General features: G+C 48.7%; 38 protein-coding genes, 1 tRNA gene and 1 riboswitch. Of the genes, 20 read left to right on the forward strand and 19 right to left on the reverse strand.

All coding sequences use genetic code 11. The annotated features are described in order from the left end of the window. The 9 genes from MPL1_RS13780 to MPL1_RS08590 all read right to left on the reverse strand — a co-directional run. Positions 1-404 (reverse strand): hypothetical protein (locus MPL1_RS13780; RefSeq protein ID WP_009726727.1); only part of this gene is annotated, 404 nt, incomplete at its 3' end. Between the two features lie 24 nt (positions 405-428). Continuing rightward, positions 429-2,864 (reverse strand): endopeptidase La, encoded by a 2,436-nt coding sequence (gene lon / locus MPL1_RS08555; protein WP_009726728.1) that lies wholly within the window; start codon positions 2,862-2,864, stop codon positions 429-431. A 143-nt stretch (positions 2,865-3,007) separates the two neighbouring features. Next, positions 3,008-4,279: an ATP-dependent protease ATP-binding subunit ClpX gene (gene clpX, locus MPL1_RS08560; RefSeq protein ID WP_009726729.1), complete on the reverse strand. Its 1,272-nt coding sequence runs from the start codon at positions 4,277-4,279 to the stop codon at positions 3,008-3,010. A gap of 21 nt (positions 4,280-4,300) precedes the next feature. Next, entirely contained in the window at positions 4,301-4,936 is a 636-nt protein-coding gene (gene clpP, locus MPL1_RS08565) for an ATP-dependent Clp endopeptidase proteolytic subunit ClpP (protein WP_009726730.1), read from the reverse strand. Between the two features lie 89 nt (positions 4,937-5,025). Continuing rightward, positions 5,026-6,327 carry a trigger factor gene (gene tig, locus MPL1_RS08570; RefSeq protein ID WP_009726731.1) on the reverse strand — a complete coding sequence of 434 codons (1,302 nt, stop codon included), beginning with the start codon at positions 6,325-6,327 and terminating at the stop codon, positions 5,026-5,028. A 61-nt stretch (positions 6,328-6,388) separates the two neighbouring features. After that, positions 6,389-6,473, reverse strand: a tRNA-Leu gene (locus MPL1_RS08575). A gap of 118 nt (positions 6,474-6,591) precedes the next feature. Continuing rightward, complete coding sequence (locus MPL1_RS08580; RefSeq protein WP_009726732.1) at positions 6,592-7,500, reverse strand: 5'-nucleotidase; 909 nt, start codon at positions 7,498-7,500, stop codon at positions 6,592-6,594. Between the two features lie 5 nt (positions 7,501-7,505). Next, a complete protein-coding gene (locus MPL1_RS08585) occupies positions 7,506-8,090 on the reverse strand; it encodes a nuclease-related domain-containing protein (RefSeq protein ID WP_009726733.1) in 585 nt (194 codons plus the stop codon). 72 nt (positions 8,091-8,162) lie between these two features. Continuing rightward, a complete protein-coding gene (locus tag MPL1_RS08590) occupies positions 8,163-9,167 on the reverse strand; it encodes a cation diffusion facilitator family transporter (RefSeq protein ID WP_235045562.1) in 1,005 nt (334 codons plus the stop codon). Between MPL1_RS08590 and MPL1_RS08595 the strand changes: the two genes are divergently transcribed. Together MPL1_RS08595 and MPL1_RS08600 are read left to right on the forward strand one after the other, a co-directional pair. Continuing rightward, positions 9,157-10,791, forward strand: coding sequence for an alpha-D-glucose phosphate-specific phosphoglucomutase (locus tag MPL1_RS08595; protein WP_009726735.1), 1,635 nt, complete (start codon positions 9,157-9,159; stop codon positions 10,789-10,791). The two genes, MPL1_RS08590 and MPL1_RS08595, sit on opposite strands and share 11 nt — an antisense overlap. An 8-nt stretch (positions 10,792-10,799) precedes the next feature. After that, the gene (locus tag MPL1_RS08600; RefSeq protein WP_009726736.1) at positions 10,800-11,393 is read left to right on the forward strand and encodes a Maf family protein; all 594 of its coding nucleotides are present in this window, start codon (positions 10,800-10,802) and stop codon (positions 11,391-11,393) included. Positions 11,394-11,399: 6 nt separating this feature from the next. Here the strand turns inward: MPL1_RS08600 and MPL1_RS08605 are convergent, their stop codons facing one another. Next, positions 11,400-11,789, reverse strand: coding sequence for a hypothetical protein (locus MPL1_RS08605; RefSeq protein WP_009726737.1), 390 nt, complete (start codon positions 11,787-11,789; stop codon positions 11,400-11,402). A 159-nt stretch (positions 11,790-11,948) separates the two neighbouring features. Between MPL1_RS08605 and MPL1_RS08610 the strand changes: the two genes are divergently transcribed. Both MPL1_RS08610 and murU read left to right on the forward strand, forming a co-directional pair. Continuing rightward, entirely contained in the window at positions 11,949-12,944 is a 996-nt protein-coding gene (locus MPL1_RS08610; protein WP_040577034.1) for an aminoglycoside phosphotransferase family protein, read from the forward strand. After that, positions 12,941-13,609 carry an N-acetylmuramate alpha-1-phosphate uridylyltransferase MurU gene (murU, locus tag MPL1_RS08615; RefSeq protein WP_009726739.1) on the forward strand — a complete coding sequence of 223 codons (669 nt, stop codon included), beginning with the start codon at positions 12,941-12,943 and terminating at the stop codon, positions 13,607-13,609. Before MPL1_RS08610 ends, murU begins: the two co-directional genes overlap by 4 nt. A gap of 45 nt (positions 13,610-13,654) precedes the next feature. Here murU and MPL1_RS08620 read toward each other — a convergent pair whose 3' ends face one another. After that, entirely contained in the window at positions 13,655-14,104 is a 450-nt protein-coding gene (locus MPL1_RS08620) for an RT0821/Lpp0805 family surface protein (protein WP_009726740.1), read from the reverse strand. A 471-nt stretch (positions 14,105-14,575) separates the two neighbouring features. Between MPL1_RS08620 and MPL1_RS08625 the strand changes: the two genes are divergently transcribed. From MPL1_RS08625 to MPL1_RS08635, 3 genes are all read left to right on the forward strand, one after another. Continuing rightward, positions 14,576-17,446: a ribonucleoside-diphosphate reductase subunit alpha gene (locus MPL1_RS08625; protein WP_009726741.1), complete on the forward strand. Its 2,871-nt coding sequence runs from the start codon at positions 14,576-14,578 to the stop codon at positions 17,444-17,446. Further along, on the forward strand, positions 17,446-18,597 hold the full coding sequence (locus MPL1_RS08630) for a ribonucleotide-diphosphate reductase subunit beta (RefSeq protein WP_009726742.1): 1,152 nt from the start codon (positions 17,446-17,448) through the stop codon (positions 18,595-18,597). The genes MPL1_RS08625 and MPL1_RS08630 overlap by 1 nt, the downstream gene beginning before the upstream one ends. A gap of 95 nt (positions 18,598-18,692) precedes the next feature. Continuing rightward, positions 18,693-19,469, forward strand: coding sequence for a hypothetical protein (locus MPL1_RS08635; protein ID WP_009726743.1), 777 nt, complete (start codon positions 18,693-18,695; stop codon positions 19,467-19,469). Positions 19,470-19,589: 120 nt separating this feature from the next. Here the strand turns inward: MPL1_RS08635 and MPL1_RS08640 are convergent, their stop codons facing one another. Then, positions 19,590-20,366, reverse strand: a complete 777-nt coding sequence (locus tag MPL1_RS08640) for a nuclease-related domain-containing protein (protein ID WP_009726744.1) — start codon at positions 20,364-20,366, stop codon at positions 19,590-19,592. Between the two features lie 261 nt (positions 20,367-20,627). On the opposite strand from MPL1_RS08640, the gene MPL1_RS14145 reads away from it, so the two are divergent. The 12 genes from MPL1_RS14145 to uca all read left to right on the forward strand — a co-directional run bounded on the left by MPL1_RS14145 (position 20,628) and on the right by uca (position 37,083). Further along, a complete protein-coding gene (locus tag MPL1_RS14145) occupies positions 20,628-21,158 on the forward strand; it encodes an REP-associated tyrosine transposase (RefSeq protein WP_235045563.1) in 531 nt (176 codons plus the stop codon). A 122-nt stretch (positions 21,159-21,280) separates the two neighbouring features. Further along, positions 21,281-22,690 carry a hypothetical protein gene (locus tag MPL1_RS08650; protein WP_009726746.1) on the forward strand — a complete coding sequence of 470 codons (1,410 nt, stop codon included), beginning with the start codon at positions 21,281-21,283 and terminating at the stop codon, positions 22,688-22,690. A gap of 350 nt (positions 22,691-23,040) precedes the next feature. Beyond that, positions 23,041-24,129: a GGDEF domain-containing protein gene (locus MPL1_RS08655; protein ID WP_009726747.1), complete on the forward strand. Its 1,089-nt coding sequence runs from the start codon at positions 23,041-23,043 to the stop codon at positions 24,127-24,129. 182 nt (positions 24,130-24,311) lie between these two features. Beyond that, positions 24,312-26,387, forward strand: coding sequence for an EAL domain-containing protein (locus MPL1_RS08660; protein WP_152417628.1), 2,076 nt, complete (start codon positions 24,312-24,314; stop codon positions 26,385-26,387). 77 nt (positions 26,388-26,464) lie between these two features. Further along, positions 26,465-27,652 carry an NnrS family protein gene (locus MPL1_RS08665; RefSeq protein WP_009726749.1) on the forward strand — a complete coding sequence of 396 codons (1,188 nt, stop codon included), beginning with the start codon at positions 26,465-26,467 and terminating at the stop codon, positions 27,650-27,652. Between the two features lie 30 nt (positions 27,653-27,682). Further along, the gene (locus MPL1_RS08670; protein WP_009726750.1) at positions 27,683-28,951 is read left to right on the forward strand and encodes an O-acetylhomoserine aminocarboxypropyltransferase/cysteine synthase family protein; all 1,269 of its coding nucleotides are present in this window, start codon (positions 27,683-27,685) and stop codon (positions 28,949-28,951) included. Positions 28,952-29,172: 221 nt separating this feature from the next. Continuing rightward, positions 29,173-29,276, forward strand: a riboswitch (guanidine-I (ykkC/yxkD leader). Between the two features lie 56 nt (positions 29,277-29,332). Then, positions 29,333-30,373: a putative urea ABC transporter substrate-binding protein gene (locus MPL1_RS08675; protein WP_009726751.1), complete on the forward strand. Its 1,041-nt coding sequence runs from the start codon at positions 29,333-29,335 to the stop codon at positions 30,371-30,373. Between the two features lie 64 nt (positions 30,374-30,437). Continuing rightward, positions 30,438-31,259: an ABC transporter permease gene (locus tag MPL1_RS08680; protein WP_009726752.1), complete on the forward strand. Its 822-nt coding sequence runs from the start codon at positions 30,438-30,440 to the stop codon at positions 31,257-31,259. After that, positions 31,256-32,056, forward strand: a complete 801-nt coding sequence (locus tag MPL1_RS08685) for an ABC transporter ATP-binding protein (RefSeq protein WP_009726753.1) — start codon at positions 31,256-31,258, stop codon at positions 32,054-32,056. Before MPL1_RS08680 ends, MPL1_RS08685 begins: the two co-directional genes overlap by 4 nt. Beyond that, a complete protein-coding gene (locus tag MPL1_RS08690) occupies positions 32,049-32,771 on the forward strand; it encodes an urea amidolyase associated protein UAAP1 (protein ID WP_009726754.1) in 723 nt (240 codons plus the stop codon). Before MPL1_RS08685 ends, MPL1_RS08690 begins: the two co-directional genes overlap by 8 nt. A 9-nt stretch (positions 32,772-32,780) precedes the next feature. Further along, a complete protein-coding gene (locus MPL1_RS08695; RefSeq protein ID WP_009726755.1) occupies positions 32,781-33,413 on the forward strand; it encodes an urea amidolyase associated protein UAAP2 in 633 nt (210 codons plus the stop codon). Between the two features lie 73 nt (positions 33,414-33,486). After that, a complete protein-coding gene (uca, locus tag MPL1_RS08700) occupies positions 33,487-37,083 on the forward strand; it encodes an urea carboxylase (protein ID WP_009726756.1) in 3,597 nt (1,198 codons plus the stop codon). A 90-nt stretch (positions 37,084-37,173) separates the two neighbouring features. Here the strand turns inward: uca and MPL1_RS08705 are convergent, their stop codons facing one another. Continuing rightward, a complete protein-coding gene (locus MPL1_RS08705; RefSeq protein ID WP_009726757.1) occupies positions 37,174-37,929 on the reverse strand; it encodes a TorF family putative porin in 756 nt (251 codons plus the stop codon). Positions 37,930-38,226: 297 nt separating this feature from the next. On the opposite strand from MPL1_RS08705, the gene MPL1_RS08710 reads away from it, so the two are divergent. Beyond that, positions 38,227-38,970: a dienelactone hydrolase family protein gene (locus MPL1_RS08710; protein WP_009726758.1), complete on the forward strand. Its 744-nt coding sequence runs from the start codon at positions 38,227-38,229 to the stop codon at positions 38,968-38,970. A 61-nt stretch (positions 38,971-39,031) separates the two neighbouring features. Here the strand turns inward: MPL1_RS08710 and MPL1_RS08715 are convergent, their stop codons facing one another. The 6 genes from MPL1_RS08715 to MPL1_RS13710 form a co-directional block, all read right to left on the reverse strand. Beyond that, positions 39,032-40,033 carry a CobW family GTP-binding protein gene (locus MPL1_RS08715; protein ID WP_009726759.1) on the reverse strand — a complete coding sequence of 334 codons (1,002 nt, stop codon included), beginning with the start codon at positions 40,031-40,033 and terminating at the stop codon, positions 39,032-39,034. 209 nt (positions 40,034-40,242) lie between these two features. Beyond that, positions 40,243-41,073, reverse strand: coding sequence for an ABC transporter ATP-binding protein (locus MPL1_RS08720; protein ID WP_009726760.1), 831 nt, complete (start codon positions 41,071-41,073; stop codon positions 40,243-40,245). After that, positions 41,070-42,092: a FecCD family ABC transporter permease gene (locus MPL1_RS08725; protein ID WP_009726761.1), complete on the reverse strand. Its 1,023-nt coding sequence runs from the start codon at positions 42,090-42,092 to the stop codon at positions 41,070-41,072. The genes MPL1_RS08720 and MPL1_RS08725 overlap by 4 nt, the downstream gene beginning before the upstream one ends. Next, positions 42,092-43,066: an ABC transporter substrate-binding protein gene (locus MPL1_RS08730; RefSeq protein WP_009726762.1), complete on the reverse strand. Its 975-nt coding sequence runs from the start codon at positions 43,064-43,066 to the stop codon at positions 42,092-42,094. Before MPL1_RS08730 ends, MPL1_RS08725 begins: the two co-directional genes overlap by 1 nt. Before the next feature lie 6 nt (positions 43,067-43,072). Next, entirely contained in the window at positions 43,073-45,193 is a 2,121-nt protein-coding gene (locus tag MPL1_RS08735; protein ID WP_040577035.1) for a TonB-dependent receptor, read from the reverse strand. Between the two features lie 6 nt (positions 45,194-45,199). Continuing rightward, the coding region (locus MPL1_RS13710; protein ID WP_009726764.1) for a hypothetical protein at positions 45,200-45,830 on the reverse strand (631 nt) is incomplete at its 5' end.

A 45,830-nucleotide genomic window follows, 5' to 3' on the forward strand; every position in this document is an offset into this window, starting at 1 on the left:
TCAGTGCAGGGTGCAGGTGCAGGTGCAGGTGCAGGTGCAGGTGCAGGTGCAGGTGCAGGTGCAGGTGCAGGTGCAGGTGCAGGTGCAGGAGTTTCCTCTACCGGTGCTGGCCTTGCAAGCTGTTCTGTAACTTCACTGCTCGGCGCTGCTTCAGGAATACCAGAAGAACCCGCCAAAGGTTCAGAATCATTTGCCGCTTCAGGGTCGATCCACAATGCTTCAGCAACAGGCTCAAGTTCGACAACAGGCTCAATCAACGAACTAAAAGGAATCGCTTCTTCTTGAGTCACGGTGCGGGTAGTCTGCACTTGCTGCACACGTGACAGCAGAAAATACGCAATGACTATCACCAGTACCACCAAAAGCGCGGCACCAATCAATCGCTGCTGTTGCACTGGGGTCATCAACGTATCTCCTAAAAGGGCTGTTTAGTGACGGTTTCGTGGATCTGCTTCGTGGAACTTACCTGAGGCTGGCTCCGCTGCTATCACCTTTTCTTCCCCCGCTTGAGTCGCGGATGAAGGCAATGATTGCAGTGCTACCTCAAGAACTTCCATGATCCATCTGACCGGAATAATGGTGAGACCCTGTTTAACATTATCAGGAATTTCTTTCAAATCCTTAACGTTATCGTGCGGGATCAAAACAGTATCGATTCCACCACGATGGGCGGCAAGTAATTTTTCCTTGAGTCCGCCAATTGCCAATACTTCACCTCGCAAAGTGATCTCGCCGGTCATGGCAACATTGGCACGAACAGGAATCCCGGTAATGGCGGAGACCAGCGCAGTACACATTCCAATACCAGCACTTGGGCCGTCTTTGGGGGTGGCACCCTCAGGAACGTGAATGTGCAAGTCGTGGGTCTGCATGAAATCATCAGCAATGCCCCACTCTGCCGCTCGGGAACGAACAACAGTGGTAGCTGCCTGAATCGATTCCTGCATTACATCGCCCAGTTTACCTGTATAGGTTGCTTTACCTTTACCAGGCATTACGGCGGACTCAATGGTCAGCAATTCACCACCCACCTCAGTCCAGGCAAGGCCGGTCACCTGACCAACCCGATCACTCTCATCGGCAACACCATATTGATAGTGATACACGCCAAGGTATTCTTCCAGGTTGTCATTGGTAACAACGATTTTTTGTTGTGGTGATTCCAGCAGGATCTGTTTTACCAGCTTGCGGCAAATCTTTGAGATTTCACGTTGCAGGTTACGCACACCAGCCTCGCGAGTGTATCTGCGAATGATTTCGGTAATCGCCGCTTCAGTAATTTCCACTTCGTCCTGTTTAAGGCCATTGTCTTTCAGGGCTTTAGGCAACAGGTAGCGCAGTGCGATATTACGTTTTTCATCTTCGGTGTAACCGGCCAGGCGAATGACTTCCATCCGGTCACGTAAAGCATCTGGAATATTCAGCGTGTTTGCAGTACAGACGAACATGACATCTGACAGGTCATAATCGACCTCAAGATAGTGATCGGCAAATGTTGAGTTTTGTTCAGGGTCCAGTACTTCCAGTAAAGCCGAAGCAGGATCGCCTCTGAAGTCCTGAGCCATCTTGTCGATCTCATCAAGCAAAAACAGCGGGTTTCTGACCTTGGTTTTTGAGATGTTTTGAATGACCTTACCCGGCAATGAACCGATATAAGTACGTCGATGGCCGCGAATTTCCGCTTCATCGCGCACACCACCCAACGCCATTCTTGTGAACTTGCGGTTGGTTGCTCTGGCGATAGACTGGGCAATAGAGGTTTTACCAACACCCGGTGGACCGACCAGACACAAGATTGGACCTTTGAGCTTCTTGACGCGTTTTTGAACGGCAAGATATTCAAGAATCCGGTCCTTCACTTTTTCCAGGCCGTAATGATCTTCATCAAGGATCTGCTGTGCGTGATCAAGATCAAGGCTGACACGTGTCCGTTTTTTCCACGGCACTTCAAGCAATGCTTCGATGTAGTTACGCACCACAGTGGCTTCAGCTGACATCTGCGACATCATGCGCAGCTTTTTCAACTCTGATTCCGCTTTTTCACGGGCCTCAGTACTCATGCCGGCATTTTCGATTTTTTCGGCAAGCTCATCGACTTCGTTACCGCCTTCGTCCAACTCTCCCAGTTCTTTTTGTACCGCTTTGAGTTGTTCGTTCAGATAGTATTCGCGCTGGCTTTTTTCCATTTGTTTCTTAACACGGTTGCGAATACGTTTTTCGATTTGCTGAATATCGATTTCAGACTCAAGGAATGCCATCAAACGTTCGATGCGCTCTTTGACATCGGCCATTTCCAGCAGCGCTTGCTTGTCTTCCAGCTTCAGGGTCATGTGCGCAGCAACGGTATCTGCCATGCGAGCGACACCCTCAATGCCCGAGAGTGAGGCAATTACTTCAGGCGGGATCTTTTTGTTGAGCTTGACGTATTGTTCAAACTGTCCAAGCAAGGTGCGCATTAACACATCGGCTTCACGGTCATCAGGCTCAACATCATGAAAAGCCGCGACCTGAGCTTCAAAATAGTTATTGGTGTCGTCGTAGTAGGCAACTCGGGCACGCTGAGTACCTTCGACCAGCACTTTTACCGTGCCATCAGGCAGTTTGAGGAGCTGCAGGATGTTTGCCAGTGTTCCTGTTTCGTACAGCTTGGTCGCAACTGGAGCATCTTCACCAGAATCCTTTTGCGCAACCAGCAAGATCTGCTTGTTATCTTCGGTGGCTGCTTCCAGTGCACGGATGGATTTTTCACGTCCGACAAATAGCGGAATCACCATGTAGGGATAGACAACAACATCACGCAATGGCAATACCGGCAGTAACTGCAACTCGGTGTTTTCTGCGTCGGACTCAAACTGTTTTTCCATCAGGGCTTGACCTCTAAAGCGTGCCACAAGGGCACTTTGTGTTTCGATGAAGACAATATGGGGACGCGCTCGGGCAAATCAAGCCACTGATTTAAACAAAATCAGTCAGCTGATTGGCCCGATGCGAAATTGAAAGGTTTGTGCTATTTGTCGCCGGAGGCAAGATCCGTGCTGTGCTCCTGATAAATCAGGATTGGAGGGTTTTCCCCGGAAATCACACTTTCATCGACGACGACCTTGGCGACATTGTCAAGGGTTGGCAAATCAAACATGGTATCCAGCAGCACATTTTCGATAATTGAGCGAAGTCCACGTGCTCCGGTTTTGCGTTCCATGGCCTTGCGAGCAATCGCACGCAGTGCATCATCACGAAACTCCAGTTCAGCGCCTTCCATTTCGAACAGGCGTTGGTACTGTTTGGTCAGTGCATTTTTCGGCTCAGTGAGGATCTGAATCAAGGCTTCTTCATCCAGCTCATTCAGGGTTGCCACAACAGGCAAACGACCCACAAATTCTGGAATCAGGCCGTATTGGATAAGATCTTCAGGTTCAACGGCCTTGAGCGCTTCACCGGTAGGCTTCTCGACATCAACGCTTTTGACTTGTGCGGAGAAACCGATACCGCCCTTGTGAGTTCTGTTACGAATCACTTTGTCCAGTCCAGCAAAGGCACCGCCACAGATAAACAGGATCTTGCTGGTATCAACCTGCAAAAACTCCTGTTGTGGATGCTTGCGGCCACCTTGTGGCGGAACTGAGGCGATTGTACCTTCGATGAGTTTTAACAGCGCTTGCTGAACGCCTTCACCTGAAACATCCCGTGTGATTGACGGGTTGTCTGACTTTTTGGAGATCTTGTCGATCTCGTCGATGTAGACAATGCCGGTTTCAGCTTTTTGTACGTCGTAATCACATTTTTGCAGCAGCTTCTGAATGATGTTTTCAACATCCTCACCGACATAACCCGCTTCGGTCAGTGTGGTGGCATCGGCCATTGTGAAAGGCACATTCAGTTGTCTTGCCAGGGTTTCAGCAAGCAAGGTCTTACCACTACCTGTCGGCCCAATCAGCAAGATGTTGCTTTTTGACAGTTCGACATCAGTATTTTTGTGGCCACTGCGCAGGCGCTTGTAGTGATTGTAAACCGCTACAGAAAGCACGCGTTTGGCACGCAGCTGACCGATGACGTAGTTATCGAGCGCATGATTGATTTCATGCGGCGTGGGCAGTTTGTTTTCCGCTTTCGCTTCGGCGACATCCTGCATTTCTTCGCGAATGATGTCGTTACAGAGTTCAACACATTCGTCGCAAACAAAAACTGAAGGTCCGGCAATCAGCTTTTTGACTTCGTGTTGGCTCTTACCGCAAAAAGAGCAGTAAAGTAACTTTTCATCATTTTTCTTATCGTCGCTCATTAGACATTCCTGCTTTTTGAATCACGCGTTGGTATCAGCTCGATTATTCAGTACCGAGTCAATTAAACCATAGTCGACTGCTTGCTCACCATTCATGAAATTATCACGATCAGTATCTTGCTGAATCTTCTCAATATCCTGACCGGTATGTTTGGCCAAAATTCCATTCAGACGACTACGAATGCTCAAAATTTCCTTGGCGTGAATATCAAAATCCGACGCCTGACCCTGGAAACCACCCAAGGGTTGGTGAACCATGATGCGAGAATTAGGCAGACAAAAACGCTTGCCTTTTGCACCACCGGTCAGAAGCACAGCCCCCATACTGGCGGCTTGTCCGATACAGAGCGTGCTGACATCAGGCTTGATAAATTGCATGGTGTCATAAATCGCAAGACCCGCGGTTACAGCACCACCTGGTGAATTGATATACAGGTGAATATCTTTATCGGGGTTTTCAGATTCAAGGAACAGCATCTGGGCAACAATCAGATTAGCCATGTGATCTTCAACGGGGCCAACCATGAAAATGACGCGCTCTTTGAGCAGTCTGGAATAGATGTCGTAGGAGCGTTCGCCGCGTGAGGTATGTTCTACAACGATGGGAACAAGGGCGTTGCTAATGGGGTTGAAGTCTTCGGAAAATGCTTTGCTCATATCTGTCCTGTAATTTCTGCAACTCATAAAAAATCAGCCCGTGCACATCTTCAAATGAGCACGGGCTGGATTCCGTCTGCGACAGAGCTTTAGGCTGCTGCGGAGTTCATCACTTCTGAGAAATTTGAAGTGCTCTCGGTTACTTTAACATGGTCGTAAATCCATTCAACCACTTTGTCTTCAACAACCATCATCTGAATCTCAGCCAGTCTTTCCTGGTTGTTGTTGTAGTAGTTGTGAACATCTTCCGGATCTTCGTAATTTGCAGCGATGATGTCGATTTCTGCTTTGACGCTGGCCTCATCTGGTGTGATTTTATTGTCTGATACCAGCTTGCCGATCAGCACACTCAGGGCAACACGACGACGCGCGTTATCTTTGAATGCCTCAACTTCGAATGGAATACCTTCAACATTGACACCTTGTTGGCGCAGGTTATTTTTGCCCTGCTCCATCAAAAACTCAGCTTCACGCTGAATGGGACCTTCAGGAAGCGTCAGTTCGTTGTTACTGAGGATGGCATCCATCACTTTGCGCTTGTTTGATGCTTTCAGAGCTGTGCGTAGTTCACGTTCCATGTTGGCGCGAACTTCTTTCTTGAGCGCAGCGATACCGCCATCGACGCCGCACATTTCGGCAAATTCTTTGTCGAGTTTTGGCAGTTTTTTCTTGGCGACTGACTTCACTGTAATCGCAAAAGAGGCTTGTTTGCCGCGCAGGTGTTCAGCGCGGTAATCCTCTGGGAATGTCAGTTCGATAGTAGTTTCCTGACCAGCTTTAACACCGACCAGCTGTTGTTCAAACTCAGGCAACATAGAACCGTTACCGATTTCAACCAGCACATCTTGACCTGAACCACCTGGGAATTCAACGCCATCAATGCTACCAACAAAGTCGATGGTGACACCGTCTTCTTCTTTGGCTGCACGTTTCAGCGGCTCCCAGCTCATACGCTGTTCGCGCAGCGTTTCGAGCATTTTATCAACGTCTTCATCAGTCACTTCGGCTGTCACTTTTTCAACAGTGATACCGTCCAGTTTGACGCTGTCCAATTCAGGGAATACTTCATATTCCATCGAGAAGATGAAGTTACCACCATCTTCTTTCATTTCGACGATATTCGGTGGGCTGGCTGGGTTGACGTTTTCTTGTGTGAAAGCTTCGCGAATATTTTGCTGCACTACGGCATCAATGATTTCACGACGTGCGGCAGAACCATGCGTGCGGGCAACCATGCTCAAAGGCACTTTGCCGGGGCGGAAACCAGCCATTTTGATTGACGGGCGGATGGCTTTCAGTCGTTCTTGAGTTGCCTGTTCAATATTGACATCTTCGACTGTTACCGTCATCCGACGGTTGAGTTCGCTCACATTTTCTACAGTAACTTGCATTCTCTACCTCAAGCATGGGGGTCAGTTGCGTGTACAGCGATGTTGACCTGCATTTTTTATTTGGTACGAGAGGAGAGACTCGAACTCTCACAGGTTACCCTACTGGAACCTAAATCCAGCGCGTCTACCAATTCCGCCACTCTCGCCTGTTATTGGTTTTTGGGATTAAGCGAATCCGCAAAAGCGGCATTATAGCCACAACTGGACGGCAAAACCAGTCTTCGAACTATGTAAACGATGCCTTTATCAATGAGATTCCGACTTTTACTGCTTATCAGGCTTTTGATTCGCAACGCCATGCGGTACATGACCGGTAGCAACGTGTGCCATTGCTGATTGGCAGTGTGTTTCTTGATCATCAAAGAAAATATCGGCCCCAAAGGATTTCAGAAAAGGCCCTTTCTCCATGCCGCCAAGGAAGATTGCTTCGTCAATGCGGATGCCCCAGTGTCGCAAGGTTCGAATCACACGTTCATGCGCCGGTGCTGAGCGTGCAGTGACCAGTGCAGTTCGAATCGGCGAACTGTTTTCAGGATATTCAGTTTGAATTTGATTTAAGGCCATCAAAAAATCTTTGAACGGCCCACCTGAAAGCGGATCGCGTGCGGTCTGTTGTTCATTTTCCGTAAAAGCTGCCAGCCCCCTTTCCTTATATATACGCTCTGACTCATCTGAAAAAATAACCGCGTCACCGTCAAACGCAATGCGCAATTGTTCGGAGTTGGTGTTATTGCCGAGATTGGGGGCCAGAATAGTCGCCGCGGCAATGCCTGCATCCAGCGCCATGCGAACATCTTCCGGGCTAGTCGACAAAAACAGGTTAGCGCTAAACGGCGCAACGTAACGATAAGGACTGCTGCCTGAGGTAAAAACAGCACGGGTAATTGCCAGCTTGTGGTGCTGAATGGAATTAAAGACACGCAAGCCTGTATCTGCGCTGTTGCGCGACAGCAAAATGATTTCAACTTTTGGCGTGTTTGGATTGTTGTCGTTGAGTGCCAGTAGTTTTTTCACAAGATTAAATGCACCACCTGGTTGCAAAGGCTGGTCCTCATTTTCTATCTGATACTGGCAATAGGCTTCGGTGCCCTGCTCTTCGTATATGCGATGACTCTCATCCAGATCAAACAAGGCTCGTGAAGAAATCGCGACGACCAGTGGTTTTGCTGACATTTCCTTTACTCCCTCACCAGGGTTTGCTCATCTTTTCTGCCGATCCGCAGGATCCGCTGCCATGCATCAGTCAGTCTATCTGGTGCAGCCGCTTGTTCAAAAATGGGCGCCAGATCGTCTGCGAGTGTTTCGAGCACTGATGCTTCGTCAGGTTTACCTTTCGGAAAATTGCTGTCGGCGGTAAAAATCACTCGGCAGAATACCGGTATCTTGGGTGCCAGCAATCGCAATGATTCCCGAACATTGTAGCTGTGACGTAGCGGATTGATGAATTTATAGCTCTTGCCGTCGATGATTTGTGTCCATTGCTCGATATGGTCTGCACCAAACAAATGTCCACTGATGGGATAGGTTTCAATAATCAGCAAACCCTGTTCAATCAGTACCAGTCGTTCTATCTCAATCAGTCCGCCCATTCCGTCTGGAATGATCAAATTTTTGATTTCATCCCGCCGATGAGGTTTCAATACTTCATCAATCGCACGTCCGGGTGCGTGAACATGTCGAAATCGGCGATAAATGAGCCAGAGGGATAATAGCAACAGCAGCCCTGCTGTGGCGTGGTAGTAGTACGGAATACTGTCAAACAAGATTAGAATGCCTCCAGAAAACAACGGGGATTATACGAAATCAGTTGGACTGAGATCCCCTATTTATTGCACTCATTGCTGGCGCTTTCTAGCCGGTTGTTCATGAATAATCACTTCAACAGCACCAAGTCTTTGTTTCAGTTCAGATTCCAGGGTCTTGCTGATACGGTGCGCTTCGCCAAGACTGAGTTTTTCATCCAACTCAAGGTGAAACTGTATAAAGCGAGTCAAACCGGATCGGCGCGTCCGCAAAGCATGAATCCCTTGAACAGATGGGTGTGACAGCACAACTTCCTTGATCAGGGCTCTCTGATCATCTGGCAATTCGCGATCCATTAGCAAATCAATCGACGATTGAACAATTTCCCAGGCACTGTGGAGAATATAAAAAGCAATCAGTAAACCGATAATCGCATCCACATGTTGCCAGCCAAACAGTGTCATGACCAAGGCAACGATCACGCCCATATTCACCAGCAGATCCGTCTTGTAATGCAAGGCATCTGCCCGAATGGCTGTGGATTGTGTGTGCTTGATGACATAGCGCTGAAAGCTCAGCAGAATCGAAGTCAGCCCTATAGCAATCAACATCACGATAATGCCGATATCCAGCCCTTGTTCGAGTACTTTAGGATGAATCAGCCGGTCGACCGCCTGATGAAGTAATAACAAGGCAGAACCAGCAACAAACACTGATTGTGCTGCAGCGGCCAGCGGCTCTGCCTTGCCATGGCCAAAGCGATGTTCTTTATCAGCAGGACGCAGCGAATGCCATACCGCAAACAGCGTGATCAGCGAAGCAAGTAGATCCAGGCTTGAATCAATCAAAGTGGCAAGCATGCTGACCGAACTGGTCAACCACCAGGCATAGGCTTTAACCGCAATCAGCACCACGGCAACGGTGACCGATGCGTAGGTCGCAAAGCGCATTAAACGGGGCTGATTAATCGGTTGAGGCTGCGTCATGAGTTCAGTATAGTTGGTCGAGTAAAGCCTGTGCGAATAAGCATTAAATTTCCAGGCAAAATCATAAGCCACAGTCAACCATCGAATCAGGGAAAATCGAATGCCCAGCATCAAGATCGCCAGCCACCCTTTCAGTGATCAACGGCCGGGCACTTCCGGTCTGAGAAAGAAGGTTCAGGTCTTTCAACAACCGCACTATCTGGAAAATTTTGTTCAGGCCACCTTCGACAGCCTCCCTGACCGACATGGCAAAACGCTGGTTTTGGGTGGTGATGGTCGTTACCACAACGATGTTGCCATTCAAACCATCTTGAGAATGGCAGCCGCCAACGGCTTTGCCAAAGTTATTGTCGGCCAGCATGGCCTGCTCTCGACTCCCGCCGCCTCCTGTGTGATCAGAAAATATCAGGCCTTTGGTGGACTGATATTGTCGGCCAGTCACAATCCCGCAGGCATTAATGGTGATTTTGGCATCAAGTTCAACACTGCAAATGGTGGGCCCGCGCCGGAAAAGATCACCGAAGCCATCTACACGCGCTCACTGCATCTTGATGAATATTTCATCAGCGACAGCCGTGATATTGATCTGGCCACCATTGGTCAGCAACACATTGATGAGATGCAAGTAGCAATCATTGATCCGGTGACGGATTATGCCGAATTGATGGCGAGTATTTTTGATTTCCCGGCAATTCGTGCCCTGCTCTGCAATGGTCGATTTCAAATGCGTTTTGACGCGATGCACGCGATTACCGGCCCATATGCACATGAGATTCTAGAAAAAAGACTTGGCGCCGAGCTCGGCACCGTCATCAACGGCACACCTCAACCTGATTTCGCTCAAGGTCACCCCGATCCCAACCTGACCTATGCACATGATCTGGTTGAAGAAATGTTTGCTGAAAATGCACCGGATTTTGGTGCGGCCTCAGATGGTGATGGTGATCGTAATATGATCCTTGGCAGTCGCTTTTTTGTCACACCATCAGACAGCCTGGCGATTCTGGCTGCAAATGCGCATTTGATTCCTGCTTATCAGGTCGGACTCAAAGGTATCGCCCGTTCAATGCCCACCAGTCAGGCGGCTGATCGCGTTGCAGAAAAGTTAGGCATTCCAATGCATGAAACCCCGACCGGCTGGAAGTTCTTTGGCAATTTGCTCGATGACGGACAAACGACACTGTGCGGCGAAGAAAGCTTTGGCACCGGCTCGGATCATATTCGCGAAAAAGATGGTTTGTGGGCAGTTTTGTTCTGGCTGAATATTCTCGCTGCGCGCCAACAATCGGTGGCTGACATTGTGGTTGAACACTGGCGCAAATTTGGCCGTAACTTTTATACCCGCTATGACTACGAAGCGATTCCGATGGAACAGGCCAAGCAGCTCATGTCTGGTGTCGAGGCCAGATTAGCTGAACTTCCCGGCATGGTAATGGCTGGAAGAACAATCACTTACGCAGATAACTTCAGTTATGTTGATCCAGTTGATCAAAGTCATACCACCGGACAAGGCTTGCGGATTGGTTTTGATGATGGTGCTCGTTTGATTTATCGACTGTCTGGCACCGGCACGGATGGAGCCACGTTGCGCGTCTACATTGAAAGCTATCAAACCGAAGAATCAAAGCTACTTGATGATGCACAACAGGCCTTGGCAGATCTGATTGAGTTATCAGATAGTCTGGCTCGAATTACAGAAATTACTGGTCGGGATGCACCGACAGTCATTACATAGGAACACGCATGCGACAACTGGTATTGGGTTCAAGCTCGCCTTTCCGGGCTGAACTTCTGGCAAAACTTCACTTGCCTTTTGTGACAGCGTCTCCGGATATTGATGAATCTGTTCATCAGGGTGAAGCTGCAGATGCATTGGTACTTCGACTGGCTCAACAAAAAGCCCGCGCCGTAGCGCGTGATTTTGACAACGCACTGATTATCGGCTCGGATCAAGTGGCGGTCATCGATGGTCAAATCCTTGGCAAGCCCGGTAACCATGAAACGGCAGTTCAGCAGTTGCGGTCCGCTTCGAGTAAATCAGTGACCTTTCTGACAGGTCTGGCACTGTTTAACAGCCACAGCAACACCATGCAGTCGATAGTAGAACCGTTTACTGTCCACTTCAGGCGTCTTTCCGATGCGCAGATCGATTGCTATCTGCGTCAGGAACAGCCTTATCAGTGTGCGGGGAGTTTCAAATCAGAAGGATTTGGCATCAGCCTGTTTTCAAGGCTGGAAGGAAACGACCCTAACGCCCTGGTTGGCTTGCCTTTAATTCAGCTCATTCAGATGCTGGACAATGAAGGTGTTGACGTTCTGCAGACCGTCAACACCTGAAATCAACTACTGAGACCCGCCAATTTCGGCAGCCATTGATTGTTGGGCTGCCATGCTGTTCATGGTTTGAGTCATTAATTGACGAGCCGCTCTGGCACGAAATGCATTGCTCATGCCTGCTGCCAGATTGTCTGCGACATTGTTTGCTGCGAGATGACTTTTCAGCCCTTCAAGATGCGCTTCACACTGTTGCAGTATTTCGTTGGCATAGTCTTGCCCGGATTTCTCGGGGCTTTGCTCGCCAGCCATGCTGCGCGTCATACAGTGATTGTATTCAGAGATGATTTCGTACATACGTTGTTGTGCTTCAAGTGGCATATCTGCCGGGTTGGTGGACTCTGCCCAGGCTGTACTGCCCAACAGCAGTAAACTGCTGCCAATAACTAATGATTTCATGTGTTCTCCCGTGAAGGTGATATTGACTGCTGTGCGGTCGGTGTTGTGACCGGTTTTATTGTTAAATTATCCCGTACAGCCTGATTACTATACACTTTGCTTCATTTTCTGCCAGCCATTGCTGGTAAGTAGTTTTTAATCCATCAACGCTATTGAAACATGACTAATCTGCTACCCAACGATGCCCGGATCGACGCCATGAGGGACTGGCTGAACCACAGCCTTGATTCTGATGATTTTCAGCTCAGTGTTGCTTCCAGTGATGCCAGTTTCAGGCGTTATTTTCGGCTGCTGTTCAATCAGCGAAGCTACATCGTCATGGATGCTCCACCGGAGCATGAAGAAACAGAGCCGTTTATCACTATCGCAGAGTTCATGTTGTCTCATGGTGTGCCAGTACCCGTCATTCACGCCAAAAATCAGCAAGAAGGCTTTTTGTTGCTGTCAGATCTTGGCACAACGGCCTATCTGGACAAGTTGAATAACCAAACGGCTGATGCACTATACAAGCAGGCAATAGACGCCTTGTTAACAATGCAGCTGGCTCAACTCAACACCATCAACTTGCCTGATTATGATCCAGCCAAGCTCATCATGGAAATGCAATTATTTGACGATTGGTTTCTACAAAAACATCTGGGCCTGGAGCCCCCCGCCTGCTTGCCAGCTTTGTTCGAACTGTTGGTCGACAACGCGGTGCAGCAACCACAATGCCTGGTACATCGTGATTATCACTCACGAAATCTGATGCTGGACGACAATAATCAACTGGGCGTGATTGATTTTCAGGATGCGGTGAACGGCCCGGTCAGTTACGATTTGGTCTCCCTGCTTCGGGACTGTTACATCAAGTGGCCGGATGCTGATCTTCAACGCTGGCTGGATTATTACTTTGAGCAAGCCTGTGACAAAGGCATACTGAACAATGTCAGTCGGGCGCAATTCCAACGCTGGTTTGACCTGATGGGCTTGCAGCGCCATATTAAAGTCTTGGGCATCTTCTGCAGGCTGAACTACAGAGACGACAAATCCAATTACATGAATGACTTACCGATGACTTTAAATTATGTACGTGAAGTCAGTTCGCGTTATCCTGAGTGTCAGGACTTTGCCCAATTCTTATCACAACAAGCCAAAATAGCCGCCATCCAATGAAAGCAATGATTCTCTGTGCCGGACGTGGCGAAAGACTCCGCCCACTTACCGACCACACGCCAAAACCCCTGCTACAGGCAGGGCCAGAGCGTATCGTCGAATACACCATCAATGCCCTGGCAAAGGCTGGACTGACCCAACTGGTTATCAATACGGCACATCTCTCAGAGCAGTTTCCCAGACTACTTGGCGATGGCAGTCGTTATGGTGTTCAAATCGATTATCTGGTGGAAGGCGAACAAGGACTCGAAACCGCAGGCGGTATTATCAACGCACTGCCCTTGCTGGGTTCAGCGCCTTTTATTGTTGTGAACGGTGATATCTGGACAGACTATCCATTTCAACAACTGATATCGCACGATCTTGGCGACGCCCTGTGTCATCTGGTGATGGTGAATAATCCTGCCCACAACCCGGAGGGTGACTTTGCCATTAACAAACAACGTCAGCTGATTGTGGCCGATCAAGATCGGCTGACTTTCAGTGGAATTGGCCTTTATCACCCCGATCTGTTCCAGAGCTTGCCCACAGGTAAGCGTGCACTGAAGCCTATTTTTCTGGATGCTATTGAGCGTGCCTGCATCACAGCAGAACACTACTCAGGTCAATGGTCAGATATTGGCACACAAGAGAGACTGGCCGAACTGACCAAACTCAAGACATAAAAAAAGCCGGACAAATCCGGCTTTTTGTTGAGATTGTTTAAGTGATTATTGATTGATCCACTCACCGCGTGCGTTGCGGCAGGCAGTACCTTTAACCACATCACGCTGACCATCGATGTAGACATCCATCTCATACTCACGGCAAGGACCAGTACTGCTCTCATAGGTACGTGTTGGCGTGACGTTATATTGTGCACCTGAGTCAGGGTTACGCCATGAGGTTTGATGACCGGTAGGTGAGTTTTCCAGCGCATCCCGTGCACGACGACGATCCAGTTCATCCATTTCACCACCAATGTGTCCACCAATCATCGCACCCAGCAAAGTACCACCGATAATGGCTGCCGTGCGACCAGAGCCACCACCGACATTAGACCCCAAGACACCACCGGCAACACCACCAACACCGGCACCGACTGTTTGTTTATTCATTTGGCAAGCCGCCAGACTGAACGACATGGCAACAATTGCCACTGCGCTGATGATACGTTTCATACCGTCTCCTTTAATATTGTTATTTGAATTTATGGACAACTCGAACGACGATTGATTCGGTAAGCGTTCCAGCCACAATTAGCGAGCTACGATAAAACCAAACGCCCACCAAGGCAAACAAAGCAGTGTAAAACTACGTTAAGTTGCGATTAGGCTCACAAAATTTGCACTATCGCATCGCCGTATTTGATCATTGGTGGCGTTTCTCACTGTCGATTGCTGCCAAACAACTACGCCCCGCCAAAAAAAATTTCCGCACCAGATTGAGGCAAAAACCGTCTATCGCGCACGGTAGCTGAGCTTGCCCGAGATCGGCCCAAAGTTATCCACAACTTCTGCACAAATTATATCCAACTTTTGCTATTGCAGATGCTGCAAAAACACATTATCTTGTGGTTCAATGATCTTGCGACCACAATTTATTGTGGTTAAGCAGATTCGGCTTTTACCACACAACGCAGGGACAATACCATGGCGAGCGAAGCAGAAACTTACATCCAACCCTCCTCCGAAACCGGCTACAAAGTCATCCGACGCAATGGCAAGGTGACCGACTTTGACAGCAGCAAAATTGCCGTGGCTATGACCAAGGCTTTTCTGGCTGTTGAAGGCGATGCAGCAAAAGACAGCCGTCGCATTCACGAAACAGTGTCAGAACTGACCAAACAGATCAGTGAAAACCTGTTGCGTCGTCTTGATGATGGCGGCACGGTGCATATCGAAGACATTCAAGATCAAGTTGAACTGGCGCTGATGCGCGCCGGTGAATACAAAATTGCTCGCGCCTATGTAGTTTACCGTGAACAGCAATCACAAAAACGTGCTGAAGAAGAACGTAAACATCCACAACCTGCCAATGAGTCCACCCTGCATGTGACTCTGGCCGACGGCACTCGCCAGCCATTGGATGTAGAACGTCTGCGTAACCTGATCGACGAAGCCTGTGTGGGGCTGGACATGGTCGATAGCGCGGCTATTTTGCGTGATACCCAGCGTAATATCTTTGACGGCGTCAAAGAAAAAGACGTCGAAAAAGCACTGGTCATGGCGGCACGTACCTTTATTGAAAAAGACCCTGCCTACAGCACCCTGGCGGCTCGCCTGCTGATGGACAGTATTCGTCGTGAAGCCCTCAGCTTTGTTTTCAAAATGTCACGTCAGGCATCACAGGAACAAATGGCTGAACAATACGCCGACTACTTCAAAACCTATATTCATACAGCGATTGAACATGAACTGATCGACAGCGAACTGAGCCTGTTTGACCTGGAAAAACTGGGCAAGGCACTGAAACCAGAAAACGATTTCAAATTTACCTATCTGGGCCTGCAAACACTGTACGACCGTTACTTTATCCACTCTGACGGTACACGCTTTGAGCTGCCTCAGGCGTTCTTTATGCGTGTTGCCATGGGTCTGGCCATTAACGAAATTGATCGTGAAGCCCGTGCGGTTGAATTCTACAACCTGCTGTCGTCTTTCGACTTTATGAGCTCAACCCCTACCCTGTTTAACGCCGGTACTTTGCGTCCACAATTGTCATCGTGCTACCTGACCACCGTGCCGGATGATCTGAGCGGTATTTACAGCGCCATGCGTGATAACGCGTTGCTGTCCAAATATGCCGGTGGCCTGGGCAACGACTGGACCCGAGTTCGTGGTCTGGGTGCTCACATCAAAGGCACCAACGGTAAATCACAAGGTGTGGTGCCATTTCTGAAAGTCGCCAATGACACCGCAGTTGCCGTGAATCAAGGCGGTAAGCGCAAAGGTGCGGTGTGTGCCTACCTTGAAACCTGGCACATCGACGTTGAAGAATTCCTGGATCTGCGTAAAAACACCGGTGATGACCGTCGTCGTACCCACGATATGAACACGGCTAACTGGATTCCGGATCTGTTCATGAAACGGGTTGCCGAAGAAGGTCAATGGACACTGTTCTCCCCCGAAGAAGTGCCTGATCTGCATGATCTGACTGGCCTGGCTTTTGAAAAAGCCTATAAAGAGTACGAAGAAAAAGCTGCTCGCGGCGAAATTCGTAACTTCAAGCAAATGCCAGCACTGGATCTGTGGCGCAAAATGCTGGGCATGCTGTTTGAAACCGGTCACCCATGGATTACCTTCAAAGATCCATGCAACCTGCGTAGCCCGCAGCAACATGTCGGTGTTGTTCACAGCTCTAACCTGTGTACCGAAATCACACTGAACACCTCTGATCAGGAAATTGCCGTCTGTAACCTGGGTTCGGTCAACATGGTTCAACACGTTGATGAAAACGGCAAACTGGACAAAGAAAAACTGCAAAAAACCGTCCGCACCGCCATGCGTATGCTCGATAACGTTATCGAATACAACTACTACAGCGTGCCGCAGGCGCGTCACTCCAACCTGCTGCACCGTCCAGTCGGTCTGGGCATCATGGGCTTCCAGGATGCACTGTACAAACTGCGCATGCCATATGCCTCAGAAGAAGCCGTCAAGTTTGCTGATGAATCCATGGAAGCCGTCAGCTACTACGCGATTGATGCCTCTTCAGATTTGGCTGCAGAACGTGGCAAATACAAATCTTATGAAGGCAGCTTGTGGAGCAAAGGCATTCTGCCGATTGATTCCATCAAGATCCTCAAAGAAGCGCGTGGCGAATATCTGCAACAAGATGAAAGCCAAACACTGGACTGGGCTGCGTTGCGCGACAAAATCAAACGCCAAGGCATGCGTAATTCCAACACCATGGCGATTGCACCGACCGCGACTATCTCCAACATCTGCGGTGTCAGCCAGTCGATTGAACCGACTTATCAGAACCTGTTTGTGAAATCGAACCTGTCTGGCGAATTCACCGTCATCAACCCTTATATGGTTGAAGACCTGAAAAAACGCGGCCTGTGGGACGAAGTCATGATCAACGATCTGAAATACTTCGACGGCAGCCTGCAAACCATTGACCGTGTACCAACAGAACTCAAGGCGCTGTACACCACCGCCTTTGAAATGGATGCCCGCTGGTTGATTGAAGCCGCATCACGTCGCCAGAAATGGATTGATCAGGCGCAAAGTCTCAACCTGTACATGGCTGAACCGTCCGGCAAGAAAATGGACAACCTGTACAAACTGGCGTGGGTACGCGGCCTGAAAACCACCTACTACCTGCGTTCAATGGGTGCCACCGGCCAGGAAAAAACCTCAGCGGCACCCACCTCAACCACAGCGCCAAAACCGAGTTCGCCACCGGAATTAAAACCGGTTGCGACACGCGCAGATGATGACATCGTATTGGGCGAAGGCTTGGAAGCACCCAAAGCCTGCTCTATCCTGGAACCAGATTGCGAGGCTTGCCAATAATGTTGAACTGGGACGATCCACTCGCACCAAAAGCGAACGAAACCGTCGAGGCAACTACAACGGTTGCCACAGCGACGCCTGTTGCCGCCAATGAACTTGATGCTGCGCCTGCCAAGGCCAGCATCAGTGAACTGCCACCGCTGAATGCCAAGCCGGTCAACGCCGATGACAAACGCGTCATTAATGGTGAAGCCGATATCAACCAACTGGCACCGTTCAAGTATCCGTGGGCATGGAATTACTTCCTCAATGCCAACAAAAACCACTGGACGCCGCTTGATATCAACATGGCACAAGACGTACACGACTATCGTCATAAACTGACGCTGGAAGAACGTCACGTCTATGAAAACGTACTGTCCTACCTGACCACCTCCGATATTCTCGCCATGCGTAATATCGGTCTGGCGGTCATGGAAAAAATGACTGCACCAGAATTGCAGATCTATCAGGCGCGTCAGGTCTATGAAGAAGCGCTGCATACCTGGACTTACCAGCACTGCATCGAAACCATTGGTCTGGATCAGTCAGAAATCTACAACCGCTATCGCGTGGTGCCGGAGATTTACCAAAAGATCAAACTGGCCAATGACAAACTGAATACCGTCATGCGCAGCGATATTGACCTGCACGATCCAGACGAACTGGAAAACTTCGTCATGTCCTACGCGTTTTTCGCTGGCATCTTCGAAGGCAGCTGGTTCTATAACGGTTTCAGCCCGATCTTTGCCCTGCAACGCCGTGGCTTGATGAAAGGCACCGCCGAACAACTGCAATACATCATGCGTGACGAAGTCATGCACGCCTCATTCGGTATTCGCGTGTGCAAACAAATCATCAAAGAAGAAAACGTCAAACTGGATCCCAAGAAAATCCAGACCATGTTTGAAGAAGCTGATGCCGCCGAAGCCACCTACGCCGGCTACATCCTGCGTGACCCAATTTTGGGTTACTCAAAAGAAGCGCATCACGGCCAATTCCGCTACACCGCCAACCGCCGTGCCAAGCAACTCGGCTTTGAAGAACCCTTCCCCGGCGCCGAGGCCACCCTGCCCTGGCTAGATGAACAAGCCAACATGAGGAAGGAAAAAAACTTCTTCGAAACCAAAGTCACCGAGTATCAGACCGGTGGTGGATTGAAGTGGGATTGAGCATGTAATGAGATAGGTGGTCGACTTAAATCGACCACTTTGCTTTAAACAGAATTTATGGCGAGTAACTTGAAGTCTTATCGTCAAGGAAAGCAATGAAAACTGATTATATATGGCAGATAACTATTGTTGGCATTGGCGCACTGATTAGTTCTGTTGCGGGTTATATTATTGGAAGTCAACCTGAAAAAATACTAAAACTTGAATATGAGGTTTTCAATAATGAAAACATTAGTAGAAATCTCGCAGGGATTGAGAATGTTGAAATCCTTCACAACGGTGAAAAAATTGAAAAATTAAGCAACACAACGATTTTAGTTAGAAACTCTTCACCCAAAAACTTAGAAGACATCAGAATTCACTTCGTCTTTCCCGACTCTCAAACCCAACCTATTTTCACATCTACACACACACCGAAAGATAGACCAAAAGAATCTGTAAGTCTTGCCGAGAAAACTGACAACAAATACTCATACCTTATCGATGATATCAATATAGCTAAAAATGATTTTGATGGTTATCTATTCACTTTTCATTTTGCGTCAGAAAAACCACCTTTAGTCAATGTATTAACTTCGGGTAAAGGAATAACAATTGAAGAAAACCTTAACACTAAGCCCACTGTTATGTCTTACTTCTATAATGCAATCTATCGCTCATGGTGGCTGTTATTAATTTACATTCTCGTCGTGTTGCTTTATACAAAATTCGTAAGCAGTCAGTCTACTCTAAGAAAACAGCATATTGAGAATATGGCTAGCAAAGATCGTGCTCAACTTGATGCAGAGGATATTATAGCCTTGACAAAATTTAACCCGAAAGCAAGGGATGTTTTAAAACACACATTTAGAAAGACAGCTTGGTTTAAATAGTGAAAACCGAATCAATGGGCTCACAGCCCGTAGGTTGGGTTGAAGCATGAAACCCAACATTTCGTTAAAAAAACATTCTGGATTTGTTGGGTTTCGGAGACTCAACCCAACCTACCAAAATCAATCTTCTTTGTAAGATCTAACATATCTGGACAGGTGAAACGCTACCAAACTAATCTCTTCTGCTGTCATTTTTTCTTTGCTGTTGGCAATAAATGTTGGTAAGCCCTTTGGGTTTAATACCCAAACATCACTAGACTTTGCTTCGCTGGTCGGTTCTGCATACCAACCGGGGAAAACAATAACTGGTTTGATGGCAAATGATTTACCTGTAGTTTCTTTGATTAAATCTCTTAGCCAATGACTGGAGGCTTCAACCTGAATGAGCGGTTTGTTCGTTGCAAAGCCTGAGCTGAATTTTAACGATGTGCCATCAAATATAACTTTTGGCGAGCCAGTGTCAGGCTTGCTGTAGGTTTTGGTTTCAATGACATAGATACCACTTTTGGCTATCACGACATGATCAATATTAAAACCTTTGGCTGGAATATCATGAAAAACCTTGGCTGATGTTTCTCTAAGGTTTTCAAGGTATTGCCCAACGGCTTTTTCACCATCACGGCCTTGCTTGAGGTGTTTCACTTGCTTTCTGATAGCTACAAGTTTGAATACGCAGTAAGGAATCACCAGCATCGTTAAAAATGTATAGACAAGAGGGTTATTCTGTACTTCAAAATACCATCGATACCACTCGAGACCAGCCAATAAGATCGTGAACGCTATCCACATCAGATAATTGGTAGCTTTATCATTAATCAGTGTATCAATCTGCTTATCCAATGATTCACCTGGATTGCGAAGCGGGTTGTCTTTAATCGGTGATTTCAAAATAAACATCCCTGATGTATGCCAAGATTGATGGGGCTGAGGAATGAAGCCCAACACTCCAATGTTACAACGCTGTTGATTTGTTGGGTTTCGTAAACTCTACCCAACCTACCATAATTTATCTTGTTTATTGATAGATGTGTGGCGAAGGTGTAGGTTTGGTTGAAGCATGAAACCCAACATTTTGGTATGAAATAACTTTCGGATTTGTTGAGTTTCGCAAGCTCACCCCAACCTACATTTTTGTATTTTTTAATCACATGGATGGTGATGATGCAATATCGACGCGCTTTTGTTGCCGCTGGTACCTATTTCTTTACGGTCAATCTGCTGCAACGCGATAAATCTTTGCTGACGGATCATATTGATTTGCTGAGAAACGCATTTCGCAGGGTAAAACTTACCCACCCTTTTGATATTGATGCGATGGTAGTGTTGCCCGATCATCTGCATGCTATCTGGACGTTACCTGAAAATGATTTTGACTTCGCCACCCGCTGGCGATTAATCAAATCGCATTTCTCTCACGGTATTCCACTGACCGAGCGAATCAATGCTTCGCGTCGACACAAATCTGAACGCGGTATCTGGCAACGGCGTTACTGGGAGCATTTAATCCGTGACGATTTGGATTATTCATGCCATATCGACTACATCCACTACAACCCGGTAAAACATGGTTATGTCGACAAAGCGGTTGATTGGCCCTACTCCAGCATTCATCGCTTTGTTGGCAACGGCATGATTACAAACGATTGGGGTGTTGATGACGTCCTACGTGAGATGCCTTTCGGCGAATAATTATCGGCATCACGGTCGACTCCGCAAAATTAATCAAGCAACATCCACATGGTTGTTGTCACAAATATTGATGACGCTGCAATAACCAGCAAAACGCAATAAATCAATAATTTAGAGTGACTATGGAAAATAAAACCTTAACGACCGGTGCCAAGGCGCTTGAGGTCAATCTTGATGCTGTGCGCTACGGGACTTTTGCAGAGATTGGTGCCGGGCAGGAAGTGGTTCGCTGGTTCTTTCGGGTAGGCGGTGCTGCTGGCACGATTTCAAAGAGTATTTCAGCCTACGATATGCAGGTCAGTGATGCCATTTATGGCAAAACACCCCGTTATGTCTCGCGTGAGCGGCTGGAGGCCATGCTTGAGCGAGAGCATGATCTGAATCTGGAGCGGTTAAATGCCCAGCGTGGCGACACCACGGCCTTTTTTGCTTTTGCCAATACCGTGTCTGCCCGCAACTATCACGGCACCAATGAGTGTCATGGCTGGTTGGGTATTCGCTTTCAAACTGAACCGCATGCGGCGCCCAGTGAAATCATCGTCCATGTCCGAATGCTGGATTATGAAAACGCGATACAGCAAGAGGCCTTGGGCATTATTGGTGTCAACCTGATCTACGGCGCTTTTTACCTGAGTCACAATCCGGATCTGCTGGTGAAATCGTTGCTGGATAATCTGACCACTGACCGCATTGAAGTGGATATGGTGGATTTTCATGGTGATGCGTTTCTGCATGTCGATAATCGTGTCATCAGCCTGAGACTGGTCCAGCTTGGTTTGAGTGGTGCGGCGATGTTTTCGGCGGACGGTCAGGTATTGCAGCCGTCAGAACATTTACGCAAGAAAAACGTATTGGTTGAACGCGGCCGCTTCCGCCCGGTCACTCACGTTAATATCGATATGCTCGATAGTGCCAGAAGGCAGTTTGAGGCTGAAAGCGGTGCCGATCCGGATGAGACCATCTCCATCATGGAAATCACCATGCATAATCTGCGTGATGATAATGATAGCGTCGATCTTGAAGACTTTATCAGCCGCGCTGATGTGTTGGAGGCCACCGGCCATACGGTGATGATTTCGGATTATCCCGAATACTTCCGTCTGGCCAGCTATCTGGCACGTTACACCAACCGCCGAATCGGCATGATCATGGGTGCTCGCAGTCTGATCGAGCTGTTTAATGACCAGTATTACACCACCCTGCACGGCGGCATTCTGGAAGCGTTTGGCCGATTATTCAAAAACAACGTCAAGCTGTATATCTACCCGTACAAAGATGCTGTCACTAACACCTTGTTCAAGGTGGACAACCTCCGCGTCGATGCCAAGCAAAAGTATCTGTACGAATATCTGAAACAGGGTGAGCACATTGAACAGATTGATGCATTCAACGAGCACTATCTGGAGATTTTTTCACCCGATGTCTTCAACATGATTCACCGCAATCAGCCAGGCTGGGAAAAATTAGTGCCGACGGTGGTGGCAGAGAAAATCAAAGCGCAGCAGCTGTTTGGTTACAAGCCTGAGGATTAGCCTGTGTTTAAGTCGTTACGCTTCCAGTTGGTGTCAACAGGATGCGGGCAATGACCTGTTGTACTTTTCCGAACTGATTCAAGTCATGGAGAGCATGACAGACCTTTAGGCCATTTTTTTGATCGGCAATCATGCTACTCACAATGGTTCTGGATGAGTAGATGAGCCTGGCCTGATGTGAACCCCTAAAGGCCTGTTTGGAAAATATTCAAGACATCATGCCGCTTGAACAGTTGTCATCATTGGTCTAAATTCCAAACTTGGGAGACCGAATAATCGTGCCCTGGCTTTTTAGCTCTGTGCAGCATTAGTTAGTGGGGGGGCCATTGACAGCATCAGAACTTACTCAAATGCTTGAGTCGCATGAACCGACAGGGCAAAGCGATGCTGAGTCACAGCCTGTCGATTATCGTAGCTGGTATTTTAATCGGCGAATTCCGCAGATACGCTACGTTCTTGCCTTAACAATCCTGCTTTATTGTCTGTTTGCTGCCATTGATTTGTTTTACGCAGACGGCGATATCCGCACCCAAGCGGTTTTATTGCACGGCGTGGTGTTACCGGTTGTTCTGCTGGTCATGCTGGGCATGACGCTGAACAAAAAGGTTCACCGAGCTTTTCGGCCATTGCTGATGTTTTTCCCAGTATTGGCCGTCAGCGTGAATCTGTATCTTTATCTCGATCCAGAATTATTCATCCTTTATAAAACAGAGCTGTATTTCATCATTATCTGGACATTTGCGTTGTCCGGACTATTGCTCAAAGATGCCTTGTTTTCTGGGTTGATTTCGATCTTGCTGATCTTGGCGGCCTCCTTGCTGCAGGATTTAGCGCCTATCTCGCAGACGCTGCATTACCTTGCGATTAGCACCGCCTTTACTTTTGGGCTAATCACCGCCTATTTGACTGAGCGGCTGGGTGAACAAATTTACATTCAGCACAGCACACTCAAACGCGCTGCAACCACGGATAACCTGACCTCACTATGGAATCGATACAAAATCGAAAGCCTGCTCGACACTGAATTAGCCAGAGCGGAACGTTATCAAACAGCACTTTCTGTGATCATGATTGATATCGATCATTTCAAACGGGTCAATGATGAATATGGCCATCTGACCGGCGATCAACTGCTCCGGGATTTTGCTGCATTACTACTTGAGAGCTTTCGTTCGGTGGATCACATCGGCCGTTTTGGTGGTGAGGAGTTTCTGATCGTCATGCCTTCTACTGATCTGAACAGCGCCTATCTGGCAGCCAATAACTGCATGAAGTCTATCAACGCCGCCTCGCTAATTCCCCGTGTTGCTGTCACAGCCAGTTTTGGCGTAACCGCTTATCATCATGGAGAAACTAAATACCGATTGTTACAGCGAGTCGATGAAACGCTGTACACCTCTAAACGCAACGGTCGAAACCAGATCACCATTGGTGAGTGATCAAAACAAATGAAAAACAATGACCATGAATTATCTCAACGCTCATCATTCATACAGCTTTTGAACCGTATCACAGGAAATATATTGCTTTTGCTTTACCCTGCGCGTTTAAATTAACCGGTGCAGAACAAATCACACAGTCGCTGTGTTGGCTGTGCTGAAAAAATCAAAGGAGATGAGGCTTGAGGCAGAGATCGCTGTTATGGATGATAGCCGCACGTAACGGTTTTGTTGCATTGCTGCCGCTGACCTTCCTGCGAGTTATTGCTGAACTCATCTTGAATTTACCCTTCACTGGTTATCAGCAGCTGATGAATCAGTGGTTTGGTGATCAATGGCGTGAACCGTTAAGACAGTTTCTGGATGGTTCATTTGCCTTATTTGGCTTGCTACTGTCTGTCATTATTGCCACACAACTGATTGCTCGATTACCCACAACACGAAATCAGGAGTATGCACCACCATTGATGACGGCTGTTGGCGCGATGGTTCACTACTTAATCTTTGTCATCACTCTACCGGGTATTTCTCTTTTTGAGTTCACTGCCTCAAATCTGGCAGTTGGCATCATCACTGGCCTTGTCACCGCTGAATTTATCAACTGGGCGATGAAACAACGCTGGCTGAATCTGATCCGCTTATCCGTCGATAGCGACAATACCTTTTATCAGGCAATGCGCCTGACACCAGCGATTATGCTCAGTGGTGTACTGTTTTTTATTGCAGCACTGCTATTGGGGTCCCTGCCCCAATGTACCGACATTCCCCAAAGTTTTGTTGCATGGGCTGAGGCATCAGACGGAAGCATCTGGATACTCGGAAGTGCAATGGTCTTGCTGAATCAGCTGTTATGGTTCATCGGCATTCACGGTGGCGTGATGATTCAAGGCGCCTTTCAGGGTGTTGAGTTTGTAGCTGCGGATGTCGCTGGTTTGAATAACGGCCAAACGCTCAGAATGATATTCAACAGCTTTGTACTGCTTGGTGGTTCTGGCTCAACGCTTGGCCTGTTGATTGCGATTTTTATTGTGACCCGGCAAGGCATGCAGAACAAAATCGCAAAAATCTCTATTTTGCCCTCTATTTTCAATATCAACGACATCCTGCTATATGGTTTGCCATTGGTACTCAACCCACGTTATCTGATTCCCTTTGTGCTTGTGCCCTGCCTGTTGCTGCTGATTACACTGACAGCATTTCAAACAGGTCTGATCAACCTGCAAGCGACAACGGCTATCAGCTGGACTACTCCGCCCTTGATTTCCGGCTGGTTATTGACCGAGTCCTGGCGTGGGGTCGCACTGCAAATTGTGTTAATTATTCTGAGCACGCTGTGCTATCTACCCTTTGTCAAACGGGCTCAACAGGCACTTGATCGCCAAACTATTTCTGAGTTCAAAGAAGTCACAGACATCATTGTCAACGGGGGTAATACCCGAGAAAAGCTCGTCACCCGCAGGGACAAGACAGGCATGTTGGCGCGTGGTCTTGCCGTTGATATGCATGATGCAATCAAACGTAACGCGCTGACGCTGGTTTATCAGCCTAAACACAATTTCCAAGGAGATATTGTGGGTGTAGAAGCGCTGCTGCGCTGGACCCATCCCCGATACGGCATGATCTCGCCAATTGTGGCCATTGCGGTGGCTGAAGACAGTGACTTGATTTATCACCTTGGTCGCTGGGTCATTCAACAAGCCTGTGCCTGTAAAGCGCGATGGAATGAAGCCGGTTATCAAAATATTACCGTTGCTGTAAATGTCTCCCCAATTCAGCTGATGGATGAAAAATTACCTTTTTATCTGAAAAAATATACTGAGCAATACGGTATTTCTGCCCAAGAAATTGAACTGGAGATCACCGAGTCTACTGAGATCCCTGATACCGAGTTGACCAACAAGATCCTCGGCGAGATCATGGCAACCGGCGTTCAATTGTCCATGGACGACTTTGGTATGGGTTATTCATCCCTGCTTTATCTGCGTCGTTTCCAAGTGGCAGCAATCAAAATTGATGGCTCAATTACCCGTGATGTACTCAGCAATGTCACCAATGCAGATATTGTCAGGACCATCTGTTCGCTTGGACAAGCTCAGAATGTGCATGTCATTGCTGAATACGTTGAAACCAAAGAACAACGCGATGCGCTGGCAGCCATGGGCTGTGATTATTTTCAGGGCTATTTTCACAGTCCACCCTTGTCAGAGTGTGAATGTGTTGCCTATCTGCAGCAGCATTACAACACGGCAAATCGCTGATTAAAAATAGACGCATTACAGATACCGCTATGGCGTGTTAATGTCGCATCGTTAACCTGACGATGGGGACAAACGACATGCCAAACACTCCGGCCATTTCAAACGCCCTGTTTGCACTCGCATTCAGGCCTTTTTTTCTATTAGCAGCTTTATTTAGTGTCATTTTAATGCTGCTCTGGGGGCTGGCATTATCTGGCTGGGATGGTTTTACGCCCTATGGCGGCATTCAGTTCTGGCATGGTCATGAAATGCTGTTTGGCTTTGTCGGGGCTGTGTTGGTTGGCTTTTTGTTAACTGCCGTTCAAAACTGGACCGGCTTACCCGCTGTGAATGGCAAGCCGCTGATGGCACTTGTACTGTTATGGCTAAGTGGCAGATTTCTGATGGCGGTACCTGTCGTCCCTGACATCGTCATTATTTTTGTTGATTTACTGTTTTTCCCGGCCGCAGCAATCTTCCTGTTTATCCCATTGCTGGTTCGTAGTCAGGCCCGCAACTACTTTGCCGTGTTGGTATTGTTTCTGCTGATGTTCTGCAACGGTATCAGCCACTATTCTGTACTGAATAATCAACTGCAATTACAGCAACAAGCCTTGTTCAGTACGACCTTACTAATCACGGTTATGATGGCCATTATCGGTGGCCGAATTATTCCGATGTTTACTGCAAACACCACGGGAATAACTGCAAAAGACCGTCAGGTTTGGCCAGACAGAATTGCGCTCGGCGCGCTGTGGCTGCTGTTATTTATGTCCTTGCTGATGTTTTCAATGCCTGTACCGGCAATCTTGTTGAGCATAATGGCATTTCTTTCTGCAATCATGCTGGCGTGGCGCTCTAGCCGCTGGCACTTCAGTCAAACCCTGTCACATCCCCTGCTTTGGTCATTACATCTTGGATATCTATGGATTGTCATTGGCTTGTTGTTATATGCCGCCAGTCAGGCGGGCTTTGCCATACCTGAAACCATCGCCCTGCACAGCCTGACCGCAGGTGCGATGGGCATGCTGATTATCAGCATGATGTCACGGGTTTCACTGGGGCATACCGGTCGTCCCATTGTCTCAAGCCGCCTCATCACGCTCAGTTTTTATCTGGTAATGGCGGCCGCAATAGTCAGAGTTTTTGGTGTCTGGCTGTTGCCTGCTCACAGCAGCATTTGGCTGATGCTGAGTGTACTATTTTGGTGCATCGCGTTTATGATGTTTCTGATCAGATTTTTGCAGGTGTTGACTCAGCCGCGTGCCGACGGCAAACCCGGCTGATATTTTTACGACTAATACAAAGGAGCAGTCATGAAGCTCGAAACAACAGCGATTCACGGTGGATTTGCAGGCGATCCTGAAACTCACGCCGTTGCAGTGCCCATCTACCAAACCACCAGTTACTACTTTGATGACACCCAGCATGGTGCCGACCTGTTTGACCTTAAAGTCAAAGGCAACATTTACTCACGCATCATGAACCCAACCAATGCGGTGCTGGAACAACGTGTTGCAGAGCTTGAAGGCGGTGTCGGCGCACTGGCCATGGCCTCGGGCATGGCGGCTATCACAGCCACTATTCAGACACTAGCGCGTGCAGGCGACAATATTGTCTCGGTCAGCCAGCTTTATGGCGGCAGCTATAACTTTTTTGCCCATACCCTGCCCCAGCAAGGCATTGATGTTCGCATGGCGCCCGGTGAAGATCCGACGGCACTGGAAGCCTTGATTGATGACAACACCAAGCTGCTGTTTTGCGAGTCCATTGGTAATCCGGCTGGCAATATTGTTGATCTGAAAAAGCTCTCGGACATTGCCCATCAATACGGCATTCCGCTGGTTGTTGATAACACCGTTGCCACCCCGGTGTTGTGCCGTCCTTTTGAATTTGGTGCTGACATTGTGGTGCACTCGCTTACCAAGTACATGGGCGGCCATGGCACAACCGTTGGCGGAATTATCGTTGATTCCGGCACCTTCCCCTGGAAGGACAATCCACGCTTCCCTCAGTTCAACGAACCGGATCCAAGCTATCACGGCGTTGTCTATGCTGAAGCACTGGGGCCTGAAGCCTTTATTGGTCGCGCTCGGGTAGTTCCTCTTCGTAATATGGGCGCAGCCCTCAGTCCATTTAACGCTTTTTTGATTTTGCAGGGGATTGAAACATTGTCACTCCGTATGGAACGTCATTGCGACAATGCCCAGCAGGTGGCTGAATATCTGACAGGACATGACAAAATCAACTGGGTTAAATATGCCGGACTGCCCGATAATCCCTATCACGCACTGGCCAAGCAATACATGAAAGGTAAACCCTCGGCCATTCTCAGCTTCGGCATAAAGGGCGGTGCTCAGGCAGGAGCCCGGTTTATCGATGCCCTGCAAATGTTCAAACGGCTGGTTAATATCGGCGACGCCAAATCACTGGCCTGTCATCCAGCCACCACCACCCATCGGCAACTTAATGAAGCCGAGTTAGAAAAAGCTGGTGTATCCGCAGATATGGTCAGACTGTCAATCGGCATTGAACATATTGACGACATCCTGGCGGATATCCAGCAGGCTTTGGATAAAGCCTGATTCACCCTCAGCCAGGTTCAATGTAGCTTCATTTAAAGCGCACCACTCCGGTGCGCTTTGTTGTGAAAATGTCTCAAATTCGTGCCACTTTCTTGTGCACCGCTTGTATCGACATGGCTAAGTAATTGAATTTTATAGCGCTGTAAAGCTGGCACCAGATTTGCCTACACCAATAGTGCTACTTCATGTATTCACGGCTTTGCCGTAGTAATAGCAGCAAACAAATAGAGCGCTAGGGTTCCGATTTCAAACACTTGAAATGCTGGTCCGAGAGCACTCAACCTTCACTGAAGGTCACACACGGCGGGACAAAAACCCGGGAGAACTGGCGCAATGCCTTGAATACTTCTTTTTACCGTGAAGATATCAGTGAGGTTTAACATGAAAAAATTCGCAGCCCTGTTACTGGCCCTGGTGGTCTCTAATCCTGCCCTTGCCCGCGACGAGTTTAAGGTCGCCTGGTCAATTTATGCAGGTTGGATGCCTTGGGGTTTTATGGCCGATGAAGGCATCATCGACAAGTGGGCAGACAAGTACGACATCAAGATCGAGATTGTACAAATCAACGATTACATCGAATCCATCAACCAATATACCTTTGGTGATTTTGATGCCTGTGTCATGACCAACATGGATGCACTGACTATTCCGGCGGCCAGTGGCGTTGACTCAACCGCGCTGATTGTAGGCAGCTTTTCCAACGGTAACGACGGCATAGTGCTCAAAGGTGCCGATTCTCTCGACGCTATCAAAGGCCAGAATATCAATATGGTCGAGTTGAGTGTCTCGCACTATTTGCTGGCACGCGGACTGGAAACAGTTGGCATGACGGAACGAGACGTGCGGGTGGTGAATACCTCAGATGCGGATTTGGTCGCCGTTGCCAGTAACCCGAGTGTGACTGCTGTTGCGACCTGGAACCCACTGTTAAACGAAATTCTCAGCCTGCCAGATACCTACTCGGTGTTTGATTCCTCAATGATTCCCGGCGAAATTATTGATTTACTGGTAGCCAATACCGAAACCATTGAAGCTTATCCGGCATTTGCCAAAGCCTTGACCGGTGCATGGTACGAAACCATGTCAATGATGGTGGATGGTGCCGCAACGGCAGATACCGCCAGAACGGCTATGGCGACTGCTGCAGGCACTGATCTTGAAGGTTATAACGCGCAGCTGGCTGTCACCGAAATGTTTTACAACCCGGCAGATGCGATTGCCTTTATGAGCGGTCCATCATCACTCGAAACCATGCAACGCGTGGCTGAATTCTCCTTTGAACATGCCCTACTTGGCGATGGTGCACCGAGCGCTGAGTTTATTGGCATCGAAACACCTGCCGGTGTTTATGGCGATCCAAACAACATCAAACTTCGTTTCAATCCAACTTTCACACAAATGGCTGTCGATGGTGAGCTGTAACTTGCTCACCCCATAATCCAAACTGGCCGGCGTCTATCGACGTCGGCCCAAACATGGAACAGTTATGAAACGAATTCTTAATTTACAGGCAAAAAGGCCACTGGCGGCCTTGCTTGGATTGCTGCCAATCGTGTTGCTGATTGTGGTGTACAGCGTTGCATCAGACATGCGACTCAAAGCCAATCCCAGTGACAAGCTGCTGCCCTCATTCACTCAGATGTCTGACAGTATGCAGCGAATGGCACTACAGCCTAATCAACGCACTGGGGAATATCTGTTTTGGGTGGATACCGCAGCCAGTCTCAAACGGCTTGCTTATGGTGTGTTGATTGCCGCAGCACTTGGTTTGTTCATCGGTGTGCTGACAGGTTCAATTCCATTGCTCGGTACTACTTTCAGTCCTTTATTAACCATAATCTCGCTGATTCCGCCACTGGCGATATTGCCGATTTTGTTTATTGTTATCGGGCTGGGTGAGCTTTCCAAGGTGGCCCTGATTGTGTTGGGGATTACCCCGTTTATCGCCCGTGATATTCAGCGGCGTACCCATGAAATTCCCAGTGAACAACTGGTCAAGGCCCAGACACTTGGTGCCAACACCTCACAGGTCATCATTCGGGTCATTTTGCCTCAGTTAATGCCTAAACTGATTGACGCTGTCCGGCTGTCGCTGGGCGCTGGCTGGTTATTCCTGATTGCCTCCGAAGCCATTGCCTCCACCGAAGGTCTGGGTTATCGAATCTTTCTGGTTCGTCGTTATATGTCGATGGACGTGATTATTCCCTATGTCATTTGGATCACGCTGTTGGCTTTTTTGATCGATTGGTTGCTGGCCAAATTCAATCAAAAACTGTTTCCCTGGCATAAATCAGGAGATCAACGATGATCGAAGCCAAAAATGTCTGGAAAAAATACGGCGATCAGGTGGTGCTGGAACGCATCAATGTGTCGGTGCAGGAAGGTGAATTTGTCACACTGGTCGGTGCTTCCGGCTGCGGTAAAAGCACTTTTCTGAAAATGTTACTGGGCACTGAAACACCCTCTGAAGGTGAGTTGCTGATGGATGGCAAACAGATTCGTGATGAACCTGACCGGGATCGCGGCATCGTGTTTCAACAATACTCGGTATTCCCTCATATGACCGTGTTGGAAAACGTCATGGCCACCAAGGCTTTTGCACGCAAGGGACTGACCGGCTATCTGTTTGGCGAAAGTCGCAAGGCTGCCCGTGAAGAAGCCTTACATATGCTCGAACAAGTGGGTTTATCCCAATCTCGCGATAAATATCCTGACGCCTTATCGGGTGGCATGCGGCAACGTCTGGCAATTGCTCAGGCATTTCTGGCCAAGCCGCGAATCCTGTTGTTGGATGAACCCTTTGGGGCACTCGATCCCGGCATTCGTCTTGATATGCATGCACTGGTGCTGGATCTGTGGAAGGCCTACAAAATGACGGTGTTCATGGTGACTCATGACATTAAGGAAGGCTTTTATCTGGGCACACGCCTGTGGGTATTCGACAAACGTCGAGACGACCCGCATGCCCCCGGCAGATACGGAGCCAGCATCACCTTTGATTTGCCTGTTGGCAAAATCGACCACACTACTTATCAACAAATTGATGACCAGCTCAGGCCCACTCCTGTGCCTGATCCTGTGTTTATGGAGAAACAAAATGCTTAAAACCCTGGACTACACCACAACCATCGCCGGTGGTGGCCACTGGTCTATTCGCATGGCACGTGGAACGGCCATGCGACTGACAGATCTGAATGGCACTGGCAACGTCGGCATGTTGTTCTATAACCCTGAAAATCTGCTGGAGCGATACAACGCGCCAGATACACTCAAATGTCAGCACACCTTCAAACTCAATAAAGGACATTGCCTGTATTCCGATATGGGACGAATTTTTGCTTCAATTGTTGAAGACAGCCTTGGCTGGCACGACACGGTGTGTGGCAACAGCACTCCAAGCATGACCGAACAACGCTGGGGTAAACGTGATTATCAGCATGATCGCAATCATTGGCATCAAAATGGTCATGACGCATTTCTGGTCGAGCTGGCCAAATATGGATTAACACTGGCGGACATGGCAGCCAATGTAAATTGGTTTAGCAAGGTGGTTGCTGATGATTCCGGCGTACTTAGCTTGAGTCCCAATCACAGTGTTGCCGGCAGTCAGCTGACATTGCGTTTTGAAATGGACACATTGGTGATGCTGCACACTTGCCCGCATCCACTGGATATGAGGACTGATGACTACCCTGCACAGCCGGTAAAAATAGAGCTTGGACTGGCCGAGCCGGTTCAGGAAGATGATTTTTGCAAAAACTTCCGCCCGGAAAATCAGCGTGGTTTTCAAAACAACGCCCTCTATTATCTCGGACGCTAGGAGTCAGTCATGTCTACACTTCACAAAACAAACCCAACTCAAAGCAGCTCATACATTGTCGATTCAGGTGATTATTTCATTACCACGCTTAGTGCCGGACAAACCCTGAAAATTATCGATCTGGAAGGTAATCAGGCGGCAGATACGCTGTTTTACAACGCAGATAATCCGGTTGAAAGATACAGTGCCACCGACACCATTGCCACGCAAGGAGCGGTCTATCTCACCGAAGGTAGTCGTCTGATGTCTAATCAGCAACGCTGCATGCTGACAATCATTGAAGACACCTGTGGTCGTCACGATACCTTGGGCGGTGCCTGCGCCACCGAAAGCAACACCGTGCGCTATGACCTTGAAAAACGCTGTATGCACGCCTGCAGAGACAGTTGGATGCTGGCAATTAATGAACATCCTGAATATGGCATCAACAAACGCGATATTGGGCATAACATCAATTTTTTCATGAATGTACCGGTGACACCTGAAGGTGAACTCACCTTTGCCGATGGTATATCAGCACCCGGCAAGTGGGTCACGCTTCGTGCAGAAATGAACATCGTTGTGTTGGTCTCCAATTGCCCTCAGCTGAATAATCCATGCAATGGTTATAACCCAACGCCCATTGAACTGGTGATTGCCTGATACCTGACTGTGCTGCCGGGACGACCCGTCAGTCATGAACGTTTCGTGGGACGACCCACACCAAGGAAGCGTTATGTTTCAAAAAGTTCTGATAGCTAATCGCGGTGCCATTGCTACCCGCATTATTAGTACGCTCAAGAAATTATCCATTCAATCAGTAGCCGTTTATGCCCAATCGGATCTGAACAGTCTGCATGTGCGTGAGGCCGATGAAGCCTACTGCCTTGGCGATGGCGGCGCCGCTGATACCTATCTGAATACGGACAAACTCTTTGCCATCGCTAAACAGTGTGGCGCTGAGGCCATTCACCCTGGCTATGGTTTTTTGAGTGAAAACGCTGAGTTTGTGCGTCAATGTGAAGCCTCAGGCATTGTTTTTATTGGTCCGACCGCCGAGCAGATTGAAATGTTTGGCCTGAAACATCGGGCACGGGAATTAGCCTCAGCGGCCAAAGTACCGATGTTGCCGGGATCCGAGCTGTTAACCGACCTTGCCAGTGCCTGTGCCAAAGCCAACAGTATTGGTTATCCGGTCATGCTGAAAACAACGGCCGGTGGCGGTGGCATTGGCATGTCTCGCTGTGATGATGAACAGCAACTCATCAATATGTTTGAGAAAGTCAAAAGACTGGGCAGTAACAACTTCTCGGATGATGGCGTGTTTCTGGAAAAATTCATCGCCAACGCTCGGCATATCGAAGTGCAGATTTTTGGCGATGGTCAGGGATCTGCGCTGGCCTTGGGTGAACGCGATTGCTCCAGCCAACGACGCAACCAGAAAGTCGTCGAAGAATGTCCTGCGCCCGGTTTGACACAAAAAACCCGCAACAAACTCTATCAAACCGCTGAAACCCTGCTGGCCAGTGTTTCCTATCGAAATGCAGGTACCGTTGAGTTTATTTTTGATGTTGACTCACAGGCCTTCTACTTTCTTGAAGTCAACACCCGGCTTCAGGTTGAACATGGTGTCACCGAACAAGTGTATGGCGTGGATCTGGTGGAATGGATGTTGCGCCAGGCAGCAGGAGAAAACCTTGATCTGACAGCACGTCGCGCCACATTGCAGGCACAAGGTCATGCCATGCAGGTGCGGGTCTACGCAGAAGATCCCTTTCGTGACTTTCAACCCTGTGCCGGTTTGCTGAGCTATGTTGAGTTTCCCAAGGCTCAGGGACTTCGGATTGATCACTGGATAGAAAGTGGCACGGAAGTCCCGGCATTTTTTGATCCGATGCTAGCAAAAATCATCGTGCATGGTCGGGATCGGGCTGATGCCTTGCAACGTCTCGATGAAGCACTTTCACAAACCGTGATTTATGGCAGCGAAACCAATCTGGATTATTTACGGGCTCTGTGTCTGGATGAGCGGTTACAGGCAGGCACTGTCACCACCACGTATCTCAATCAATTTGCCTATCATCCTCAGCGTATTGATGTATTGCAGGGCGGCACCCAGACCACGCTACAGGATTTTCCGGGACGTCAGGGATACTGGCATGTCGGAGTCCCGCCTTCTGGCCCCTTTGATAGTCGTTCATTTCGTCTGGCAAATCGGCTGCTGTCCAATCCGGCGGACGCCGTGGGTCTTGAAATCACCCTGCAAGGGCCAATACTGAAATTTGCATCTGCGACCCAAATCGCCATTTGCGGCGCGGAGATCACCGTCAAACGAGATGATGAGTTGTTGCCGATGTGGCAAATCATCAATATCGAAGCAGGCGACGAATTACACTTTGGTCGAATCAAAACCGGCGCAAGGGCTTATCTGGCTGTGCGTGGTGGTATTCAATGTCCGGCCTATTTGAATAGCCGTTCCACCTTTACCCTGGGTCAGTTTGGTGGCCATAACGGTCGGGCCTTGCGTACTGGTGATGTGTTGAAGCTTAATAACAGCAGTCACGTAGCGGCCACGGATCTGCCTGCGTCATTGTTACCCGACATTTCACATGACTGGACGCTGCGGGTGGTTTACGGGCCCCATGGCTCGCCTGATTTTTTCACTGAAGCTGATATCAAAACACTGTTTGAGACCCCGTGGGAAATTCACTACAACTCCAGTCGTACCGGTGTAAGGCTGATTGGTCCCAAACCACAATGGGCACGAACTGATGGTGGTGAGGCAGGACTTCACCCGTCCAATATTCACGATAATGCCTATGCCTTTGGCAGTGTCGATTTTACCGGCGATATGCCGGTAATCCTCGGGCCGGACGGCCCATCATTGGGCGGCTTTGTCTGCCCGGTGACGGTCATTACGGCAGATTTGTGGAAGCTTGGCCAACTCAGAGCTGGTGACAAAATACGCTTTGTCGCAGTTGATATTGATACCGCTGTCCAGCTTGAAAAAGCCCAGGATGACAGCATCGCGTTATTAGAGACGCAAACACAACACTGGCAAAGTGTTGAACCTGAGTCGCCAATACTCGCCAGCTTTGCCGAACAAGAATTTGGCGATGAAATCGTGATTCGCGCTGCAGGCGATCATTTTGTCTTAATCGAATATGGTGAACTGAAACTTGATTTGAGATTGCGTTTCAGAGCACACGCGCTGATGCAGTGGCTGGAAGCCAACCCACTACCCGGCATGCGTGAACTGACACCGGGGGTTCGTTCCCTGCAAATTCACTTCGATGCACAGCAACTGTCTCATCAACAACTCATTGCGCATATTCGCCAAGGCGAAACGGCGCTGGGACAACAACTGGATGAACTCACCGTGCCCTCTCGCACCGTCTGGTTACCACTGTCCTGGGATGATGATGCCTGTCGTTTGGCGATAGAAAAATACATGCAATCGGTTCGTGCCAATGCGCCATGGTGCCCGAGTAATCTGGAATTTATTCGTCGGATTAATGGCCTTGAAGATATTGAAGCCGTTAAACGAATCTTGTTTGACGCCTCCTATCTGGTGATGGGGCTGGGCGATGTGTATCTGGGCGCTCCTCTGGCAACGCCCGTGGATCCTCGTCATCGATTGGTGACCACCAAATACAACCCCGCACGCACCTGGACCGCCGAAAACTCCGTGGGGATTGGTGGCTCATATATGTGTGTCTATGGCATGGAGGGTCCGGGTGGCTACCAGTTTGTCGGGCGTACCTTGCAGATGTGGAATCGCTACCGCACGACCGCTGAGTTCAGCCAGCCTTGGTTGTTGAGATTTTTTGACCAAATCCGCTTTTATCCGGTCAGTGCGGAGGAATTGCAACAGATTCGTCAGGATTTCCCCTTGGGCCGTTATCCGCTTCGCATTGAATCCGGCACCTTCAAACTGTCTGATTACGAACATTTCCTGCAAGAAAATCAGCAAGAAATTCAAACCTTTACCGCGCAAAGACAAAATGCCTTTGATGAAGAACTCAGCCACTGGCATGCCACCGGGCAGTTTGACTATCAGCCCAAGGAAGCCAGCAGTGAAACACAGGAAGTCAGCTGGCCAGAATCAGCACAGGTGGTTGACAGCCCGGTGTCCGGCAGTGTTTGGCAGGTTGAAGTCAACAAAGGCGATACTGTGCAGGCCGGTCAAACTCTGTTGGTGCTGGAATCGATGAAAATGGAAATCACCATTGCCGCCACCAGTGATGGTGTGGTCAGCGAGTGTCTGGTCAGTTCGGGCCAGGAAATCAGCGCCGGACAGTTTTTGATTGTGATGGAAAGCAGCGAAGACTAAAGCAGGCTTTGCTTAACTCATCGGCATAAAAAATCCCGGTCATCACCACCGAAGTGGCAATGACCGGGATTAATGGCTGACTATTGAGAATTAGAACGTCTTGCTCAAAGACAGGATGAACTTGTCTTTTGCGAGACTAGACTTACCCCAGTAGTCTGATCTGGCATATTTGCGGCCATTGCTATCAACACCGGTATAAGCCAGTGTCCAGTCGAAGCCGACAAACTCTTTGGTCAGCGCGATGTAGTAATCAGAGTAGCCACCGACAGAAGATTCATCTTCAAAAATGACTCTTTTCAGGCTGCTGCTGAAGTCCTGATATCCATAGGCAGCAGTAAAGTCGACGCCACCGAAAAATGGCAGCTCATAATCAAAGGCAATGTTGTAGTAATGCGCTGTTTCGCTGTTGCCTTCGAAGTTTTTGGCATAGGCATAGCTGAAGGTGAAGTAGCTATATCCCAGTGCACCATAGACTTCATTGTTGTTCAAATCACTGGCACCTGGAAAGATATAGCGCCAGACACCCACATCATATTCGATGCCGGTATCCATGATTTCATTGGCAAAACCACCATAGACGCCAATCTCACCACTGGAGATATAACTTGCATTGTTGGTGCCCCAGATACCGGTGTAGAAACCACTGGCATGCTCATAGTCGAAACTGCCTTGAATAGCTGGCTTGTTATCTGACAGGCTGAAACCACGGAAAACGTAATCAGAATACAGTTCAACAGTGGCTGAGGTTGCGTGTTGACCATTTTCACTTTCCCAGGCCGCCGCGGTGCCCGCGACAAACAATGAACTGACTGCGCAGAGGGCTGCGGATAATTTTTTAAGCTGCATATTGGCTCCTTACGATGTTATGGGTTTTTACACATTCATTGCACTAACCCAATAATGTAAGCACGCCTTATGCCAAACTAATTAATATTTGTAATTCAATGCTTTACAGATTAAACAGCAAGTGTTTTCCATCATTTCCAGCCCAGTTTAGTGCACACATGCATTGCACTGTCTCGAACTGGTGCATGTTTCGCTTGAGCAGCAACCGTATTGAAGCAACAGTCAACAGTGATAGCGCGGTTGGCTCGCTGTACAATGTTGCGTTTTATTCCCCAGCTTCATGTACAAGGAGTCTTGATGAAAATCCAAAGCCATTTTGTCGATCTGGATACCCCTACCGGCGTTATGCGGACTTACATTCACCGCCCGGTAGCCGAGGGCCGTTTTCCTGTCATTTTGTTTTATTCGGAAATTTTTCAGCAAACAGGGCCAATCGAGCGTGCGGCACGTTTTATGGCCAGCCACGGTTATGCCGTGTTGGTGCCCGAAGTATTTCACGAGCTGAATCCGATTGGCACGGTATTGGGTTATGACGATGCTGGCCGTGACAAAGGCAATGCCGACAAAGAAGCCAAAGACGTTGAAGGCTATGATTCTGATAACCGGGCAATGATTGAATTTATCAAAGACCAACCCTGGAGCAATGGTCATATCGGCGCAATGGGTTATTGCATTGGCGGTCATTTGGCTTTCCGTGCGGCCTTACAGCCCGAAGTCAAAGGCACAGCCTGCTTCTATGGCACGGATTTACATATTCAGAAAATCCCCAACAAGCCGGGTCAGCACAGCATGGAACGTCTGGACGATATCAAAGGCGAATTACTGATGATCTGGGGCAAGCAGGACAATCATGTGCCGCGTGAAGGTCTGGATAAAATCCATGCTGCACTGAGCCAAACCAACATTACCTTTACCTGGCATGAGTTTAATGCCGAACACGCCTTTATGCGTGATGAAGGTGATGGCGGTCGTTATGACGCGCAAACGGCAGCTATTGGCTATCAGCTGGCGTTAAATCTGTTCAGCAGAACCTTGCGCTAGGCCGAGACTGTTCGCTGTATCCCGGCCTGTTAGTCAATCAACAGGCCGGGACTGGTTTTAGCTATTCCGCAATACAGGTTTCCAAGCCTTTCAAAATAATCTCTTTAGGCAGATCCCGACCGATAAACACAAACTTGGTCTGCCGCTGTTCAGCAGCGCCCCATTTAGCCCCCGGTACACTGCCCATTAGCATGTGTACTCCTTGAATCACTATCCTGTGTTCCATACCATCGACATGCAATACACCTTTGTATCGAAGCAGCTGGGTGCCAAAAGTATTGATCACCACTGTCAGAAACTCCTCAAGCCGATCTGGATCCAGAGCACGTTTCTCTGTAAAAACAAATGAGGTAATGTGATCGTCATGATCATGGGCCACATCGTCGAGAAAGTGAGGCTCAATCTCCAGTATTGCATTGAGGTTAAAGCCCCTGATATCAAGAATTTCCTCAATATCCGTATTGCCATGATTGACTTCAATCATCGCGGCTCTGGAGTTCATTTTTCTGAGTCGTGATTGCAGATTTTGTAGTGCAGTGTCGTCTACCAGATCTGATTTGGTAATCAAAATACGATCAGCAAAACCGACTTGCTCCTGTGCTTCATGGTGTTGATCTAACTGGGATTGAGCATGTTTGGCGTCAACGGTGGTCACTATTGCATCGAGCATGTACTGATCACGAATATCATCATCAACAAAAAATGTTTGGGCGACAGGCGCCGGATCAGCAAGTCCGGTGGTTTCGATGATGACCCGGTCAAATTTAACTCGACCATCGGCTTTTTTCTCTGATAATTCGTTGAGGATCCTGACCAAATCGCCGCGCACTGTGCAGCAGATACAGCCATTATTCATCTCAATAATCTGTTCATCACTGTCCTGAACCAGCAGTTCATTATCAATACCTGCCTCGCCAAACTCATTTTCAATGACTGCGATGCGCTGCCCATGCGGAGCGCTCAGGATATGATTGATCAACGTGGTTTTGCCACTCCCCAGATAGCCTGTCAGGATGGTCACCGGGATTTGCGCTGGTGCTGGATTGGTTTGTGCGTTTGACATGGTAACTCCTTATCTGTGGGTGCAAATTGACAGAGGATTGCCTGCTGCCCTTCAGAGCTGCGCTGCTCTGATTTTCAAGAAACCCTGCATTGATGTTGGCAACGAGATCGCCCATTGCACGGCACGAGCATGCCTTGCCAATGATAGATACGATATATCAAATCCTATCTGACTGACAATAACGTTTCAGGCTAATGGTGGACTCGGGATCAGACTACTTTCAGGAGTGGATTTGTCGAAGTGCTGGCAAGCTTATCTGCTGGTCTTGCCGAGTGAAAATCAGGCACCAGGATAGTCTGCTGTTCATGACTTAAACGCTGAAAATAAACATCAAAGTGATGATCCAGTGCTGGTGACAAGCTGACCTCCCTGCTCGCCCCATCTATCTGTATCTTGCCGTTATTAAGCACGATGATGCGATCTGCAAATCGCGTGGCAAGATTCAGATCATGCATCACCACAATCGCGGTAAGGCCATCACTGGTTCTGTCCTTGATGGTTTTCAACAACTGTAATTGGTGCGAAACATCCAGTGCAGCAGCTGGCTCATCAGCCAGCAAAATAGATGGACTGGAAATCAAACAGGCAGCCAGCAATACTCTAGCCTGTTCACCACCAGACAAGGTTTTGAACTGACGATCAATCAACTGTTCAATATCAAACGCTTTGGCATGGTCGTAGGCAGAAAACACGGCATGGGCAGTGGTCAATGAGAGACTGTCCGTGGCCGAGTGAATTTCAAGAATGTCACTGACACGATAATTCCAGTAAATCTCTGAGCGTTGTGGCAGGTAGGACAACAGCGCTGAGATCTCTGCAGGCTTCATGCGGGCAATATTACTGCCCGACAGCGTGATCTCACCGCTATCTGCATAAACCAGCCCCGACAACAATTTGAGTAATGTCGATTTACCCGCGCCATTGGGTCCGACCAATGCAACAAACTGACCTTGTGGCACGGATAGGTTGATATCACTTAACAAAAGCTTTTGGCCGGCACTTGCGTGAATCTTTCGCGCCTCAATGATATCTGTGCTCATCGTCGTGCTTCCTTGGTCAGAATAAACAAAAAGAATGGCGCGCCGAGCAAGGCCGTTAACAGGCCCAATGGAATCTCGGCCGGCGGCATAATTGAACGGGCAACACCATCAAACACCATTAATGCTGCACCAGATGCCAGCGCGCTATAGATCATCAGTCGATGATGTCTTGGTCCCAGCCACCAACGAATCATGTGGGGAATGACCAGACCAATAAAACCAATCAGACCGCCCCAAACAACCGCCAATGCTGTCACTGCTGCCGCAATCAGCACCGATCGATGCATAAACCGAGTCACATCCAGCCCCATATTTCGTGCGGTGTCTGATCCCAGGCCCAAAATATCCAAACCTCTGGCTAGTCGAAGACACAATATAAAACCGATGATTGTCAGCAGCATGAACAAGAAGAATTCCTGCCAGGTTGGCGTTTGAATGCCTCCCAGGGTCCAGCTCAAAATCACCTGCAAACTGACCGCATCATCAGACAGTGTCAGCATGATGAGTCCTCGAACAGCTGCCAGCAAGGCGGCAATGGCAACTCCAGCCAAAATCAAACCAAAGCCGCTTTCAACTCTGGCGACTCTAGCGAGGCTGACAACCAGTAATGTGGTCAACCAGGCGCCGGCAAACGCCATAATGGGCAAGAAAAATGGCCCCGGAAACAGTGCTGGCATCATCAAGGCAATCGCGGCCCCGACAGAGGCGCCACTGGCACTGCCCAACAGATGTGGTTCGGCAAGTGGATTGCGAAATACGCCCTGAAAAATCACACCCGCCATACCGAGACAGGCACCGACACAAAATGTGGTCAGTACCCGCGGAATTCGCCACTGCAAAATCAGTGTTCGCATGACCGAGTCTGGATTGTTCAGGGTATGCCACATCGTGGCCGGACTCAGAATTTCAGAGCCAAGCCATGCTGAAATCACAAAACAACTCACCACGGCCATAGCAATCATTACGGCCGGATGACGATGGCTGACAAATAATGCAGGACGCAAATAATGACTCATCATCAGGCAGCGCCCTGATTGACAAAAATATCCGGGTGCAACAACGGCGCCAGCATCTCCACACCATCAACCACCCGCGGGCCGGGGATCAAAAATAACTCACGCGGCACCATGAACACCCGGTTATTTCTGACAGCGCTGATGTTCTGCCAACCAGGTCGATGTTTAACGCTGTCGGGATCACCGTCATTGCGGGCCAACAAAATCACTTCTGGATCCGCTGCAATAATAGCTTCGCCGCTGACCTGAGTGATTTGGTCCAGATCGTCAAATATCGATTCCGCTCCGGCTCGCAACATGGCGTCATAGGTGTAGTGCCCTTTACGCACAGTGGTAAAGTTGCCGCGGTCATTCTGACCGGTTTCAAAATACACGCTCGGTCGTCGGATTCCTGCCAGTTGTTGAGCAACCATTTGCAGCCGCTGTTGTAACTGTTCAATTACACTCTCGGCATGCAGCGGGTTGCCAAGAACATGGCCTAATAAGCTGAGATTGCTGAATATTTCAGCCAGATTACGATGCAGCATCACCAGTACAGGCACACCGATGGTCTGCATCGGCTTAAGTAATGTATTCACAGCCTGTCTGGCAGGCGTCATCACCACCAGATCCGGTTCCAGCCGGGCAATCGTTTCAACAGAAAAACCCAATCGTCCACCGACAATGGTTCGACCATCACGAATATTGGGCGGATATCGGGTGAAATCCTCTATGCCGACAATGCGATCCGTAGCCCCAAGCGCATGCAACAGCTCGGTATTGCTGGAAAAAATTGACACGATCCGTTGAGGTGGCCGTGCAATCGATACCTCGCGCCCCAGACCATCAGTGATTTCCAGTATTCCGGCATTTCTGAGGCCAAAAGCGCTTGTAGATTTGGGCATCAACGCCAGTGCAATGCCTGCAAACAAGGCCTTACAGTAATGACGTCGCTGCGTCTGCAACAGTGGCGGAAAGCTATGGGTGTTGTCGGCCATGCGCTTTTAAAAATTCAGTTTCAGACCCGCATACAACTCTCTTCCCGGCATGCTGTTGCCCCGGCCACCACTTGAAAATGCAGGATCTGAAATATACGGCGTCTTGTTGAGCGCGATAAACAATGGATGCTCGTTTTTATCTAACAGATTGTTGATCCCGCCATACAACTGCAATGATGGATTGAGCTGATAACTGCCACGCATGTTCAACACCCAGAAGGCTGATTTTTTATGAACATAATCTCTGTTTGGCTCCGCAGTCGGTATCAGCAAACGCTCTTCAGTCTCGTACCAGACCGGCCCTCTGAGGATCGCATTGAAGCTAAGCTCCCATTTATCTCGACCGACCGTCGTGCCAAGACTGGTCTGGTATTTGTGAATTCTTTCAATACGATCGGTGTTCGCCGTTTCATCCGCGCCTTTGTCTCGCATATGAAAATGGTAGCTTCCGTTGGCAAATACCCGCCAGTTCAGATCTGTTGCCAGCCAGGATGACAAATTGGCTTCCAACTGTAGCTCAACACCTCTGAGTTCTATGGCATCAGAATTGTTTTCATAACTGCGTCGGCCTGCTATTTCAGGGCCGGTGATAATTCGATCTTTGATGCGGTTATCAAACACGGCAATATCACTGTAGAGCCAGCTATTTGAAAACGACAAACCCAGCTCATACTGACGACTGGTTTCATTATCCAGGTTGGGATTGCCAAAAATGGTTGAACCGGCAAATGTCTGGAAATCAGCGGCCAATTCCGTAGCTGTCGGTGCCCTGAAACCCGTTGCATAACCAGCTCTGAGCGATGTGGTATCTGTTAAGCGATAGACGGATCCCAGGGTATAGGTAAATTCATCATAACGTTCCGAATTTCTCACCAGATCATCACGGCCTTTTGTCGGCTTCAAAGTGGTTTTGCCATCGGTGTAACGACCGCCCATTCTCAGCGTTAACCGATCGTTCATTGCCGTCTGAATAATTTCTGCCCACAATGCGCCTACACGTTCAGACTGATCATTATCAAAAGGCGCTGCTCGACTGGTCACACCGTTGCTTCTGAGCGTATTGGTGCGCTCGTTTTTCAACGTGCTGTATTCCAGATCAGCGCCCACTCGGAGTTCGGTCATCGGTCGAACCAGCCAGTCGGTCATTAATCTCAAACCATAAACATCCAGCGTGCGTTCATTATCAGATAGCAAAAATGTTCGATTTTCCCATTTGAAATGATCGACATCTCTGACCATATATCCATGCGCGCTCCATGACAGCGCCGCATTGTCGGTCATGCCCTCATAGACCAGATCCAAAGAATGATTGAAGCGGTCTTCATCGCCAGTAGGTGCCCAGCTGGATCCTCTGAATCCGGCGTTATAGATACCATCGGTACGAATGGTCAGCTCAACGCGATCCAGATCGCCAATATCAACACCGGCAGCCATTAAGGCACTGCGTCTTTCCCAAGAGGTATTACGCATGCGCTCCCTGCTACCCCGGCCGGATTCATAATCACTCCGTTTACCACCACCAATGCCCAGATAGAAGTCTGCATTTTCGCCTTGATAGGAAGTCTGCGCATGACCTTGCCTGAGTGACCATGAACCAGCGGCAAGGTTAATACTGCTGCCAGTAGTATTACTGCCATTACGGGTGATGATATTGATAACGCCGCCAATGGCCTGACTGCCATAAGCAACTGACGATGGCCCTCTCATAATTTCAATACGCGATACGTCATTGAGGCTGAGTTTGGAAATATTGGCTGTACCAGCTCGACGGCCATTGACCAGCACCAGTGTTTGACTTCGATAGTCACGACCTTGTCCATCTGTTGCACCACCACGGATGTTGATGGAGGTCTGTGCCGGTGTCCATTCGCTGAAAAATCCCACAGCATTCTCGGCTAGCAAGTCGGTGACAGACTGTGCAGAAGAGCGTCTTATTTGTGCTTCAGAAATGACTTGAACTGTGGATGACAGTTGATTGAGCGAGTCGCCCCTGCCCGTAGTGGTGACAATCATTTCATCCAAGCCGATCACAGAAAAGTCTTGTTCTGCCAGCACTGAAGCACTGTGACTGGTCAACAGACCGATGGATACATAAAAAGCAACTAACGAGCGATGGCGTGTCATCATTTTTCCCTAATTGAATGTCCAGATAAGTACAGCACTTTTTTTGGCGGCTTTTGCCAGCAAAGCGTCACCATCGGGCTGTAATTTGGAGGTTAGATATGCAGTCAGCGCGCTGACCTTTTCAGGATCAGCCGCAGGATTAAAAACTTGCTGAAAATAACTATCGGCGCTGTGAAAATCAGCAAAGCTTTGCTGAAAAGTCCAGTCAACGGTGACTAATTGATTTGGCTGACAATCGTCACCCAGTGCATCTAAAATCTCGTGAATGGGTGAACCCATCACTTCACCATGCAATGAGGCAGGTAAAAAGCCGCTCAAACATTTGCCACGTGGGCCTGACTGTGCCGGCACAATCCAAATCATTAAGCGTTTGGTCTGCTGGCGTTGCCAATGCCAGAAATCGCGTGTTTCACTCAGTGGGCCACTGGTGTTGGCCGCCAGGCTGGCATCATGCACAGCAAGATCATCGGACGCCGTCTGTTGCCAGCTTTGTTGGATGACATTGAGTTGGAATGGCCATATTGATTGGTGAGCCGTCAGGTAATCGGCAAGGAAAGCGTTGGGTTCTATTGCTGTCCACTGGGCATTGTTTTCCAGGATGCGACTGACAGTGCCAGCCCMWGCACCGATGTCCAATAAC

Source organism: Methylophaga lonarensis MPL (assembly GCF_000349205.1).
Taxonomy (GTDB): Bacteria; Pseudomonadota; Gammaproteobacteria; order Nitrosococcales; family Methylophagaceae; genus Methylophaga; species Methylophaga lonarensis.

Bases quoted from the DNA above. Each gene is read 5' to 3' on its own strand.
- MPL1_RS08610 (WP_040577034.1), top strand. From the start codon at position 11,949: ATGACTAATCTGCTACCCAACGATGCCCGGATCGACGCCATGAGGGAC.
- MPL1_RS08595 (WP_009726735.1), top strand. From the start codon at position 9,157: ATGCCCAGCATCAAGATCGCCAGCCACCCTTTCAGTGATCAACGGCCG.
- MPL1_RS08655 (WP_009726747.1), top strand. From the start codon at position 23,041: ATGCTTGAGTCGCATGAACCGACAGGGCAAAGCGATGCTGAGTCACAG.
- MPL1_RS08625 (WP_009726741.1), top strand. From the start codon at position 14,576: ATGGCGAGCGAAGCAGAAACTTACATCCAACCCTCCTCCGAAACCGGC.
- MPL1_RS08720 (WP_009726760.1), bottom strand. From the start codon at position 41,073: ATGAGCACAGATATCATTGAGGCGCGAAAGATTCACGCAAGTGCCGGC.
- MPL1_RS08715 (WP_009726759.1), bottom strand. From the start codon at position 40,033: ATGTCAAACGCACAAACCAATCCAGCACCAGCGCAAATCCCGGTGACC.
- MPL1_RS08665 (WP_009726749.1), top strand. From the start codon at position 26,465: ATGCCAAACACTCCGGCCATTTCAAACGCCCTGTTTGCACTCGCATTC.
- MPL1_RS08675 (WP_009726751.1), top strand. From the start codon at position 29,333: ATGAAAAAATTCGCAGCCCTGTTACTGGCCCTGGTGGTCTCTAATCCT.
- MPL1_RS08735 (WP_040577035.1), bottom strand. From the start codon at position 45,193: ATGATGACACGCCATCGCTCGTTAGTTGCTTTTTATGTATCCATCGGT.
- MPL1_RS08590 (WP_235045562.1), bottom strand. From the start codon at position 9,167: ATGCTGGGCATTCGATTTTCCCTGATTCGATGGTTGACTGTGGCTTAT.
- MPL1_RS08695 (WP_009726755.1), top strand. From the start codon at position 32,781: ATGTCTACACTTCACAAAACAAACCCAACTCAAAGCAGCTCATACATT.
- MPL1_RS08605 (WP_009726737.1), bottom strand. From the start codon at position 11,789: ATGAAATCATTAGTTATTGGCAGCAGTTTACTGCTGTTGGGCAGTACA.
- MPL1_RS08710 (WP_009726758.1), top strand. From the start codon at position 38,227: ATGAAAATCCAAAGCCATTTTGTCGATCTGGATACCCCTACCGGCGTT.
- MPL1_RS08680 (WP_009726752.1), top strand. From the start codon at position 30,438: ATGAAACGAATTCTTAATTTACAGGCAAAAAGGCCACTGGCGGCCTTG.
- uca (WP_009726756.1), top strand. From the start codon at position 33,487: ATGTTTCAAAAAGTTCTGATAGCTAATCGCGGTGCCATTGCTACCCGC.
- MPL1_RS08670 (WP_009726750.1), top strand. From the start codon at position 27,683: ATGAAGCTCGAAACAACAGCGATTCACGGTGGATTTGCAGGCGATCCT.
- murU (WP_009726739.1), top strand. From the start codon at position 12,941: ATGAAAGCAATGATTCTCTGTGCCGGACGTGGCGAAAGACTCCGCCCA.
- lon (WP_009726728.1), bottom strand. From the start codon at position 2,864: ATGGAAAAACAGTTTGAGTCCGACGCAGAAAACACCGAGTTGCAGTTA.
- MPL1_RS14145 (WP_235045563.1), top strand. From the start codon at position 20,628: ATGATGCAATATCGACGCGCTTTTGTTGCCGCTGGTACCTATTTCTTT.
- MPL1_RS08650 (WP_009726746.1), top strand. From the start codon at position 21,281: ATGGAAAATAAAACCTTAACGACCGGTGCCAAGGCGCTTGAGGTCAAT.
- MPL1_RS08730 (WP_009726762.1), bottom strand. From the start codon at position 43,066: ATGGCCGACAACACCCATAGCTTTCCGCCACTGTTGCAGACGCAGCGA.
- MPL1_RS08630 (WP_009726742.1), top strand. From the start codon at position 17,446: ATGTTGAACTGGGACGATCCACTCGCACCAAAAGCGAACGAAACCGTC.
- MPL1_RS08620 (WP_009726740.1), bottom strand. From the start codon at position 14,104: ATGAAACGTATCATCAGCGCAGTGGCAATTGTTGCCATGTCGTTCAGT.
- MPL1_RS08635 (WP_009726743.1), top strand. From the start codon at position 18,693: ATGAAAACTGATTATATATGGCAGATAACTATTGTTGGCATTGGCGCA.
- MPL1_RS08705 (WP_009726757.1), bottom strand. From the start codon at position 37,929: ATGCAGCTTAAAAAATTATCCGCAGCCCTCTGCGCAGTCAGTTCATTG.
- MPL1_RS08580 (WP_009726732.1), bottom strand. From the start codon at position 7,500: ATGTCAGCAAAACCACTGGTCGTCGCGATTTCTTCACGAGCCTTGTTT.
- MPL1_RS08640 (WP_009726744.1), bottom strand. From the start codon at position 20,366: ATGTTTATTTTGAAATCACCGATTAAAGACAACCCGCTTCGCAATCCA.
- clpP (WP_009726730.1), bottom strand. From the start codon at position 4,936: ATGAGCAAAGCATTTTCCGAAGACTTCAACCCCATTAGCAACGCCCTT.
- tig (WP_009726731.1), bottom strand. From the start codon at position 6,327: ATGCAAGTTACTGTAGAAAATGTGAGCGAACTCAACCGTCGGATGACG.
- MPL1_RS08685 (WP_009726753.1), top strand. From the start codon at position 31,256: ATGATCGAAGCCAAAAATGTCTGGAAAAAATACGGCGATCAGGTGGTG.
- MPL1_RS08690 (WP_009726754.1), top strand. From the start codon at position 32,049: ATGCTTAAAACCCTGGACTACACCACAACCATCGCCGGTGGTGGCCAC.
- clpX (WP_009726729.1), bottom strand. From the start codon at position 4,279: ATGAGCGACGATAAGAAAAATGATGAAAAGTTACTTTACTGCTCTTTT.
- MPL1_RS08725 (WP_009726761.1), bottom strand. From the start codon at position 42,092: ATGATGAGTCATTATTTGCGTCCTGCATTATTTGTCAGCCATCGTCAT.
- MPL1_RS08600 (WP_009726736.1), top strand. From the start codon at position 10,800: ATGCGACAACTGGTATTGGGTTCAAGCTCGCCTTTCCGGGCTGAACTT.